This window comes from Janthinobacterium sp. BJB301 (assembly GCF_002735685.1).
GTDB classification, from domain to species: Bacteria; Pseudomonadota; Gammaproteobacteria; order Burkholderiales; family Burkholderiaceae_D; genus Janthinobacterium; species Janthinobacterium lividum.
The window spans coordinates 398,011-447,091 of record NZ_PDZJ01000004.1 but is presented as its reverse complement, the minus strand read 5'-3'; the positions used below and the strand labels follow the sequence as shown (position 1 = coordinate 447,091).

The 49,081-nt window shown below is 63.5% G+C and carries 37 protein-coding genes, 3 tRNA genes and 1 riboswitch (1 of these 41 cut by a window edge); of the genes, 12 read left to right on the top strand and 28 right to left on the bottom strand.

The annotated features are described in order from the left end of the window. The 8 genes from CSQ91_RS24020 to CSQ91_RS23985 form a co-directional block, all read right to left on the bottom strand. The coding region (locus CSQ91_RS24020) for a GTP-binding protein (RefSeq protein ID WP_143451088.1) at positions 1–436 on the bottom strand (436 nt) is incomplete at its 3' end. Positions 437–524: 88 nt separating this feature from the next. Continuing rightward, positions 525–599 (bottom strand) — tRNA-Thr (locus CSQ91_RS24015). Positions 600–642: 43 nt separating this feature from the next. After that, positions 643–716, bottom strand: a tRNA-Gly gene (locus CSQ91_RS24010). 63 nt (positions 717–779) lie between these two features. Further along, a tRNA-Tyr gene (locus tag CSQ91_RS24005) sits at positions 780–864 on the bottom strand. Positions 865–1,097: 233 nt separating this feature from the next. Next, a complete protein-coding gene (locus tag CSQ91_RS24000) occupies positions 1,098–2,744 on the bottom strand; it encodes a tetratricopeptide repeat-containing response regulator (protein ID WP_034753121.1) in 1,647 nt (548 codons plus the stop codon). A 133-nt stretch (positions 2,745–2,877) separates the two neighbouring features. Then, positions 2,878–4,473, bottom strand: a complete 1,596-nt coding sequence (locus CSQ91_RS23995) for a DUF3369 domain-containing protein (RefSeq protein ID WP_099389829.1) — start codon at positions 4,471–4,473, stop codon at positions 2,878–2,880. Positions 4,474–4,536: 63 nt separating this feature from the next. Beyond that, positions 4,537–5,616 carry a J domain-containing protein gene (locus tag CSQ91_RS23990; protein ID WP_099389828.1) on the bottom strand — a complete coding sequence of 360 codons (1,080 nt, stop codon included), beginning with the start codon at positions 5,614–5,616 and terminating at the stop codon, positions 4,537–4,539. A gap of 149 nt (positions 5,617–5,765) precedes the next feature. Next, a complete protein-coding gene (locus tag CSQ91_RS23985; RefSeq protein ID WP_092609962.1) occupies positions 5,766–6,917 on the bottom strand; it encodes a class I SAM-dependent methyltransferase in 1,152 nt (383 codons plus the stop codon). Between the two features lie 81 nt (positions 6,918–6,998). On the opposite strand from CSQ91_RS23985, the gene CSQ91_RS23980 reads away from it, so the two are divergent. From CSQ91_RS23980 to CSQ91_RS23960, 5 genes are read left to right on the top strand one after another with little or no spacing between them, the layout of a single operon-like run. Beyond that, positions 6,999–7,784: an SDR family oxidoreductase gene (locus CSQ91_RS23980; protein WP_070258608.1), complete on the top strand. Its 786-nt coding sequence runs from the start codon at positions 6,999–7,001 to the stop codon at positions 7,782–7,784. Positions 7,785–7,837: 53 nt separating this feature from the next. Next, on the top strand, positions 7,838–8,236 hold the full coding sequence (locus tag CSQ91_RS23975; RefSeq protein WP_034783508.1) for a dihydroneopterin aldolase: 399 nt from the start codon (positions 7,838–7,840) through the stop codon (positions 8,234–8,236). A 32-nt stretch (positions 8,237–8,268) separates the two neighbouring features. Further along, positions 8,269–9,204, top strand: a complete 936-nt coding sequence (gene ttcA, locus CSQ91_RS23970; protein ID WP_070258652.1) for a tRNA 2-thiocytidine(32) synthetase TtcA — start codon at positions 8,269–8,271, stop codon at positions 9,202–9,204. Next, the gene (locus tag CSQ91_RS23965) at positions 9,156–10,262 is read left to right on the top strand and encodes a sensor histidine kinase (RefSeq protein ID WP_230522791.1); all 1,107 of its coding nucleotides are present in this window, start codon (positions 9,156–9,158) and stop codon (positions 10,260–10,262) included. The genes ttcA and CSQ91_RS23965 overlap by 49 nt, the downstream gene beginning before the upstream one ends. Further along, positions 10,253–10,951 carry a LytR/AlgR family response regulator transcription factor gene (locus CSQ91_RS23960; RefSeq protein WP_070280055.1) on the top strand — a complete coding sequence of 233 codons (699 nt, stop codon included), beginning with the start codon at positions 10,253–10,255 and terminating at the stop codon, positions 10,949–10,951. Before CSQ91_RS23965 ends, CSQ91_RS23960 begins: the two co-directional genes overlap by 10 nt. Here CSQ91_RS23960 and CSQ91_RS23955 read toward each other — a convergent pair. The 3 genes from CSQ91_RS23955 to CSQ91_RS23945 form a co-directional block, all read right to left on the bottom strand. Further along, on the bottom strand, positions 10,938–14,525 hold the full coding sequence (locus CSQ91_RS23955) for an ABC transporter permease/M1 family aminopeptidase (RefSeq protein ID WP_099389827.1): 3,588 nt from the start codon (positions 14,523–14,525) through the stop codon (positions 10,938–10,940). The genes CSQ91_RS23960 and CSQ91_RS23955 overlap by 14 nt on opposite strands. Before the next feature lie 10 nt (positions 14,526–14,535). After that, positions 14,536–15,402, bottom strand: coding sequence for an ABC transporter ATP-binding protein (locus tag CSQ91_RS23950; protein WP_070258604.1), 867 nt, complete (start codon positions 15,400–15,402; stop codon positions 14,536–14,538). A gap of 129 nt (positions 15,403–15,531) precedes the next feature. Next, positions 15,532–17,238: a methyl-accepting chemotaxis protein gene (locus CSQ91_RS23945; protein WP_099389826.1), complete on the bottom strand. Its 1,707-nt coding sequence runs from the start codon at positions 17,236–17,238 to the stop codon at positions 15,532–15,534. Between the two features lie 196 nt (positions 17,239–17,434). Between CSQ91_RS23945 and CSQ91_RS23940 the strand changes: the two genes are divergently transcribed. Then, positions 17,435–18,763 (top strand): amidohydrolase, encoded by a 1,329-nt coding sequence (locus tag CSQ91_RS23940; protein ID WP_070258600.1) that lies wholly within the window; start codon positions 17,435–17,437, stop codon positions 18,761–18,763. Positions 18,764–18,911: 148 nt separating this feature from the next. After that, positions 18,912–20,792, top strand: a complete 1,881-nt coding sequence (pepF, locus tag CSQ91_RS23935; protein WP_180278500.1) for an oligoendopeptidase F — start codon at positions 18,912–18,914, stop codon at positions 20,790–20,792. A gap of 65 nt (positions 20,793–20,857) precedes the next feature. Here the strand turns inward: pepF and kefC are convergent, their stop codons facing one another. From kefC to hppD, 9 genes are all read right to left on the bottom strand, one after another. Next, positions 20,858–22,678: a glutathione-regulated potassium-efflux system protein KefC gene (gene kefC, locus CSQ91_RS23930; protein ID WP_099389824.1), complete on the bottom strand. Its 1,821-nt coding sequence runs from the start codon at positions 22,676–22,678 to the stop codon at positions 20,858–20,860. A 63-nt stretch (positions 22,679–22,741) separates the two neighbouring features. Further along, positions 22,742–23,314: a dual specificity protein phosphatase family protein gene (locus CSQ91_RS23925; protein ID WP_244517505.1), complete on the bottom strand. Its 573-nt coding sequence runs from the start codon at positions 23,312–23,314 to the stop codon at positions 22,742–22,744. Positions 23,315–23,324: 10 nt separating this feature from the next. Next, entirely contained in the window at positions 23,325–24,470 is a 1,146-nt protein-coding gene (locus tag CSQ91_RS23920) for an MGDG synthase family glycosyltransferase (protein WP_180278499.1), read from the bottom strand. A 3-nt stretch (positions 24,471–24,473) separates the two neighbouring features. Beyond that, positions 24,474–25,619, bottom strand: coding sequence for an ankyrin repeat domain-containing protein (locus CSQ91_RS23915; protein WP_180278498.1), 1,146 nt, complete (start codon positions 25,617–25,619; stop codon positions 24,474–24,476). Between the two features lie 120 nt (positions 25,620–25,739). Beyond that, positions 25,740–27,539: a M14 family metallopeptidase gene (locus CSQ91_RS23910; RefSeq protein WP_099389822.1), complete on the bottom strand. Its 1,800-nt coding sequence runs from the start codon at positions 27,537–27,539 to the stop codon at positions 25,740–25,742. Positions 27,540–27,663: 124 nt separating this feature from the next. Then, positions 27,664–30,387: a TonB-dependent receptor plug domain-containing protein gene (locus tag CSQ91_RS23905; protein ID WP_099389821.1), complete on the bottom strand. Its 2,724-nt coding sequence runs from the start codon at positions 30,385–30,387 to the stop codon at positions 27,664–27,666. Between the two features lie 163 nt (positions 30,388–30,550). Then, positions 30,551–32,062 (bottom strand): S41 family peptidase, encoded by a 1,512-nt coding sequence (locus CSQ91_RS23900; RefSeq protein ID WP_099389820.1) that lies wholly within the window; start codon positions 32,060–32,062, stop codon positions 30,551–30,553. Positions 32,063–32,185: 123 nt separating this feature from the next. Further along, a complete protein-coding gene (locus tag CSQ91_RS23895; protein WP_099389819.1) occupies positions 32,186–35,782 on the bottom strand; it encodes an indolepyruvate ferredoxin oxidoreductase family protein in 3,597 nt (1,198 codons plus the stop codon). Between the two features lie 195 nt (positions 35,783–35,977). Then, positions 35,978–37,105: a 4-hydroxyphenylpyruvate dioxygenase gene (gene hppD, locus CSQ91_RS23890; RefSeq protein ID WP_034783523.1), complete on the bottom strand. Its 1,128-nt coding sequence runs from the start codon at positions 37,103–37,105 to the stop codon at positions 35,978–35,980. Positions 37,106–37,230: 125 nt separating this feature from the next. On the opposite strand from hppD, the gene CSQ91_RS23885 reads away from it, so the two are divergent. Beyond that, positions 37,231–37,755: an Lrp/AsnC family transcriptional regulator gene (locus CSQ91_RS23885; RefSeq protein ID WP_034753092.1), complete on the top strand. Its 525-nt coding sequence runs from the start codon at positions 37,231–37,233 to the stop codon at positions 37,753–37,755. Here CSQ91_RS23885 and CSQ91_RS23880 read toward each other — a convergent pair. The 4 genes from CSQ91_RS23880 to CSQ91_RS23865 are packed head-to-tail and all read right to left on the bottom strand — an operon-like array spanning position 37,747 to position 42,290. Continuing rightward, on the bottom strand, positions 37,747–38,451 hold the full coding sequence (locus CSQ91_RS23880; RefSeq protein ID WP_099389818.1) for a GNAT family N-acetyltransferase: 705 nt from the start codon (positions 38,449–38,451) through the stop codon (positions 37,747–37,749). The two genes, CSQ91_RS23885 and CSQ91_RS23880, sit on opposite strands and share 9 nt — an antisense overlap. Next, positions 38,448–39,560 (bottom strand): multifunctional CCA tRNA nucleotidyl transferase/2'3'-cyclic phosphodiesterase/2'nucleotidase/phosphatase, encoded by a 1,113-nt coding sequence (locus CSQ91_RS23875; protein ID WP_099389817.1) that lies wholly within the window; start codon positions 39,558–39,560, stop codon positions 38,448–38,450. Before CSQ91_RS23875 ends, CSQ91_RS23880 begins: the two co-directional genes overlap by 4 nt. A gap of 12 nt (positions 39,561–39,572) precedes the next feature. Then, positions 39,573–40,289 carry a glutathione S-transferase family protein gene (locus CSQ91_RS23870; RefSeq protein ID WP_034783529.1) on the bottom strand — a complete coding sequence of 239 codons (717 nt, stop codon included), beginning with the start codon at positions 40,287–40,289 and terminating at the stop codon, positions 39,573–39,575. Positions 40,290–40,301: 12 nt separating this feature from the next. Beyond that, positions 40,302–42,290 (bottom strand): lytic transglycosylase domain-containing protein, encoded by a 1,989-nt coding sequence (locus tag CSQ91_RS23865; RefSeq protein WP_099389816.1) that lies wholly within the window; start codon positions 42,288–42,290, stop codon positions 40,302–40,304. Positions 42,291–42,394: 104 nt separating this feature from the next. On the opposite strand from CSQ91_RS23865, the gene CSQ91_RS23860 reads away from it, so the two are divergent. After that, complete coding sequence (locus tag CSQ91_RS23860; protein ID WP_099389815.1) at positions 42,395–42,922, top strand: 5-formyltetrahydrofolate cyclo-ligase; 528 nt, start codon at positions 42,395–42,397, stop codon at positions 42,920–42,922. A 15-nt stretch (positions 42,923–42,937) separates the two neighbouring features. Here CSQ91_RS23860 and metF read toward each other — a convergent pair whose 3' ends face one another. The 4 genes from metF to metK form a co-directional block, all read right to left on the bottom strand. Beyond that, positions 42,938–43,768: a methylenetetrahydrofolate reductase [NAD(P)H] gene (metF, locus tag CSQ91_RS23855; protein WP_099389814.1), complete on the bottom strand. Its 831-nt coding sequence runs from the start codon at positions 43,766–43,768 to the stop codon at positions 42,938–42,940. Then, positions 43,755–44,111, bottom strand: a complete 357-nt coding sequence (locus CSQ91_RS23850; RefSeq protein ID WP_034783534.1) for a phage holin family protein — start codon at positions 44,109–44,111, stop codon at positions 43,755–43,757. Before CSQ91_RS23850 ends, metF begins: the two co-directional genes overlap by 14 nt. Before the next feature lie 194 nt (positions 44,112–44,305). Beyond that, positions 44,306–45,730: an adenosylhomocysteinase gene (gene ahcY, locus CSQ91_RS23845; protein ID WP_034783536.1), complete on the bottom strand. Its 1,425-nt coding sequence runs from the start codon at positions 45,728–45,730 to the stop codon at positions 44,306–44,308. A gap of 27 nt (positions 45,731–45,757) precedes the next feature. After that, positions 45,758–45,826, bottom strand: a riboswitch (S-adenosyl-L-homocysteine riboswitch). A gap of 123 nt (positions 45,827–45,949) precedes the next feature. After that, a complete protein-coding gene (gene metK, locus CSQ91_RS23840; RefSeq protein WP_034783537.1) occupies positions 45,950–47,116 on the bottom strand; it encodes a methionine adenosyltransferase in 1,167 nt (388 codons plus the stop codon). 188 nt (positions 47,117–47,304) lie between these two features. Between metK and CSQ91_RS23835 the strand changes: the two genes are divergently transcribed. The 3 genes in view from CSQ91_RS23835 to dapF are tightly spaced (at most 11 nt apart) and all read left to right on the top strand, a layout consistent with a single transcriptional unit that may run on beyond the window. Then, on the top strand, positions 47,305–48,174 hold the full coding sequence (locus tag CSQ91_RS23835) for a lysophospholipid acyltransferase family protein (protein ID WP_034783538.1): 870 nt from the start codon (positions 47,305–47,307) through the stop codon (positions 48,172–48,174). Beyond that, complete coding sequence (locus tag CSQ91_RS23830; protein WP_034783539.1) at positions 48,171–49,046, top strand: LpxL/LpxP family acyltransferase; 876 nt, start codon at positions 48,171–48,173, stop codon at positions 49,044–49,046. Before CSQ91_RS23835 ends, CSQ91_RS23830 begins: the two co-directional genes overlap by 4 nt. Positions 49,047–49,057: 11 nt before the next feature. After that, positions 49,058–49,081: the beginning of a diaminopimelate epimerase gene (gene dapF, locus CSQ91_RS23825; RefSeq protein WP_070280036.1), read on the top strand. It continues 840 nt past the right edge of the window; the window shows 24 of its 864 coding nt (coding positions 1–24); the start codon lies at positions 49,058–49,060; its stop codon lies off the right edge, out of view.

Genomic DNA, 49,081 nt, shown 5'->3' with positions numbered 1-49,081 from the left:
GCTCTGCGTCGTCGACCAGGTCGCACTTGTTCAGGAACACGATGATGTATGGAACGCCAACTTGGCGGGCCAGCAGGATGTGTTCGCGGGTCTGTGGCATTGGGCCGTCAGCTGCGGAGCACACCAGGATCGCGCCGTCCATCTGGGCAGCACCGGTAATCATGTTTTTGATGTAATCGGCGTGGCCTGGGCAGTCAACGTGCGCGTAGTGACGCGTTTCCGTTTCGTACTCGACGTGGGCGGTGTTAATCGTGATACCGCGCGCTTTTTCTTCTGGTGCTGCATCGATCTGGTCGTATGCTTTAGCTTCGCCGCCGAATTTCTTCGACAGAACCGTTGCGATTGCAGCGGTCAGCGTGGTTTTACCGTGGTCGACGTGGCCGATGGTGCCGACGTTGACGTGCGGCTTGGTCCGTTCGAATTTACCTTTTGCCATTTTGAACTCCTAATGATTTGATTAGATTGCTCAGGCACACGCCCGACGGTCTGGTTTGAATTGCTTCTGTGCTGCCTGCTGCGAATTCTGGTGCCCTTGACGTGGATCGAACACGTGGCCTCTCCCTTACCAAGGGAGTGCTCTACCACTGAGCTACAAGGGCTGTAATTTGTTGCATGCGATGCATCAAGCATCTGAACGGAAACTGGAGCGGGTGAAGGGAATCGAACCCTCGTCGTAAGCTTGGAAGGCTTCTGCTCTACCATTGAGCTACACCCGCGAGGTATCGTTCACTTTATCTTCACTTGCTTTTTGCTACTACCCAGTTTTCCTTGCAAAAACTTGGTGGAGGGGGCTGGATTCGAACCAGCGTACTCATAGAGAACAGATTTACAGTCTGTCGCCTTTAACCACTCGGCCACCCCTCCGCGGGAACCGCAGAGTATGAAGCATCTACTCACAACTGTCAACCTTATTTACTGATGCTTGACTGCTGCATTTGCTTATAAAGAAGAAGTTGGCTGCTTCGGGGCGTGATTATAAGCTCCCGATTTGAGAATGTGCAAGGGTTGGCGCGAAAAAGTCGACTTTTTTCGCATTTTTTTTATCCCCCCTGCCCGCAAGCCGCATTTTCCCGTCACTCACCCCGCATTTTTTCCATTTACCGGGCATCAGGCGGATGCATCCAGGAGTTGCCAAGGGGCTTATATTTGCGCAATAACTGCTGATGCAGGCCCGACAGTACGGGCAATTTGGGGTTGCGCGGGTCCAGGCGGCGCACGCCGGCGATAAACGTCAGCGCCTGCTGGCCCATGCGCTCATCCCAGCCTTCGTGTTCCAGGCACTTCAGCACGGCCACGGCCGCATTGAACACCACTTGCGGATTATCGGGCAGGCGCGTGACGGCTTCGCCCATCAGATCGACGGCGCCGCGGAAATCTCCCTCGCCTGCCCTGGCGGCGCCGGCCGCCACCATGTCGGCCACTTCCTGGCGGCTTTGCCGCGCCAATGCCTTGGCCAGCTCTTCGCGCCCCGCCTGTTCGAACACGGCCATGGCACGCGTCATGGCCGCACTGTCGGGCGCGTTGCGCATGACTTCGCGCATCACCTCGGCGGCGCCATCCTCGCGCCCATGCGCCAGGCAATGGCGCGCCAGTTCCGTTTTCAGCATGTTCGAGCCGCCCACGCTGTGGCGGTTGGCGGCCAGGGCCGCGTCCAGCGATTGCTGCAGACGTTCCTCGTTGCCCGTATGCGCATGCAGCATGGCGCTGCACAGGGCGCTGCACAGTTCCGCATTCTTTTGCCCGCCCATCGACTTGTCGAGGTCGCGGATCACGGCGCCCGCCTGCAGCGGGTCGCCCTTGCGCACCAGGGTCTGCACCAGGCGCACATGGTCTTCCGGGTCGCGGAATTCCGAATACTTGGCCTTGCTGACCACCAATTTGAGGGATTTTTCCGCCATCTCGATATCGTCGGCCGCCAGGGCCGCCTCGCCCAGGCGGCGCAAGCGGCGCACGGCGTGCGGCGACAGGGCCACCGCTTCGCTCAGGGCCGCCTGCGCCAGTTCCGGCTTGCCTTGCGCCAAGTGCGTGCGCGCCAGCCAGTCATAGGCGTCGAGAAAACGCTTGTTGTTTTCCAGCAGCCCTTCCAGGGTGCCCTGCGCCGCTTCGTACTCGCCCAGCAGGAATTGCGTCTTGGCCTGCCCCAGGCGCGCCCAGCCGATGGACTTGCTTTCATACAGGGCCGCGTAGATCGGCTCGGCGTCGGCCGCCTCGCCCAACAGCAGGTGCAGTTCCGCGCGCAAGCGCAGGAAATCGGTGGCGTAGCGGGGATACAGGCTGGCGCCCTCGGCGCAGGCGGCAATCGCCGCGCGCTCATTGCCCACGTCGATTAGTTCATACACGGGCACGAAGGCATTGCGCTTGTCCAGCGCGCGGCCGATGCGCTCGAGCATGTTGTCAGCGGTGAAGGGCTTGAGGATGTAATCGGTAGGCAACAACTCGACGGCGCTGACCACCTTGGCGAAGCTGCCTTCGCCCGTGACCATGAAGAACATGGTCGATGCATGCATCAATTTGTGGTGGCGCAGGTCTTCCAGCATCTGCTGCCCATCCTGCCCGCCATCGAGATCGTATTCGCACAGGATCAAGTCATACGATTTGCTGCCCAGCATGCGGATCGCCTGGCCCGAGCTGGCCGCGTCGTCGATCTTCGCCAGGCCGCACAGGTTGAGCATATTGTGCAGGCTGGCGCGCATGCCCGGATGCGGCTCGATGATCAGTGCGCTGAGGCCCTTGAGTTCTTTCATGTCGTGATGTCCGAAAACTCCGCGGCGCGCCACACTGGTGCGTGGCGCCAGCCAGCATGAGGCTGCCGAGTATATGACGGCGCCGCGCGCAAGGGAATGGCGGCGCGCCGAAAAATGCCAACGGAGCGGCTACTCAAGCGACGGCGCGCTCCGGATGCCACAGTTGCGGCTCATGGTCGATCAGTTCCAGCAGCGCCGTCACCACTTCCGGATCGAACTGGCTGCCGCTGCGCCGCTCGATGTACTCGCGCACCTGCGGATACGGCCACGGTTCCTTGTAAGGCCGCTCGTGCAGCAAGGCATCGAAAACGTCGACCACGGCAACGATGCGCGCGGCCACGGGAATATCGCGCCCCTTCAGGCCATGGGGGTAGCCGGCGCCATCGAAGTGTTCGTGGTGGCCGCCCGCGATCTGCGCGCCATAGGTCAGGTAGCTGACGCCGTCGACCATGTTGGCGGCCCGCTCGAGGATGGTGCGCCCGACGCTGGCATGCAGCTGCATCTGCGCCCGCTCCTCGTCCGTATGCTTGCCCGGCTTGAGCAGCACGGCGTCCGGCGTGGCCACCTTGCCCACGTCGTGCAGGATGCTGGCCAGGCCGATCATGTCGAGCAGCTGCGGCGTCAGCTCGTCCGGGTACACGCCGCGCTGCTGCATGCGCCGGGCGATGGCGTCGGACAATAGCTGCACGCGCCGCACGTGGCCGCCCGTGTCGCTGTCGCGGAACTCGGCCAGGTCGGCCAGCGCCACCACGGTCGCTTCCTGCGCCTTGCGCAGCTGGCCGAACATGTACAGGTTGTCGAAGGCGGCGGCGATGCGCTGGCAAAACACTTCCAGCAAGTCGCGCTGGATCTGCGCCAGCGGCCACGGCGGCGTGACGGAGATGGCCAGCTCGCGGTTGCCTTCCGTATGGATGAACAGCACATTGGCCGGATGCTCGAACTGGCTGCGCTTTTCCGCGAACGCCTTGTCGATGGTGGGCGTCAGGGCATGGTCGGCCGGCATGGCTTCCGCCTCGGCCAGCACGGCATACGTGCCCGTGGCGGCCACCACTTCGGGCCGTCCGGCGCCGCCCTGCATCAGGCACAGCACGCCGTCGGCGCCCACGTCGAGGATGGCGCTGACCTGGTTGAGCACGCCGGAAGCGAATTCGCGCAGGGAATGGATCTGGTACAGATTGGTGGCGCCGGCGAGAATCTTGCCCAGGCCGATGCGGCTGCGCTCGAGCATCATCAGGCTCTCGTAGGCGCGCAGAGCCGAGATGACGGTGGTAAACAGCTTTTGCGTCGTCAGTTCCGTCTTGGCCTTGTAATCGTTGATGTCGTATTCGATGATGACGCGCTGCTCGGGCGCCTGGCCCGGCTGGCCCGTGCGCAGCACGACGCGCACGATGGAATTGTTCAGGTCGGCGCGGATGCGCTTGGCGAGGATCAGGCCGGCATCGTCCGTTTCCATCACCACGTCGAGCAGCACCAGCGCGATATCGGGCGTGTCGCGCAGGATGTCGTACGCTTCGCGGCCGCTGTAGGCGGAAAACAGTTCCAGTTCGCGGCCCTTGAAGCTGACATTGCGCAGCGCCAGCCGCGTGACCGCATGCACATCCACGTCATCGTCGACGATCAGGACACGCCACAGGCGCTGGTCGGGCGCGGCCAGCCCGGCAGGACTGGCCACCGGCTCATCTTCGTCGAGCAGCCAGTTATCATCTGCATCGGCTTTGAGGTCGGTCATGAATACTCCTAAGGGATAAGTTCGATGTGGACGCTGCGTTGACGCCTATCAAGCATAATCAGATTAGATGCTGCTTACAACAGGATTCTGCGTAGCGCCGTCTCCGGCGGCCGGCGCCGGCGCGGGTACCGCTGCACCGCTGCGCGTGGCGCCGCCGCAATTGTCCTGGCCTGGCCCGACAGCCTGGTAACGCACTTCGTACTTGCCCGCGCTGAGCTGCTCCACCGTCAGCTTGTCATTGGCCAGGATGTACAGGTAGCGCACATTCGAGCGCCGCTCCTGGTCATACAGCTTGACGAAGACGGGCGCCGCGTTGCTGCTGTTATCGATGGTCAAGCTCAGTTCCTCGCCCTTGTTACCGATCGGAAAGCCATCCACGTAGCCCGATTGCGCCGGCCATGGCTCGCCATTCGGCGCCACCAGCGCCGCCGACTCGGCCTGGCTGGCGCCATCGCAGGCGGGACGGCTGGCTTTCAGGCTCAGCTGTGAGACGGCCAGCACGCGGATCTCCGGTGCCTTCGCTTGCGCGGGCTCGGCCGCATATGGCTTGCCCACGGCCCAGCTATCGATAGCCACCGCCTCGTTTTTTGCCGGCGGCGTGGCGACGCCATCCGCTGAAGACGTGTCCGGGTGCGCCCTGGCGCCATCGCGGGCCAGGCCGCTCCAGGCCGACGCCAGCGCGGCCGGCATCGGCTGCGAGGTATCTAGCATGAGCAAGGCGCCCAGCCAGCCCAGCAACAGGCAGACAAGCAGACTCAGCCACCAGCGCCAGTTGCGCCAGATGGGCGGCGCCTTGCCCTTCGGCGGCGGCACATCCTGCGCCCAGGCGTGCTCATGCGATTGGGCATGGCCTTTCGCGCGGCCATCGCGGCTCTTGCCTTCCTCGTGGTGGGTGCTTTCCAGCCATTCGATTTCCCACTCCTCGGCGGCGATCCACTCGTCGTGTTCCTTGCGGCGTTGTGGATCGGACAAGGTGCCATAGGCGCTGTTGAGGATCGCCATGATGCGGGCGGCCTTTTCGTCGCCAGGATTCTTGTCCGGGTGGTATTTCTGGCTGAGGGCTTTGTACGCGGCACGTATGACTTCCTGCGGCGCCAGGCGCGCCACTTTCAGGTTGTCATAGTGTGTATGTATCTTTCCCATCGTTCTATCTTGAAATCGGTGCGCGGCGACGGGTTCTTGCAGGATGGAACCGTGCTGTGTCGGTCATCATATACGATATGACAAGATAATAACCACCGGCGGACAGGAAATTGCAGGGCGGCACTGCCCTGCCTTGATATTGCAGGCGCTTACAAGCGGTGACTGCGGTCACTGGACAACAGGGCTTCCGGCAACTCCACCTGGTGCCCTACCACCAGCACCTTGAACAATTCCCCCATCTCGGCAGGCGACACCAGCTTTTGCACGGCGCTGGCCTGCGGCAAATACGTTTTGACCTGTGCCGGATCGGTACGCAGCAGCAAGTCGCCGATGCCTGCGCCCAGCAGGAAGGACGCCTGGTTCATGTAGGCAAGCACATCGAGACCCGCATCCTGCGCCGCCACCGCCATGGCCGTGAAATCCACGTGGGCCGTGATGTCCTGCAAGCCGGGCAGATAAAACGGTTCCGCGTGGGCGTGGTGGCGGTAATGGCACATCAGGGTGCCCGTGGCGCGCAAGTCCAGGTAATACTCGTGGGCGGGGAAGCCATAATCGAACAGCACGGCAGCGCCGCCCTTGCCATTGGTCAGCATGCGCGCCAGCGAGCGCATGAAGCCGCAGGCCACGCCATGGATCTCGCTGACATAGCCGACGGGCAAGTCCTCGGCGTCCGGCACCTGGGCGGCGATCTGCGCCGCCACGTCGGCGCCGGCCGGACGTTCGACAAACACGAACTGGCCATCGGCAATGCTGACGTCGAGTTCGCACCAGCCGGCGGGCGTCTTGCTGATCAGGTTGACGGGCATGGCGTCGAGCACTTCATTGCCGAACACGGCGCCTTCGAAACTGTCGGGGAAGCCGTCTAGCCACACTACTTGCGGGAAGCCGGCCAGGGCCAGCTCCTGGCGCGCGCGCAATTCGCCGGACAATTCGACGATCGCATACTGTTCGATAGGGATGCCGGCATTCGCCGCTTCCGTCAGGATATCGCAGGCCAGCTTGCCCGTACCGGCGCCGAATTCGAGGATGCGCGGGGCCGTTTGCGCCATAATAGCGGCTGCCACATGGGCCAGGGTGGCGCCGAACAGGGGAGAGATTTCCGGCGCGGTTGTAAAATCGCCATCTTTGCCCAGCTTGGCGGCGCCGCCGCTGTAATAGCCGAGGTCAGGCGCATACAGCGCCAGCTCCATGAAGCGGACAAAGGGAATGGCGCCGTCATTGCGCGCGATTTCGGCGGCAATCTGGTGCTGCAAGGCATGGGACGCGGCCAGCGCGTCGCTATCGGGTACGGGAAGAGACATACCGTATTGTAGCGAATCGGCGGCGCGGGCCGCCAGTACCGGCCATGGCAAGCCCGCTCACTCCATATATACAGTAAAGACATGACACCAGCATCGACACTGCCACACAGCACTCCCCGCGTCGCCCTCGTCACGGGCGCCGCGCGCCGCATCGGCCGCGCCATCGCGCTCGGCCTGGCGCGCGACGGCTGGGATATCGCCGTCCACTACCGCGACTCGCGCGACGAGGCGCTCAGCCTGGTGGCGGAAATCACGGCGCTGGGGCGCCGCGCGCAAGCGTTCCCCTGCGACCTGGCGCAGGAAGACGCCGTGCGCCAGCTGTTGCCACAGGCACAGGCGGCGCTGGGCGCCGTGACTTGCGTGGTCAACAACGCATCGTTGTTTGAATACGACAATGCGGGCGATTTTTCTTTCACCGCCCTCGACGCCCACATGCACGCCAACCTGGCCGCCCCCATCCTGCTGGCGCAAGCGCTGTACCAGGCCACCCCGGCAGGCGGGCAAGCCGTGGTCATCAACTTGCTGGATCAAAAACTGTACAATCTCAATCCTGATTTTTTGTCGTACACCCTGTCCAAGGCGGCGCTGCTGTCGGCGACCACCATGCTGGCCCAGGCGCTGGCGCCGAAAGTGCGCGTGGTGGGCATTGCCCCCGGCATCACCATGGTCTCCGGCGAACAGACGGAAGCGAACTTCGCCAAGGCGCATGAAAACACGCCGCTGGGACGCTCCAGCACGCCCGAGGATGTGGCCGACTGCGTCTGTTACGTGGCCGGCGCGCGCGCGCTGACGGGCACGACCCTGCTGGTCGATGGCGGCCAGCATTTGATCGGCTTGCCGCGCGACGTCATGTTTTTGACCAAATAATCAGCAGCCACACCAAACAACCAGCATTCCAGCATCCCCGAAAAGGTAAAACTATGTCGTCCGCCCTGTCCCACCCTCGCCTGGCCGATTGCCGCCGCCTGTTCCTGCGCAATTACGAAGTCCTCATCAACATCGGCGTCTACGACTTCGAGAAAAAGGGCGAGCAGCGCGTCCTCATCAACGTCGACCTGTACATTCCCCTGGCCCTGTCGACGCCGAAGGATGACCAGCTGGAAGAAGTGGTCGACTACGACTTCATGCGCGAAACCATCGCCAGGCGCATGGCGCAAGGCCACGTGCAGCTGCAGGAAAGCCTGGTCGACGACGTGCTCGCGGCCATGCTGGCCCACCCGCGCGTGCGCGCCGCGCGCGTCTCGAGCATGAAACCGGACGTGTATCCCGACTGCGAAGGCGTGGGCGTGGAAGTATTCAAGATCAAGGATGAAGCATGAACAACATGAATGACACTGCCGTACTGGAAACGATGACAGCCGCCGTGGAAGTGCCGGCCAATGTGGAAGCGCAAAAACTGGCGCGCAAGAAGGCGGAAAAGATCGCCCTGGAAAACAACAAGCTGCACAAGCGCTTGTGCCGCCTGGTGGGCCAGGCCATCGGCGATTTCAACATGATCGAAGACGGCGACAAGGTGATGGTGTGCTTGTCCGGCGGCAAGGATAGCTACGCCCTGCTGGACATTCTGATGACCTTGCGCGAACGCGCGCCTATCCATTTTGACATCGTCGCCGTCAACCTGGACCAGAAGCAGCCGAACTTCCCGCCGGAAATCCTGCCCGCCTACCTGACGGAACTGGGCGTGGCCTTCCACATCGAAAACCAGGATACCTACAGCATCGTCAAGCGCCTGATCCCGGAAGGCAAGACCACCTGCTCGCTGTGCTCGCGCCTGCGCCGCGGCATCCTGTACCGCGTGGCCGACGAGCTGGGCGCCAACAAGATCGCCCTGGGCCACCACCGCGACGACATCCTGGAAACCTTCTTCCTGAATATGTTCTTCGGCGGCAAACTGAAAGGCATGCCGGCCAAGCTGCAGTCGGACGACGGCAAGCACATCGTCATCCGCCCGATGGCGTATGTGAAGGAAGAAGACACGCAGCGCTATGCGGAAGTCAAGGGCTTCCCCATCATTCCATGCGACCTGTGCGGTTCGCAGGAAAACCTGCAGCGCAAGCAGATCAAGGGCTTGATGCGCGAATGGGACAAGAAATTCCCCGGCCGCGTGGAAAGTATCTTCTCGGCCCTGTCGAACGTGGCGCCATCGCACTTGATGGATCCGAAACTGTTCGGCTTCAAGGATTTGAAGGCGGACGGCGTGGCCAGCCCCATGGGCGACATCGCCTTCGACGAAGAGCCGTGCTCGACGCCGACCACGTTCGGCACCATCGCGCTGCAACAAGCCTGACCGTGCGCACGCCGCGCGACTACTGGATCGCGCAGTGCGCCGGCTGGGGCGCGCTGGCGGCGCTGGGCGTGTACGCCTCCTGGGGCGGCGGGCCCAATGCCTATGTCCTGTGGTTCTCGGTCGCCAAGGTCTTCTGCGCGCTGACAGGCCTGGGCCTGTCGCACGGCTGGCGCAATCACCTGCGGCGCCATGGCTGGATCAAGGGAGCGCAAGACAGATTGCCGCTGGCGCGCATCGGCGCCGGCCTGCTGCTGCTCAGCGTGCTGCAAACAGGTGCCGTGCTGCTGGCCGAGCTGCTGTTCCGCAACGGCGCCCTGCTGCAGGACCGCGCCGAACTGCCGGCCACCCTGGCGATCCTGACGGTGCTCTGGTTTATCGTGTTCGCGCTGTGGACGCTGCTGTACACCCTGGCGCTGTCGCGCCGCCACGCCACGCAACTGGCGTTCGACAAGCTGCAGCTGGAAATCCATGTCAAGGATGCCGAACTGCGCGCCTTGCAGGCGCAGGTCAATCCCCACTTTTTCTTCAACAGCATGAACAGCATCCGCGCGCTGATGTTCCAGGACGTGCAGGCAGCCGCGCGTGCCATGAACCAGCTGGCCGCCATGATGCGCCACAATCTGCAGACGGGATTGTCCGACACGGTGCGGCTCGATGCCGAGCTGGCCGCACTGCAAGCCTATCTCGGCATGGAAAAGCTGCGCTTTGAAGAGCGGCTGCAACTGAGCCAGGATATCGCTCCCGGCCTCGACGCCGTGGCGCTGCCGCCGATGCTGCTGCAAACCTTGGTCGAAAACGCCATCAAGCATGGCGTCGAACGCAGCACCGGCCCGTGCGCCGTGCGCATCGAGGCGCGCCGGGCCGATGACAGCGTGCTGCTGCGCGTGGCGAACCAGGGCAAGCTGGCAGCCGACAGCGGCTCGACGCGCGTGGGCCTGGCCAATGCCGGCCAGCGTCTGCACCTGCTGTTTGGCGCGGGAGCCACTTGCCGCCTGGCCGAGCAGGACGGCTGGGTCATCGCCACCGTCACACTACCCTGGGAGCAGACATGCGCGTGATGATCATCGACGATGAGCGGCTGGCGCGCGACGAGTTGCGCCGCCTGCTGCGCGAGCATCCGTGGGTCAGCGTGGTCGGCGAAGCGGCCAACGTACAGGAAGGCTTGCAGCAGATCGCGGCGCTGGCGCCGGACCTGATTTTCCTCGACGTGCAAATGCCCGATGGCAGCGGCTTCGACCTGCTGGGGGCGCTCGCGCAAGCGCCGGCCGTGATCTTCACCACGGCCTACGACCGCTATGCGCTGCGCGCCTTTGACGTCAGCGCCCTCGATTACCTGCTCAAACCCATCGATCCGCCACGGCTGGCGCAAGCGCTCGAGAAGCGCCGGCCCGCTCCCCCGGAAGCCGGGGCGACGGCCGCCGATGGCAAGGTATTCATCAAGGACGGCGAGCGCTGCTGGTTCGTGGCGCTGGACGACATCGCGCTGTTCGAATCGGAAGGCAATTACACGCGCGTGTATTTCGATAGCCACCGTCCGCTGCTGTTGCGCTCACTGGTGCAGCTCGAAGCGCGGCTGGACGCGGCGAAATTCATGCGCGTCAGCCGCAGCCGCATCGTCAACCTCGCCAGCGTGACGGACATCGCGCCCGCGCCCGCGGGCGGCATGACGCTCACCTTGCACGGCGGCCTGCGCGTGGGCATGTCGCGCCGGCGCGCCATCGTCTTCAGACAGCTCAACCGCCTGTAAGCTGCACGCGCCGGCGGTTGTCCAGCCCATTGCGCTCGATCAGCAGCTGCTCCGGATCCAGCACCGCTTCGCCCGGTGGCGCATCGACCGTCACCGTCACCGATGCGGCGCCGCCGGGCAAGCGGTGCTTGCCGCGATACAGCAGGCGCTGTGGCGCGCCATCGGCAAACACCGCCAGGTCGACCGGTTCATCGTAGGCGCGCGGCATATCGCGGCCCTTGCGGTCGGCTTCCAGCTTGGCCAGCTGCACTTGCAAGGTCACGTCCCAGCGGCCATCGGCACGGCGCAGCGCACTGGCGCCGGCCAGGCGGTTGTCGTACAGGACGATACGCTCGAACAGATCGGTGACCAGCTGCTGCTGCGCCGCCGGCGTTTCGGCGCGGATAAAGGACAGCAGGTCGCGGCTGGTCGCATAGGGCGAGCTGCGATAGCGATGCTGCGCCAGGAAGGCTTTCAAGGCGCGGTTCAAGGCCGCCTCGCCGATTTCGGCGCGCAGGCGGTAGAACGCCAGGCTGCCTTTGCGGTATTCGATATACGCCTGGCCCTCGCTGCGGAACAGGGGCAGCTCCCGGCCCTGTTCCCGGCCCCGGCCGGCGAGGTAGGCATCGAGGTCGAAGCGCAGGATGCGCCGCACCTTGTCGGCGCCGAAGCGCTGCTCCACCGCCATCAGCGCCGAATACTCCGCCAGCGATTCCGTCAGCATGCCGCTGCCCTGCACGTTGGCGGCGATGAGCTGGTCGCCCCACCACTGGTGCGCCACTTCATGCGCCGTGACATAGAACACATGGTCGACGCCATCGGGGTCGCGCAGGTCGCTGATAAAACCCAGCGACTCCGAAAACGGGATCAGGCCCGGGAAGCTGCGCGCATACTGCTGGTACAGGGGGAACTCGACGATGCGCAAGTGCCGGTGCGGGTAGGGGCCGAAGTGCGCCGTGTTGTAGGCGAGCGCCTGCTGCGCGCCGGCGACCATGCTGCCGGTATTCCACGCGTGCTTCGCATCGTGGTGGATCTCGATCGCCACATCCTGCCACTGCGCGCGCCGCACCTGCCAGCGGCCGGACTGGAAGGCGAAGAACGGCAGCGCCGGCTGCGCCATGCGGTAGCTGAAATAACGGCGCCCGCCTTGCTGCCAGCTGCCTTCCAGCGTGCCCGGGGCGATCGCCACCTGGTCCGCGCTGGTGGAGATGGTGGTCTGGAAGTCGACCAGGTCGCCATCGATGCCCCACTGCTTCCAATAATTGCTGTAGCGCGCCTGCGGGTCGTCGAGCTTGGGCATGCCATGCGGCGCGCTCAGGCCACGCTGCCGACGCTCGCCGCTGTCCGCGATCTCCTGCGCCGCGTTGTAGCCCAGGTGCGGGAAATACTGCTCGATGGTGAAATAGCTGCCGTTGTGCTGCACGCCCTCGGCCTGGCCGCTGGCCGTAAAGCCCTGCTGGCGCACGGTCACGAGAAACGCGAGATCGAGCGTCGCGCCCGGCGCCAGCACCTGCGCCAGTTCGATGATGCGCACGCCATGGCGCGCATCGTCGACCAGCACGCGGTGCGCGGGCAGTGCCTGCCAGGTGGTCTGCGCCGCCGTATCCATCTGCAGGTACAGCGTGCGCAGCGGCGTCGCGCCACGATTCTTCACGCGATAGCGGCCGCGTATCACCGCGCTGCGCTGCGCCGGATACAGGTCGACATTGGCGGCAATCGCCGTGATGCCGGGCTGCGGCAGCGCCAGATACTGGCGATAGCGCCGTTCATGGTCGGCGCGCGCATCGAGCAGCTGTGCGCCGGACTGATAGTGGTTCAGCACGTGCATGTTGTAGGCGATCCAGCTGCCGCTGGCGGCAAAGCCGGCCAGGCTCAGGGCCAGGGCCCAGCCGCTGGCGCCGCGCAGGCGCCGCACGCCTTGCGACCAGCGCACGCGCCAGCGGGCCGCGCGCCCCGACGGGCGAAAAGCCTGCGCCACCAGCAGCAGCGCCACCGTGCCCAGCGTCCAGTACAGCGCGAACCACAGCCAGCCGGCCAGCAGGCCGCCATAGCCGTTCAAATCCGAGTACACCAGTTCCGGCAGCGAGGCAAAGCGGTACAGCGGATGCTCGAAGCCCAGCGCGGCCAGCAGCGGCTTGAACATCACCAGCAGCAGCGAAAGCGCATACGCGACGTATTTCTGGTTGACGATGACCTGCAACGCCAGCATGGCCAGCGCCATCAGCACGAACCAGGCGGCGTTCATCAGCGTGCCTTGCAGATACAGCAGCGGTTCCGGGCGCACGCCGCCCTGGAGCAGCTGCACCGCCAGCGCAGCCAGCACGCCGGCGCCCAGAAACACGGCCACCACGGCGGTCAAGGCACCGCACTTGGCCAGCAGCGGCAGCCAGCCCGGCACGGGCAAGGCGTCCGTCAGGTCGGCGATCTTCGCGTGCCGGTCGCGCCATACCAGTTCGCCGCTGTAGAACATCACGACGATGGCCAGCACAAAGTTCAGGCTGTCGGCCAGTTCGACCAGCATCAGGCGCGTCAGCGGATACGGCACGCTGTCAAAGCGCAAGCCGCCGACACTGACATTGGCGATGAAGTTGGCCAGCGCCAGCAGCAGCATGACGAGGAAAGGCACGCTTTTCAGCACGCCCATCGTGTCAAAGCGCAGCACATGCCAGAATTGCCGCCATGCCGCCGCCATGCCAAACTGCGGCACGACCGGGCGCAGCGCGGGGCCGGCCGCGACGATGGCAACGGGCGCCGCCTGCGCGCGGACGGCACGGCGGAACCAGCCGCGGCCTGCACCGGCGCGCTGCGGCTTGAACAGCCAGATGGTGGCCGCCAGCAGCGCCAGCGACAGCACGCCCCACAGCAGGCGATTGGCCAGCAGCAGGCCGGCCAGCGGCGGCAGCGCCGTATTCATTTCGGCGCTGGTGAAGTAGCGCGTGGCCAGCGCCAGGGCGCGCACGCCAAACGGGTCCAGCAAGGCTGCCGTCATGGCCAGCGCCGGACGTCCGGCCAGCAGGCCGGAGGCCGCCCACAGCACGAAAAACGCCAGCACGCCCACGTACACGAGCAGCATCGAGCGCCCGGCCACGGCCAGCAGCATCAGCAGCGCGGCGACAAACAGCACATTGGGCACGATAAAGACGGCAAAGCTCCACAGATAGGGCAGCGGCGTGACGGGGTTGAGCCGCTCGGGGTCGGCGGCGGAAGTGAGCGAACCGAGCATCATCGCCAGCACCACCAGCACGAATACCAGCAGGCAGGCCGCCAGGCCGGCCAGGAAGCGCCCGCCCAGGTAATCGCGCTTGCGCATCGGCGTGGCGTACAGCAGATCGGCGATGCCGGCGTCGCTGTCGCGCAGCACGGCGCCGGCGATAAACACGGCCACCAGGAACATGGCAAGCATGCTCAGCACGCCAAGCTGGTTGGCGATCACGGCCGGCGCGTTCAGGTGCACATTGCCGATGCCGCCACCGAGGCGGAAGGTCGGGCTGCCGGCCGTCAGAAAGGCACCGGCCATCAGGGGCACCGTCATCAGCCACAGCAAGGGCTGGCGCAATTGGTAGCGCAAGTCGAAGCGAAAGAATTCCTGCCACATGCTGTTCTCCTCAGGCCGCCCGCAGTTGCAGGAAGTAGACGTCTTCCAGGTCCGGTTCGACACGGCGGAAGCCGTCATCGGGCTGGCTGTCCGCATACACGTTGATCTGCGTGCGGCCCGCCACCAGGCGGCTCGACAGCACCGTGCAGTGCTGCTGGTACTGCGCCAGTTCGGCATCGCTGACGCTGCGGCGCCAGACGCGGTCCTGCAGGGTGGCGATCGCCGCCTGCGGCGCGCCGTCGATCAGCACGCGCCCCTTGGCGATCATGGCCATGCGGGGGCACAGATTGGTCACGTCTTCGACGATGTGGGTCGACAGGATCACCACCACCTTGTCGCCGATGCGCGCCAGCAGGTTCAGGAAGCGCTGGCGTTCATCGGGGTCCAGGCCGGCGGTCGGTTCGTCGACGATCACCAGGCGCGGCGCGCCCAGCAGCGCCTGGGCGATGCCGAAGCGCTGGCGCATGCCGCCCGAATAGCTGGCGACGGCGCGCTTGCGCGCCTCCCACAGATTGGTCAGCTGCAGCAGCGCCTCGACCGCCTCGCGACGCTCGCCCCGCTGATGCAGTCCCTTCAAGATGGCAAAGTGATTGAGCAGCTCGACCGCGCTGACCCTGGGATAGACGCCGAAATCCTGCGGCAGGTAGCCGAGCTGGCGCCGTAGCGCCGCCTTGTCGCTGGCGACATCGACGCCGTTGAAATGCATGCTGCCGCTGTCGGGATCCTGCAAGGTGGCGATGGTGCGCATCAGCGAGGACTTGCCGGCGCCATTCGGCCCGAGCAGGCCAAACAGACCGGCGGGAATCTCCAGGCTGACGTTATTGATGGCGTGAACGCCGTTGTCGTAAGTTTTATCGAGCGCTTTGAGCGATAGCATGGCGGGGCTCCAGGAAAGAAGCCCCCAGCCTATCGGCGCACCGCCGCTGCCGCCAGCGGCGCCACACGAACGGCGCAATGTGCCACGCGAACGGTCGAAAAGCGTGACGAACGGTGCGGCGACTGGCTATTAAAACTCTTCCCAGTCATCGCCGGCTGCCGCCTTGGCTGGCGCCAGCGTCCTTGGCGGCACGGCGGCGCCGCGCACGGCAACGCGCGGGCGCGGTGCTGCCGGCGCAGGACGCGCGGCTGCCGGCTGTGGCGCCGGACGGCGCAGCAAACCTGGCTGATCGCGCAACTTGAATACGCTGACCACTTGCGCCAGGCCGTTCGCCTGCTCTTGCAGCGAACCGGCGGCGGCCGCCGCCTCTTCCACCAGGGCCGCATTCTGCTGGGTCACCTGGTCCATCTGGGTAATCGCCTGGTTGACTTGCCCGATGCCGTGCGTCTGTTCCTGGCTGGCGCTGGAAATCTCGCCGATGATGTCGGTCACGCGCTTGACGCTGGACACCACTTCATCCATCGTCGCGCCGGCCTGGTCGACCAGCTTGGCACCCACGCCCACCTTGCTGACGGAGTCGTCGATCAAGCCCTTGATTTCCTTGGCCGCCGCTGCCGAGCGCTGCGCCAGGTTGCGCACTTCGCCGGCCACGACCGCAAAACCGCGTCCCTGCTCGCCGGCCCGCGCCGCTTCCACGGCCGCATTGAGCGCCAGGATATTCGTCTGGAAGGCGATGCCGTCGATCACGCTGATGATGTCGACGATCTTGCGCGACGACTCGTTGATCGACCCCATGGTCGCCACCACTTCGGCCACCACCGAGCCGCCGCGGCTGGCGATGCCGGCCGCGGCGATGGCCAGCTGGTTGGCCTGGCGCGCGTTATCCGCGTTCTGCCTGACGGTGCTGGTCAGCTCTTCCATCGACGAAGCGGTTTCTTCCAGCGAACCGGCCTGCTGTTCCGTGCGCGATGACAGGTCCAGGTTGCCGGCCGCGATTTCCGACGATGCCGTGGCGATGCTGTCCGTGCCGCTGCGCACCTGGCTGACGATGCTGACCAGATTGTTGTTCATATTGCCCAGGGCCGTCAGCAACGCCCCCGTTTCATCCTTCGCCGTCGTGGCGACGGTCTGCGTCAGGTCGCCGGCGGCCACCGTTTCGGCCAGCGCCAGCGCCTGGCGCAGCGGACGCGTGATGCCCGTCGTCAGCAGCCACGAGCACAACACGCCGAATGCCACGGCGAACAGCGTCAGCAGGCTGATGACGGTGGTGTCATGCACGGCGGAAGCGTCGATCTGCTTGGCCGTCGCATCGATGCTTTCGCGCTGCAAGGTCACCAGTTCCTGCAGTAAATCCTGGTACACCTTGGCCGCCGGGGTGAACGCGGTGTCGAGGATTTTCGCCGCGCCTTCCACGTCGCCATCGGCCTTGGCCTTGACGGCGCCGTCGCGCGAGGCGCTGTACACCTTGCGCTGCTCGAGGATCTTGGCAAACAGGGCTTTTTCCTTGTCGCCCGCGACGAGCGGCTCGATCTGCTTGAGCAATTCGGCCGCCTTCTTCACGGACGCGGCCGAGTCTTCCTTGAAATACGGTCCCAGCGCCGGGTCGCTGCTCTTGACGATGGCGGCCGTGCGGCGGATCGAGGCAAAGTTCAAGCCATACCAGTCGGTAATCAGGCGTTCCTTGGTCAGCGGTTCGGCCATCATGGCCCGCGTCGACGTCGCCACCTCATTGAGGCGCCACACGCCCACTGTAGCGATCAGAACGGTCATTGCCAGGATCAGGACAAAGCCGATGCTCAGGCGCTTGCCGATCTTGATATTTGCGATAAAGCCCATGGTGTCTTTTCTCTCAATAAATGCATCAAAGATATATTTAATTCCATATGGAATTTTTTGCATTGCAGATTATACATTGTTGAAATATATGTAGCTGATTTGTTGATTTTGAGAAATGTTTCTGTTAAGTTAAAAATCTCCTCCGCAACTACAGGCGCGCCGCGCTTGTCCGCCCGCCTGTTTCTCAAAGAAATCTATGAAACTTTCCGCATTGCCCCTGAAGAAAATCACCTTTGCCGCCGTCCTCGCCTGTGCCGGCAGCGCCCACGGCGCGGCCCTGCCACCCGCCATCGCGGCCCAGCTCGCAGCCAATTACCCGGCCGTGGAAAGCCTGTACCTGGACTTGCACCGCCACCCGGAACTGGCGTTCCAGGAAGTCGAGACGGCAAAAAAACTGGCCGAGAAGGTCAAGGCGCTCGGTTTTGACGTAACCACCGGCGTCGGCGGCACGGGCGTCGTCGCCATCCTGCGCAACGGCCCCGGTCCCGTCGTCATGCTGCGCACGGAAATCGATGCGCTGCCGGTGCTGGAAAAGACCGGCCTGCCGTTTGCCAGCAGCGTGGTGACGAAAAACGCGGCCGGCGAAAGCGTGCCGGTGATGCATGCCTGCGGCCACGACGTGCACATGTCGGCCTGGTATGGCAGCGCCAAACTGATGGCCGACAACCGCCAGCACTGGAGCGGCACTCTGATGCTGGTGGGCCAGCCGGCCGAAGAACCGCTGCTGGGCGCGGCCGCCATGCTGAAGGACGGCTTGTTCACGCGCTTCCCGAAACCGGACTATGCCCTGTCCTTCCACGATGAAGCGACGCTGCCATCGGGCACGGTGGGCTACCACGCCGGCTACTTCCGCGCCGCCGCCGACACCATCAGCATCACCGTGTATGGCCAGGGCGGCCACGGCGCCGCGCCGCACGACACGCGCGATCCCGTCGTGATGGCCGCACGCATCGTGCTGGCACTGCAAACGCTGGTCTCGCGCGAAAACAATCCGATGGACCCCGTCGTCATCACGGTGGGCAGCATCCATGGCGGCACGCAGGCCAACATCGTGCCCGACCAGGTCACCATGCAACTGACGGTGCGTACCTTCAAGGATGCCGTGCGCAAGCGCGTCCTGGCCAGCATCGCGCGTGAAGTCAAGGGCGAAGCGTTTGCCGCCGGCGCGCCGAAAGAGCCGCTGGTGGAGATTCGTCCAGGCACGGACGCCGTCTACAACGACCCGGACCTGACCCTGCGCATGGTGTCTACCTTGCAAAAATCGCTGGGCGCGGCCAACGTGACGGAAATGCCGGCCAAGATGACGTCGGAAGACTTCGCCAACTACGGCCAGGCCGGCGTGAAAGCCGTGCTGCTGCATATCGGCGCGGTGGAACCAGGCAAGCTGGCGGCGGCCAAGGCCAGCGGCAAACCGCTGGCCGGCCCGCACTCGCCGCAATGGGCACCCGAGTACCAGCCGACCATCAAGGCGGCGATCACGGCGGAAACGTCGATCCTGCTCGATTTGCTGGGCAAGAAGCAGTAATCAGGCAGTGCGCGGGGAAGCTGCTTTTCCCCGCGCCCCTCCCCCTCGTCCGAAATGCTTTCCTTCATCCCCCTGCTGCAGTAAGCTCGTTGTCTGCCGCCACGTTCGTGCCGGCATCCCTTGCAACCAGACCATGAATGGATACTGTATGCCGACAACCGCGCTCAAACGCCCCGTACTGACCCTGCTGGCCCTCGGCTTTGCCATCTCCACCGCCTTCGCCGCGCCGGCTCCCACCGACCGCCAGGCCGACCGCTGGGATTTGACGGCGCTGTATCAAAACGATGCCGCGTTCGACGCCGACGCGAAAAAGCTGTCGGCCCAGCTGCAGCAACTGGGCGCCTGCAAAGGGCAGCTGAAAGCCTCGCCGGCCCGCCTGAAAAGCTGCCTGGACCTGTACGCCGATGCGCGCAAGCGCGTCAACACGCTCACCACCTATGCGGCGCAGTACTACGACCAGGATACGGGCGACAGCAAGGGCAACCAGCTGAACCAGCGCGCCGCCCTGCTGGGCAACGATTTCTCCCAGGCGACGACCTTTCTGCAGCCGGAAATCCTTGCCCTGGGCAGCCAGCGCATCGATGCCATGCTGGCGAAGGACAAGGGCTTGCAGCTGTACCGTTTTCAATTGAGCAACATGCTGCGCAGCGCGCCGCATACGCTCAACGCGGCTGGCGAGCAGCTGGTGGCGCAGTTTGGCCTGGCAACAAGCTCGGCCGCCAGCGTCTACCGCACTCTGGCCAATGCGGAAATCCCGTGGCCGACCGTCACACTGTCGGACGGTACACAAGTGCGCCTCGACCAGGCGGCCTACACGAAATACCGCGACGATGACAAACGTGCCGACCGCAAGCTGGTGTTCGACGCCTTCTTCGGCAAGTGGAAGGAATATGAACGCACGTTCGGCGAAACCCTGTACGGCCAGCTGAAGACGGATGCCGCGTATGCGAAGGTGCGCCGCTATGCCGACTCGCAAAGCGCGGCGCTCGACGCCGACCATTTGCCGCCGGCCGTCTACCAGACCCTGATCGCGCAAACCAACGCCAACCTGCCCACCTTGCACCGCTACTTCAAGCTGCGCGCGCGCATGCTGGGCGTCAAGGACCTCGCGTATTACGACATCTATGCGCCGCTGCTGAAAAGCGACCGCACCTTCCCGCTGGCCGAAGGCAAGCAGATGATGCTCGACTCCGTCGCGCCGCTGGGGCCCGACTATGTGAAGGCACTCACCGCCGCCGTGGACGCGCGCTGGATGGATGTGTATCCGCGCCCGCGCAAGGTGGCGGGCGCCTATATGAATGGCGACGCGTACGACGTGCATCCGTTCGTGCTCCTCAACTACACGGACAATTACGAAGCCGTCAGCACCCTGACGCACGAATGGGGCCACGCCATGCACTCGGTGCTGGCCAACAAGGCGCAGCCATCGATCTATGCACCGTACAGCATCTTTGTGGCGGAAATCGCCTCGACGACGAACGAGGCGCTGCTGCTCGATGCGCGCCTGAAGCAGGCCAAGGATGACGACGAGCGCCTCTTGTACCTGGGCGCGGCGCTGGAAAACCTGCGCGGCACCTTCTTCCGCCAGGCCATGTTCGCCGAATTCGAGGCGGCCATCCACGGCAAGGTGGACAAGGGAGAATCGCTGACGGGCGAAGAGATCACGGCCATCTATGCCGGCATCCTCAAGCGCTACCACGGCGAGGCGCAGGGCGTCATGACCATCGATCCCGCCTACGCGCTGGAATGGGCCTACGTGCCACATTTTTATCACGGCTTCTACGTGTTCCAGTACGCCACCTCGATCGCGGCGGCGCAGGATTTCGCGCAGCGCATCCTCGACAAGGAACCGGGCGCGCTGGCCGCCTACCTGAAGATGCTCGGCGCGGGCGGCTCGGCCTATCCGTATGAAATGGTGAAGGCGGCCGGCGTCGACCTGGCCTCGCCGAAACCGTACCAGGCGCTGGTGGCGCGCATGAACGGCATCATGGACCAGATCGAGGCGATTGAGAGCCGCCGGGGGAAGTAAGCTTGAGCAAACCCCAAGCGAAGGCTGGGGTCAGACCCCCTCTATTGTTAGCGCAAGCCTCTGTGTTAGCGGTGTTGAGGGTCTGACCCCGAAGTTTCAGCCGCCGCAAACGCCGCCGCATCGCTCTCGAACATGTCTTCCAGTTCCTCGCGCGCCTGGCGCGTGAGGGACATGACTTTTTGCTGGTCCTGGAAGTGCGGCGCCACTTCCAGCAGGGTTTTCAGGTTATGCCGGCCAAAGATGCCGGCCGCGCGCTGCGCCCGCTCCGGACTGAAGCCCACCTGCTGCAAGGTCTGCTCGCCCAGCAGCAGCGCCGCCGCGAACGTTTCGCGCTCGATCAGGGTCACGCCCCGCTTCATCAATTCATAGTAATGCGTGACGTTGCGCGCGCGCGCCAGAATCGTCAGTTCGGGCAGGCGCAGGCGCACGGCGTCGACCAGGGCCAGACTGTCTTCCACGTTGTCGATGGCGATCACCAGCGCCCTGGCCTTCTCGATGCCGGCCGCCACCAGCAGATCCACGCGCGTGGCGTCGCCATAGAACACCTTGAAGCCGAACTTGCGCAGCAGCTCGATCTGGTCCGGGTCGTGGTCCAGCACCGTCACGCCGATTTTATTGGCCGCCAGCAGGCGGCCGATGATCTGGCCGAAGCGGCCGAAACCGGCGATGACGATGGGGTTGTCCTGCGCCTCGATATGGTCGTCGGGCCGGCGCTTCTTTTCGCCTTGCAGGCGCGGCGCGACGAATTTATCGTGCGCCAGCAGCAGCAAGGGCGTGGCCACCATCGACAGGGTCACCACCACGACCAGCAGCGCGGCCGTCTCCGGCGCAAACACGTGCGCGGCCTCGGCGGCGGCAAACACGACGAAGGCGAATTCGCCGCCCTGCGACAGCAGCAGCGCAAAGAACAGCTGCTGGCCGCGGGGAATGTCGACAAACTTCGACAACAGGTACAGCAAGGCGATCTTGACCGCCAGCAGCCCCGCTACCAGGGCCAGGATCAGCAGGGGCTGGGCGCGCAGCACGCCGAAATCGACGGACATGCCGACGGCGATGAAAAACAGGCCCAGCAGCAGTCCCTTGAACGGCTCCAGGTCGGAAATGAGTTCATGGCGGTATTCGGAATCGGCCAGCAGCACGCCCGCCATAAAGGTACCCAGCGCCATCGACAAGCCCACCGATTCCATCAGCACGCAAATGGCGATCACCAGCAGCAGGGCGAAGGCCGTGAAGATTTCGCGCAAGTCCGTCCTGGCGATGAAGCGCAGGATGGGGTTCACCAGGAAGCGCCCGCCGATCACCAGGGCCGCCAGCACGGCGGCCAGCTTGGCCACGCGCAGCCAGCCCGGCTCACCGCTATGCGTGACCAGGCCGCCCAGCAGCGGCACCAGCGCGATCATGGGAATGGCGGCGATATCCTGGAACAGCAAAATGGAAAAGCCCGCGGAACCGGCCGGCGTCGTCATCAGCTTGCGTTCACCCAGGGTGGCCAGCACGATGGCCGTCGACGACAGCGACAGCCCCAGCGCGCCCACCAGCGCGGTGCGCCAGTCCACGCCAAAGGCCATGGCCACGGCGCACAAGCCCGCGCTGACGACACCCACCTGCGCCCCGCCCCAGCCGAAAATCGGACGGCGCAGCAGCCACAATCGTTTGGGTTCCAGCTCCAGGCCGATCAGGAACAGCAGCAGCACCACGCCGAATTCGGAAAAGCTGAGGATCACCTCGACATTCTTGATCAGGCCCAGGCCCCAGGGACCGATAACGACGCCGGCCACCAGATAACCCAGCACGGCGCCCATGCCCAGGCGCTTGGCCAGCGGCACCATGATGATGGCGGCAACCAGGTAAAACAGTATGTTGATGAGAAAGCTATGGTGTTCCATGCGGGTTCCGGAAAAACGTGACTGGAATCGCAATCATGCCTGAAGTGGCTCGCCAGCGGGGTATCAGGGTTGCGGCGCATCGATACGTGCGCGTAGTTCGTCGACATTCACGCGCTGGAGGTAGCTTTCGATATTCTTCCACACGGCGTGGTAGCCGTAGCCGCCATTTTTCAGCTCGTCGATCGCCTTCTCGCGCGGCCAGCCCTGGTACAGCATGCGGTACATGGCGGCCATCATGCCCGTGCGGTCGGCGCCGTGCAGGCAGTGCAGCAACACGGGACCGTGCTGCCCGGCGGCGCGGATGGCACGCATGGTGTCGATCACATGCCGGTCGCGGATGGCCCAGGTATTGATGGGAATACGGACGGCGCGGATGCCGCTGCCTTCCAGCACCTGCGTATCGGAGTGGAAGGAGCGCAGGCTGATCACCGTCTTCACGCCCAGCGCCTGCAGCTGGGCCACGTCGGCGCTGTCCAGCCTGGCGCTGCGGTACAGGACGGGCGTGACCTGGTGCAGGTTCGACACCTGCGGCAACGGCGTGGCCCAGTCCGGATGGCGTGGCGGCGATGGCTGCGCCCCGGCCGGCGCGGCGGCCAGCCCCAGGGCGAGCGTCAAAAGTACTGCATGCAACATCATGGCTTCCTTGTTATTGATGAATGGCGCCAGCGCGCTGCACCTGCGCCAGTACGTCCAAAGCGGCGCGCGGACGGCCCAGGGCCAGCGCTTTCGCGCGCATGGCATGCAACTGTGCAGGATGATCGAGCAGCAGGCGCACGCGGTATTCCAGGGTGACGGCATCGAATGCCTTCAGGGCCACGCCCTGCTCCAGCAGATAGTCGGCATTGCGCTCTTCCTGCCCCGGAATCGGCGAGTTGACGATCATGGGCAAGCCCAGGGCCAGGCATTCCGAGGTAGTCAGTCCGCCCGGCTTGGTGATCACCAGGTCGGCGCACGCCATCAGGCGCTCGACTTCGCTGGTAAAGCCTTGCGCCAGCAAGCGGCCCGGATACTGGCCGGCCAGTGTCTGCAGCGCCGCCAACGCGGCGGCGTTCTTCCCCGCCAGTACGATCAGCTGGAAGTCGCCCGGCAGCGCCAGCAGGCGCGCGGCGACCGTTTCAAGGCTGCCCAGTCCCGCCCCGCCGCCCATCAGCAAGACCGTCGTGCGCTGCGGGTCGAGGCCAAACGCCTGCGCGCACGACACGCGGTCGGGCACCTGCGCAAACGCGGGCATGATGGGAATGCCCGTCACATGGATGCGTTCGGCGGGGATGCCTTCGTGGCGCATGCGGAACGCCACTTCGTCGGTGGCTGCAAAATATCCCTGCATCTGTTCATGCACCCACATGCGGTGCAAGTCGAAATCCGTGACTTGCACCCAGACGGGGCAAGCCAGCTGCTGCTGGCGCAGCGCGCGCGACAGCAGTTCGGCCGGCAGGAAATGCGTGCAGATGATGGCGTCTGGCTGGAAGGCGGCGATCTGCGCCATCAGCGCACGCGTGTTGAGGCGCTCGATGCCACGGCGCAGGCGCTGCATGGTGCTGTCGCGCGGCGCATCGTGGGTGGCGTGATACAGATAGCCCCACAGCGCGGGGGCCTTGTTGACCAGCTTGATATAGAAATCCGTGTACAGCTTGCGAAATGCCGGCGTGACGAAGTCCATCACGTCGAGATGCAGGACCAGCGCCGCAGGGCCTGCGCCGCCATCGCGCGACGCATACGCCTCGATGGCTTGCGCCGCGCGCATGTGGCCGGCGCCGGCCGAGACGCTCAGGAGAAGAATTTTTTTTGTCATGAGCTAGCCAATCACGGGGACAGGCAGGGCCGACACTTTCCAGCTGCCTTTGAGCTTGCGCTCCATCAAAGCCGGCAAGGTGCTGGCGTCGGGCGCGCCTTTTTTGGTGAACTTCACCGGCACCAGCAGATAGATGGTGACCTTGTCATCGTCGGCAATGTCTTCCTCCTCGGGCGCCGGATTCCAGCGCTTGTCGATGGCCAGCAGCGCATCGACGCCGTCCGGCCAGGCCAGGTCCGCCAGATGCCGATCGTCGCGCCGCAGCAGCTCGCCCGCGGCCAGGCTGGCCTGATCGAGCGTGCGCCGTCCCAGGCGTGCCAGCAGCGCCACCGGAAAGCGCCATGGGCTGTGTTCCGTGAAGCCGTGCACGGTCAGCGGCCAGCGGGCCGGCAGGCAGATGGCCAGTTCGGTCATCGGCGATTGCTGGAACAGGCCAACCGTAAACAGCAGCTTGAAATCGCTCTTGCCATCGATGCAGCTGATTCCCAGCGAAAAGCGCGCGTCGCCGCTGTCCGGGCTGAACACGGCGGGCAGCACCCAGCCGGCGCTGTTGTGCATAAAAGTGCGGATCGATTCCTGCGGCGAGGCGGCCGCCTGCTGCGGCACGTCGAGTATGCTGACGCCGCCGGCGGCAGCGAGCAATTGGGCGATCGCCGGAAAGCCCCAGCCGGTGGCGATATCGACCGGCGCCTGGTTCCAGCGCGTATGCAGGCGGTTCGGATTGGCGCCCCGCTGCAGCAGCAAGGCCACCACGTCCTGGTGGCCGCCGATGCAGGCGCTGTCCAGCGGCGACAGGATATTGTCCGGCAGGCCATCGACGGCAGCGCCATGCTCGAGCAGCCAGCGGCAGGTATCGAGATGGCCATGGCTTGCCGCCGCGTCCAGCGGCGTATGGTTGCGGTAACCGGGCAAAGGCAGATCGATGTCCATGCCCAGCGACACGAGCAGGGCGCAGACGTCGCGGCTGCCGCCGGCCGCGGCCAGATGCAGCAGCGATTCGCCGTCATCCATGTTGTAGCGGCGCAAAGTCAACAGCAGCGGTGTGGCCTGGAGCAGGCTGCGCACCTGCTCCACCTGATTCTCGCCCACGGCGTCGCAAAGGCGAAAAAATGTCTCCCGGTGCTGGTTATACAGTGTGTTATTACCCATTCCTCGTCTCTGCTCGTGCTGGCGGCGCCAGCATCGAGCGGAGAATAGCATTTTCTTTCGATTAATCTGCGCGATTTGACAACTCCGGTGTGCGCCGTGCGGCGACGCGCGTATTGAGCGTTACAAATCCATGAAACTGACAGGCGCCACGTCGACGCGCATGACCGGATACAGGTTCAGCCGCTCATCCCACGACGCGTGGCGGCGGGCGAAAAACTCCAGGCGCGCGCGCGGACTCTTTGCAAACTCGGGCTCGTCGGCCAGCTTCTGCCGGAACTGCGCGGCCAGCGCCGGGTCGGCCGCCAACTGCGCGCGCGCCACATCCTCGGCCACATAGTCCTCCATGTATTCCTTGCGCTCGAACGCCGTGTTGAAGCTGCCCCAGGCCAGCAGCGAGTCGGGCGCGCGCGGCTCGAGCAGCGCCACCACCAGGCGCGCCTTCGGCTGGTTGACGGGCACGTACAGCGCGCCGGCATCGACGAGGCGCTCCTCTTTCTGCCACTCGCCCTGTACCGCCGCCGTCTGGCGTCCCTCGAACGACTGCGCGCCAAACTTGACGGCAGTGGCGCGGAAGACTTCCACATTCTGCCGGGCGAAGATGCTGCGCATTTCCTTGTAGGCGATGCCGTGCTGGCGCAACTTGGCGCCCACCATGGCCGCCTGCGCGCGCGGCACCAGGTAGCCGGCCTTCGGTGCGGCCAGCTGCAGGTCAGGCACGATCTCGTCGCGCAGCGGCACGTTCCAGATCTGCGGTGTCTTTTCGTCATAGCGCGTCATCAGGGCGCCCGATACCTCGGACGGCGTGCGCGTGTAGGCATAGCCGCGAAACGCGATCATGCGGCTTTTCTCCGTGGTCTTGTAGCTGAGGGGCAGCGCACTGCCGGCCAGCTGCGTCGCGCGCAGGTCCGCTTCCATGGCGCTCTGCCGCCATGCGGCGCCGTGCTGCGCCATCTGCGACAGCAGGGAAATGATGGTATTGCGCGTGATGCGCACGCGGGTCGGGTAGTCCTTCCACGAGTGAGTTTCCACCAGCACGCCGAAACGGTTACGCAACATGAAATAACCGTGCGAAAAGCGCGGGTTCGGCGTCGAATCGACAAAACCCGACTGCGGATTGTCTTCTTCGGCAAACGACATGTAGAACGGCTTCGGATCGGAACCCTGCCTTGCCAGGTCGGCCAGCACGCCGTCGCGCAGCGCCGATCCCGCCGCGCGCAAGGCCGCATCGCCCGCATGCACGGGTTCGACCTGGATCGAGATATCGGGTTCGAACTGCGCGCCGTCCGTCACGTGCAGGTCAACATACGCCAGCGGATCCCAGGCATTGACCAGCGCCAGCATGTGCTGCATCTCGGGAGAATCGGCCTTCATGTAGTCGCGGTTCAAATTGAAATTCTGCGCCGTGCTGCGCCAGCCCATTTCCTGCGGTCCCCGCTGGTTCGGGCGGTTCCACGCACCGAAGCGCTCATGGCCATCGACATTAAACACGGGCACGAACAGCACCACCTGCTTGTCCAGCGCGCCGGCGGCCGTCTTGCCTTCCAATACTTCGCGCAGGGCCAGGAAACCCGCATCCTTGCCGTCGATCTCCCCCGCATGGATACCGCCCTGCACCAGCAGCACCGGCATCTTGCGCAGCCTGGCCGCGTCCGGCGTCAGCGCGCCCGTGTTGGAAACGGCCAGCGCCAGCATGGGCCGGTTTTCCGGCGTGCGGCCAAATTCAAAGCAGCGCACCTGTTTCGGATACTGGTCTTCGAAGCGCCGGCACAAGGCTTCCACTTCCTCGTAGCGGCCCGTATTCCTGAAACCCGAGTACTCGGCCTCCGTCTTCAGGGAAAACAGCCGCATATCGCGTGCGGCGTGCGCGTTGACGGCAAACAGGGAAAACACGGCGGCGGACAGCAGGGCACGGCGTAGCATCGGACTAGCTCCATCAAGAGGGACAAGCGGGCAATTATAGAGTGGCGGTCAGGTAAAAACGCAGCGGCAAATAAAAAAGCCGGAACAGCGTCAGCTGCTCCGGCCTTGCTCTGGCAAGCGTGAGTTACGAGCCGAAGTGGTAGTTGAACTCGACCCAGCCCTGGCGTCCCTGCGGGCTGAAACTGCCCACCGGGTAGTACGGCCAGCCTCCGCTCGTGTCGCGCTTGATCTTGTCGAAGACGTTGTTGACGATCAGCGACAAGGTGGCGCGGTCGTTGATGCGGTACACGGTGCTGATATTGGCCAGCGCCGTCGGCGTCAGATAGGCCGTGCTGGCGGCGTTCGGGATCTTGCCGTAGCGGCTGACCAGCAGGGTGTTCGACCAGTCGCCCGCGCTCCAGTTCACGCTCAGGTTCAGCTTGTCGGGCCAATCCATGTTCGTCAGCGATTTCGTCTCGTCGATCTCTTCGTCGCCGACGAATTGCTGCGACTTCTTGCTCAGCACCTTGGCGTAGTTGGCCTTGAAGGCGAAACGGCCATAGTCCGTCGTGCGCAGCAGGTACTTCAGGCTCACGTCGATGCCGCTGCTGCTCTGCTTTGCCGCATTGATCGGATTGACGGTGATGGTCTTGATCTCGCCGGCGCGGTTCAGGGCATTCGCCGCGAAGCGCTCGACGCGGCCCAGGGTGTCGACGCAGGTCGGCGAATTGATATCCGTCTTGCCCAGGCGGCAATCGGCTTCGTCGCGCAAGATCTTGTCGGAACTCAGGTTCGTCACGAGGTCATCGATCTTGATGTTCCAGTAGTCGACGGAGACGTCGAAGTTCGAGCTGGGCGACCAGACGGCGCCGACGCCAAACGACTTGCCTTTTTCCGACTGCAGATCCTTGCTGCCGTTCTGCACATAATCAGCGCCCGGCGACTTGTTGGCAAATTCGCAGCCTTCGATGGCCTGGCCAGCCGCGCCGCAGCGGTAGTAGTCGGTGGTGCTCGAGTAGTAACCGGTGCCGCGCGCCTTGTAGATGTAATTCATGTCCGGCGCGCGGAAGCTGGTGGCGTAGTTGGCGCGGAACAGCAGCTCAGGCGCGGGACGCAGTTCCAGGCCGCCGTTGTAGGTGAACTTGCCCTCATGGCGGCCGGCAAAACTGTAGCGGTCGTAACGGCCGGCCAGGGTACCGGTCAGCTTTTCATGCAGCGGCAGATTCAATTCCGCCCCCAGCGCATAGCGGGTACGCGTGCCGGCCGTGATATCGGATTTGGTGGCGACGTTGAAGTAACCGTCGTTCAGGCGCGCATCGGGCACATTGCTGAAGCCCTGCTTGCCCACCTCGGCGATGGTGGCGATCTTCGCCGCGCCGGCGGGCAGCTGGAACAGGTCGCCATTCGTGGACAGGCTCAGGGTATTCGTCCAGGCCTTGTCGTCGCTGTCGGAATTGCCCGTGATGGTGTCGAATTCGGCCGCCGTCACGCGGCGCGACAGGCGGGCAGGATCCGGTGCGTAGATCGGCACGCCGGCAGCGTCGGTGCCCAGTTTCGGTCCCAGGAAGAAGCTGTCGATATTGGCCAGCGCGCGCGGCGTGTGGCTTTCGCTCTTGTACACCGAGGCATTGTAGTTCGCTTCATACTGCCAGGATGACGTGCCGGGAATGCGGCCCTTGGCGCCCAGCGAGATGGCCGTGGCCAGATCGTCCCACTTGCGGTTGTAGCGCTCCACGCCGCCCATTTCCTCGGGCGATATGTAACGCGTCCACGCTTCGTAGCGATTCGTGTTCTGGTTGCGGAAATAGCTGCTGCCCGTCGACGACGACGTCCACGTCGGGCCGCGCGTATTGTTCTCGGTCGAGTTCTTGCCGATCAGGATGTCGGCGAACAGGGTCGTTTCCGGCGACAGCTCATAGTTGGCGCTGCCGAACACGTTCTGGCTGCGGTTCTTGGTTTGCGTGGTCCAGTAAGTGGGGCCGACTTTCGGGCTGGCGCAATAGCTGCCGTTCTTCGCCTGGTACTTGACGACGCTGCCGCCGAACAGGTCGCCGAACTGGTTGCAGGTATCGCCCAGGTCCACGTAGCTGCCGGAGGTGCCCGCCTGGACCACGCGGCGCGACGCGATATTCGTCGGCGTGCCCGAACGGGTGGCCATGAAGTCGCGCTGCAGACTCGACAGCGGATCGCGCTGGCTCAGCTCCAAGCTGAACAAGGTATGCAACTTGTCGAAATTGCCGCCGCCCGTCAGTTGCACGCGCTGGTTGCCGGCGCCGCCACGCGTGGTGCCGCCCGCCTTGACATTGATGTCGAAACCTTCCGTCTGCTTTTTCAGGATGACGTTGACCACGCCGGCGATCGCGTCGGAACCATAGATGGCCGAAGCGCCGCCGTTGAGGATCTCGATGCGGTCGACAATGCTCGACGGGATATTCGCCAGGTTGGTGAAGTTGACCGTGCCTTCGTAGGCGACGGGGAAGTCGGCCAGGCGGCGGCCGTTCAGCAGGATCAAGGTGTGGTTCGGGCCCAGGCCGCGCAAGCTGATGGTATTGGCCGACGGCGTGAACGTATTGCCGAAGTCTTCGCCTTGCGTAAAGCCGCTGTTCTGTACCTGGTTGGTCAACGCATCGAAGACGTTCTTGTACCCTTGCTTGGTGATTTCATCCCCCGTCAGGATGGTGACGGAAGACGGGCCTTCCAGGCTGGCGCGGGGAATCCGCGAACCGGTGACCACGACGGCTGGCGGGGTGGCCGCCGGCTGCTGATCCGCTGCGGGCGCTTGCGTTTGCGCGTGCACCTGCCATGCGGAACCGCCCAGGATAGCCAGTACGGCTACGGTGAGCGGTGGTAACTTGAATTGTATAGGCATCTTTGCGCTTCTCAAGGTTAGGGAGAAGGCGAAAGATATCAAAATGCCAGTAATTACAGAACGAATGGATTCATCTTTCTATATATCAAAATTGTTATATAGAAATATTTATGAGCAGGAAAACGCCACGCGCCTTGCCTGGCACATGGCAGGAACATGCGCCTTAACGGCGAATGATGGCAATTTCCTTGTAGGCCGGGCGCAGCAGCCGCGTGGCCGTGTCGGCCGGACTCTCGATTGAACCCAGCAGTCTGAGCGCGCCCGCGGCCGGCGTGCAGCTGCCACTGCTGCGGTAGCGCAGCGCCGCCGCCAGCATGCCTTCGGCCGCGTCGCCCAACTGGTGCTGGTAATCGTCCGCCACGTCGCAGGTCGGCGCCATGCCATCGGCAAAGTCACCAAAGCCCTTGGCATTGACGCCCTGGAACTGCACGGCAAAATACGTGGTGCCGCAATTCGGCGCGGGAAAGAAACCGTAGGGCTTGCCGCACGTCGTGCCGCCGATCAGGTTGACCTGCACGTCCACGCCGCGCAAGCCGTTGATGATCGCTTCGCTGGCCGAACAGGTATTGCCGGTTGTCAGCAAGGTCACGCGCTTGAGACCCAGCGAAGGCAACGGCGTTCCCTTGGCGAGGGGATTCGGGCCGCCGAAGCCCTGGCTTTGCGCATGGAATGGCACGGGCGCTTCCGGCCGGGTCTTGTCATTGAAGAGCACCTGCTCGAAGGTCTTGCCGGTCGTAAGTTGCGGGCCAGCAATCATGTAAGCGAGTTCACTGGCGACATCCAGATAACCGCCGCCGTTGTAGCGCACATCGAGCACCAGGTCGCTGATGCCGGCCGCCTGGAAGCGGGTCATGGTCTCGATCAGCTGGCGTTCGGCCACATTGTTATGCGTATTGAAGGTCAGGTAGCCCACCTTGCCCGTGGGCGTGTCGATGATGCGCTCGTTCTGCACGGCGCTGGTGCTGACCTCCACCGCCTGCAGGCTCACGGAGATGGACGCCCCATTGCGGCTGAACGCCAGCGTATGCGTGCCTTGCGCTGCAGGGAAGAGGCCGGCGTTGAGGATATCTACGCTGGCCGTGTCGGGGGCATTGACGAAATCGACGCCATCGACGGTTTGCAGCACGTCACCGCGCCGCAAGCCTGCCAGTGCCGCCGGCGAGCCTGGCTCGACAATGGTGACCACCGCCTTGCGCGGCGGCGTGGTGCGCGTCAGCGCCAGCAGCATGCCGTAGCCCAGTTCCACGCCATTGAGCGAGGCTTCCCATTCCGCCGTCGTATACGTGAAATGGAACTGGTCCTTCGGCTTGCCGGACGCCGTCGTGGCCGTCGTTTTCAGCACATCGAAGTACGCCTTGGCCGTGGTGAAGCTTTGCGGCAGGTAGGTGGTCGGCACTTCGCGGTACCACAGATACGTTTCATCGATCCAGCTGCGCACCCACGTCTGTTCATTGAGCAAGGTGCCCGGCTTGTCGATGCTGCTGCCGCTGCGCGGCGCCTCGCAGCGGTTCGCCACCGTGGATGAAGCGACCAGCGCCGTCGGCCCCGTCGGCCCGGTTGGAGTCAAGGGCGGGACGACGGGCGCGCCGTCGCTGCTGCCGCCTCCGCCTCCGCCGCAGGCACTCAACACTAATACGAGGGACACAGCGAGGGAACGACGGCGCAGGGAATGCATGACAAACTTTCCGAAAAGAAATTATCTAAAAATTATAATGCGTTTTCACAGCAGGCGTTGTTTTCTTTGACACAAAAAAATGGCGCCCGCAGGCGCCATTGCTACAGCGTGGAGTTCACCCCATCACGCCACGGTGGCCGCCACGGGCGCAGCCACGACGGGCGGCAGCGGCGTCGGCGCATTGAAGGCGATCAGCAAACTGGCTTCCTTCTCTTTCGCCGCCTTCAAATGACGCTCCTTCACATGGCCATAGCCACGGATGTCTTCCGGAATGCTGGCAATCGCCACTGCTTGCGCCAGCTTGGCCGTCGTCAGTTTCGGCAGCAAGCCGCCTACCGTCGCGCGGTACTCAAGAATCAGCGCGCGCTCCATCTTGCGCTCTGCCGTATGGCCGAACACGTCGAAGGCCGTGCCGCGCAAGCCCTTGAACTTGGCCAGCACGCCAAACGCCTTCATCATCCACGGGCCGAATTCCTTCTTCACCAGATGGCCCTGGGCGTCCGTCTTGGCCATGATCGGTGGCGCCAGGTGGAACTTGAGCTTGATGTCGCCTTCGAACATGGCGGCGATCTTCGCCTGGAAGGCGCCGTCCGTGTACAGCCGCGCCACTTCATACTCGTCCTTGTAGGCCATCAGCTTGTAGAAGTAGCGGGCCACGGCTTCCGTCAGGCGCAGCTGCGGGCCATTCAGGGCGCTTTCGGCGGCGCGCACCTGGCCGACGAAGTCCAGGTACTGCTGCGCATACGCGCGGTCCTGATAGGCCGTCAGCAGGGCCACCCGTTTTTCGATGATGTCGTCGAGCGTGTCGATGCGCTTGAATTCGACCACCTTGGCTGGCGTTGTCATGCGTACCAGGCTGGCCGCATCGTGGGCGCCGGCGCGGCCCCAGTTGAAGGCGGCCTTGTTGAACGCCACCGAGACGTTGTTCAAGTCGATGGCCTTCATGATGGACGCTTCGCTCAATGGCACTTTGCCCTTTTGCCAGGCGTAGCCCAGCATGAACATATTCGTCGCAATCGAGTCGCCCATCAGCGCCGTGGCGATCTGGCCCGCGTCGATGAAGTCCACGTGGTCGTTGCCGCACGCTTTTTCGATTTCCATGCGCGCGGAAGCGCCGGGGAATTGCCAGTCAGGGTTCTTCACGAAGGCAGCCGTCGACGAACTGGTCGAGTTGATCATGGCCCAGCTGCGTCCTTCACCCATGCGCGACAGGGCGTCGCGGCTGGCCGTGACGATCAGGTCGCAGCCGATGACGAGATCTGCCGCACCGGTGCCGACGCGCGTCGAGTGGATATCTTCCTGACGGTCCGCCAGGCGCACGTGCGACATGACAGGGCCGCCCTTTTGCGCCAGGCCGCTCATGTCCAGCACGGAACAGCCCTTGCCTTCCACGTGGGCCGCCATGGCCAGGATCTGGCCGACGGTGACGACACCCGTGCCGCCGATGCCGGTGACCAGAATACCGAACGGCTCGGCCGTTGATGGAATCGTCGGCGTCGGCAAGGCCGGCACTGCTGGCGCATCCTTGTCGGCGGCAGCCGCTTTTTTCGGCTTTTTCAGGCCGCCGCCTTCCACCGTCACGAAGCTCGGGCAGAAGCCCGTCGTGCACGAGAAATCCTTGTTGCAGGACGACTGGTTGATCTGGCGCTTGCGCCCCAGTTCCGTTTCCAGCGGTTCCACCGACAGGCAGTTCGATTGCACGGAACAGTCGCCGCAGCCTTCGCAGACGGCTTCGTTGATGACGGCGCGCTTGGCCGGGTCCGGGTATTCATTGCGTTTGCGGCGGCGGCGTTTTTCCGAGGCGCAGGTCTGGTCGTAGATCATGGCCGACACGCCGGGCATGTCGCGCAGTTCGCGCTGCACGTCCATCAGTTCCGAGCGGTGGCGCACGGTGACGCCTTCGGCCCAGGCGTAATCGTCCGGGTATTTTTCCGGTTCGTCCGTGACGACGATGATCGGGCCCACGCCTTCGGCGGCGATCTGGCGCGAAATGATGGCCGGAGACAATGGCCCGTCGAATTCCTGGCCACCCGTCATGGCCACCGCATCGTTGAACAGGATTTTATAGGTGATGTTCACCTTGGCCGAGACGGCCGCGCGGATGGCCAGGATGCCCGAGTGGAAATACGTGCCGTCGCCGAGGTTGGTAAACACGTGCTTTTCATTCGTGAACGGCGCCTGCCCCACCCACGTGACGCCTTCGGCGCCCATATGGGTAAATGTCGACGTTTCGCGGTCCATCCACAGCACCATGTAATGGCAGCCGATGCCGGCCAGCGCGCGCGAGCCTTCCGGCACCTTGGTCGAGCTGTTGTGCGGGCAGCCGGAGCAGAAGAACGGCGTGCGGTCCTTTTGCGGATCGGGTTTCACGCTGATAGCTTTCAGCACATTCTCTTTGGCTTCCAGGTAGGCGATGCGCTCCTTCACACGCTGCTCGACCGGGTGGCCCGCGTAATAGCGCGAAATGCGGCTGGCGATCGCGCGCGCGATCATGGCCGGGTTCAGCTCATACGTGGCCGGCAGCAGCCAGTCGCCGTGACCCGTACCCTTCTGGTTGCTCCACTCGCCCGTGTCGTCGAACTTGCCGACTACGCGCGGACGCTCGCCGTCTTTGAGGTTGTAGAGTTCTTCCTTCAGCGCGTATTCGAGGATCTGGCGCTTTTCTTCCACCACGAGGATTTCATCGAGGCCCTTGGCGAATTCGTGCACGCCGTCCGCTTCCAGCGGCCACGTCATGCCGATCTTGTACAGGCGGATGCCGATGTCGGACGCCGTCTGCTCGTCGATGCCCAGGTCGGCCAGCGCCTGGCGCGTATCGAGGTAGGATTTGCCGGCCGTGATGATGCCGATGCGCGCCTTTGGGCTGTCCCAGATGATTTTATTGAGCTTGTTGGCACGCGCATACGCCAGCGCCGCATACCACTTGTAGCTGTTCATGCGCACTTCCTGCTCCAGCACCGTGTCGGGCCAGCGGATGTTCAGGCCACCGGCCGGCATCTCGAAGTCGGTCGGCAAGGTGATCTGCACGCGATCCGGGTCGAAGTCGACGGCGGCGCCCGACTCGATGATGTCGGTCACGCATTTCATCGACACCCACAGACCCGTGTAGCGGCTCATGGCCCAGGCGTGCAAACCGTAGTCGATGTATTCCTGCACCGACGACGGATACAGCACGGGAATGCCGCAGGCGTTCAGGATATGGTCGGACTGGTGCGCCGTGGACGAGGACTTGGCCGCATGGTCGTCGCCGGCCAGCACCAGCACGCCGCCGTGCTTGGCGGAGCCGGCATTATTGGCGTGCTTGAACACGTCGCCGCAACGGTCGACGCCGGGGCCCTTGCCGTACCACATGCCGAACACGCCATCGTATTTCGCGTCTTCGAACAGATTCGTTTGCTGCGTGCCCCAGACGGCCGTGGCGGCCAGGTCTTCATTCAGGCCCGGGTGGAATTTGACGTGGTGCTCATCGAGGTATTTCTTGGCCTTGATCGCCGTCATGTCGACGGACGTCACAGGCGAACCGCGGTAACCGGTGATGTAGCCGGCCGTATTCAGGCCAGCCTTCAGGTCGCGCTCGCGCTGCAGCATGGGCAGGCGGATCAGCGCTTGCGTGCCCGTCATGAAGGCGCGGCCACGCTCCAAGGTGTATTTGTCGTTCAGGGAAATTTCAGACGCGTGCGCGCCCGGCTCAAGACTCGAGCCCTTGATTGGTGCATTCATTACTTGTCTCCATTATTCTCTGTGCTACGCGTGCAAAGTCGGTTGAACTCACACGTACCGGCCGCGCTTTGTGAGCATGCCGGTGCGGAAAAATGACTTGTTTGTCGTAGACTACCACAGGAATGCGCGCAGTTCTTTGCTGCGCTGCACTCCCGGGCCGGTACTCTTTTTACTACTATTTGTTACAAAGCAACATTACGCCGCGTTCGTATCTTTCAGCACGCCGCGCTTGATCTGATCCAGCTCGATCGATTCGAACAGGGCGCGGAAATTGCCTTCGCCGAAGCCCTGGTCGCCCTTGCGCTGGATGATCTCGAAGAAGATCGGGCCGATCACCGTCTGCGTGAAGATTTGCAGCAGCAGTTCGCGTTCGTTTTCCGTGCTGTGGCCGTCGATCAGGATGCGCAGGCGGCGCAGTTCTTCCAGCTGCTCGCCGTGGTTCGGCAGGCGGCGGTTGACCAGCTCATAGTAAGTTTCAATCGTGTCCTGGAAATCGATACCCGTATCGCGCATGCCTTGCACGGAGCCGTAGATATCATCGGTGCCCAGCGCGATATGCTGGATGCCTTCGCCATGGTACTGGTCCAGGTATTCGGCGATCTGCGACTTGTCGTCCGACGATTCGTTGATCGGGATGCGGATCTTGCCGCATGGCGAAGTCATGGCTTTCGACTTCAGGCCCGTATGCTTGCCTTCGATATCGAAGTAGCGCACTTCGCGGAAGTTGAACAGGTTTTCATAGAAACCGGCCCATTCCTTCATGCGGCCACGGTGCACATTGTGCGTCAGGTGGTCGATATAGGTCAGGCCATGGCCGACCGGGTTGGCGACGGCGCCGGGAATGGCGACGAAGTCGACGTCATAGATACTGATGTCGCCGATGCCGCCTGGTGCGGCCGCGTCCGGCTTGTCGGCGCCCTTGCCGCGCCAGCGGTCGACGAAGTACAGCAGCGAATCGCCCACGCCCTTGATGGCGGGGATATTCAGCTCCATCGGACCTGTTTTGTTATCGAAACCCCAGGCGCCCAGTTCCAGCGCGCGGCGGTACACGAAGGCCGCGTCGTCGACGCGGATGGCGATGGCGCACACGGACGGGCCGTGATGGCGGGCAAAACGCTGCGCGAACGAATCTTGTTCGGCATTGATGATGAAATTGATGTCACCCTGACGGTACAGGGTCACATCCTTGTGGCGGTGGCGCGCGATGGCCGTGAAGCCCATGTTCTCGAACAGCTTGCCCAATGCTTTTGGGTCTGGTGCTGCATACTCGACGAACTCGAAACCATCGGTACCCATCGGGTTATCCCAAGGCTGAAATTGCATGATGTCTCCTCCAAGAAGTAGCGCACAGTATAGGCGCGGTCTGTGGGCATTAAATGCCAAAGATCTCCCGAACAATCATGATTTGCGCAATAATATTGCGTGAAACAAGAACCACCGGAGGAAGCATGAGCAAAATTACGCTGGATAAAACGGATCGGAAGATCCTCGCCGTCCTGCAGGCCGATGGCCGCCTGTCGAATCAGGACGTGGCCGAGCAGGTCAGCCTGTCGCCGTCGCCATGCTTGCGCCGCGTCAAACGGCTGGAAGAAGCGGGCGTGATCCGCCAGTACGTGGCCCTGCTGGACCCGGAAAAGATCGGCCTGGGGCTATTGGCTTACGTGAACGTGCGGCTGGAAAAGCACAGCGACGCCACCGCGCACAGCACGGCGCGCGTGCTGGCGCCCAATCTGGTGACGAACACGTCGCCGCGCGCCGACTTCGCCGTGGCCGTGGCGCAATGGCCGGAAGTGGTGGCCTGCTATGCGATGACGGGTGAGATGGATTACCTGCTGCGCGTGCACGTGGAAGACATGGAGCACTTTTCGCGCTTCATGATGGCGACGCTGCTGCGCCACCCGGCCGTGCTGGATGTGAAATCAAGCTTTGCCTTGCAGCGCATCAAGGATACGACGGCCCTGCCCTTATTGTGATGGCGGCCCGGGCTTCTTCCTACGCCCCGGCAAGCGATCCCACAGTTTGAACGCGGCGCGCGCATTGGCCTTGAACGTGTAGTCGAACATGGCGAACTGTTCCTGCACGGCTTCCTGCAGCATGCTCGACGGGTTTGGCGGCAACAGTTTCAGGTATGCATCGGCTTCGCCATAGTCGCGCTGGATTTCCATGCCCGCCTTCTTGGCGATATGCATCATCGTCTTGTTGGACGACAAACAATGCATGTACAGGGTATCGACATCGTTGTTGCGACAGTGAATCGCCGCCCGCTCGAACAGCTTTGAACCGACCCCCATGCCGCGCATGGATTTCGACACGGACACCCCAAACTCGGCCACCTGCTCCTTGTCCGTGACGACACTTTTCGCCGGCGACTTGTCTTTCGGCGCGAACGCCAGATGCCCCACCCCCACCAGTTTGAACAGGCTGTTGTAGACGCCGTAGATCATGTCGCGCGAGAAATCCATCTTCTGCACGTACTGAGCCACCAATTCATCGGGCAAGGCGCTGCCGAAGCGCAGCAGCCGGTCGCTTTTCTCGAGCGACAGGAAATGCTTCATCATGCGGCGCCGGTCGCGCTCATGCAACTGCTTGACGAGCACGGTCGGACGCCCGCCGCCGCTACGGCTGAGCCAGCGGCGAAACGGGTTCTGGAACAATTTGGGCAGGGTCATGGCAGTTCCCGGCTGCTGATCACGTTCGTGACGGCCTCGACCCGCGCAGCATGGATGACGGCCGGAATACGCTTCGGTTCCTGTGCGCACGCTTGCGCCAGCGCGCCCGCATCCACGCCGCGCACGGCCGCCAGCATGGCTTGCAGCCAGGCGGACTGTGGAAACACGGGATCCCGTGCATGCACATCGCATGCGATGGCGTCCAGCATCTGCACGAAACGCTGCGGCTTGCGCAGTCCGTCACAGCGCTCGCACAAGCTCACCAGTTCCTCGGCACTCAACGCCAGCGCGCCAGCGACCGCCGCCTGCTCGCGCGCCGCCATCACCGCCAGCTCGCGGCAGTCGTTGGGCACGCGCAGGCGCTCGCTCAGCGCGTTGATCTGCGCCAACAGCACAGCCAGCATCAGTACGGCAAAGCGCACGGGCAAGTCATGACCTTGCGCGGCGGCATGGTCGACGACCTGCAGCAAGCGCTCGCTCAGCGCGATTTCCCCCATGATGCGCGCCAGGGCGCCGCATTCGTGCAACACCGTCAGCATGCGCGAAGGATGGCTTTCCATCAGCCCCTTGGCCACTTCCTGCCACACGCGTTCGGCCACGAGGGCGTCGACTTCGCCGTCGGCCACCATGCGGCGCATCAGCTCCATGGTGGCGGGTGCGACAGTGAAAGTATGAAAACGGGCGGCAAAGCGGGCCAGGCGCAAGATGCGCACGGGGTCTTCGCCAAACGCGTCGGAGACGTGACGGAAGATTTTGTTGCGAATATCCTCGATGCCGCCGAACGGGTCGGTCAAGGTCCCGTCCCCGGCTTGCGCGATGGCGTTGATGGTGAGATCACGCCGCACCAGGTCGTCTTCCAGCGTGACGTCGGGCGCCGTGTGGAAGACGAAGCCCCGGTAGCCGGGCGCCGTCTTGCGTTCCGTGCGGGCCAGGGCGTATTCTTCCTGCGTCTTCGGGTGCAGGAAGACGGGGAAATCCTTGCCGACGGGGCGGAAGCCCTGGCGCAGCATGTCTTCCGGCGTGGCGCCCACAACGACGTGGTCGTGGTCTTTCACGGGCAAGCCCAGCAGTTGGTCGCGCACCGCGCCACCGACCGTGTATATCTTCATAACACTCTTTTCTTAATCAGGCAGTTCCGCGTCGTGTTTGGCAGCGACTTCCGTTTCCGCCAGCGCTTCCGTGATCCAGCGGGCCACGGCCGGGTGCGCCTGCACGCGCTCGCAATACGCATTCAGGGCCGGCGCCAGGCTCACGCCGTACGTGCGGAAACGCATGACGACGGGCGCGAAATACGCGTCGGCGATGGAAAAGTCGCCAAACAGGAACTGGTGGTGGCCAAAACGGGACAGACACTCTTCCCAGATTTCGCTGATGCGGCCAATGTCGGCCTGCGCGGCGGCCGTGCGGCCCCGTCCCGGCAATTTCGCCTTGATATTCATCGACATATCCGTGCGCAAGCCGGCGAAACCGGAATGCATTTCCGCGCAGACACAACGCGCCATGGCGCGCGCGGCCACGTCTTGCGGCCACATGTGTTTATCGGGAAACTGCTCGGCCAGGTATTCGCAGATGGCCAGGCTGTCCCAGATCGTGATCTCACCGGCCAGCAGCACGGGGACCCGGCCGCAGGCCGAATACTCGGCAATTTTGGTGGCCGTGTCGCTCTGGTCGAGCAGTACGCGCACTTCCTGGAACGGGATGCCGAAGGCCGTCATGGCCACCCACGGGCGCATCGACCACGATGAGTAATTCTTGTTGCCGATGATGAGGGTCAGGCCCGGTTCGCGCGCGGCGGCCAGGGTTTGCGTCAGGCTGGGATCAAGGATGGTCGTTTGCATGGTCGGCGAACTTTAGTTGGATGATGGCAAATCGGCAGAAACAGCGCTGTTTTTCGGCCCGACGGTACCCAGGCGCGCTTTCAGCGACTGCGGGCTCTTCTCGAACAGGGCCGCATAATAGGTGGCGTTGGCCATCACGTTTTTCACGTAGCCGCGCGTTTCCGTGTACGGAATGATCTCGGCAAAGACGGCGCCTTCCAGCGGACGCGTCATGGTGGCGCGCCAGATGCGCAAGCGCCCCGGCCCCGCGTTGTAGGCGGCGCTGGCCAGCACTTGCGAACCGTCGAGACCGCCAAGCACCATGTTCAGGTAATTCGTGCCCAGCAACACGTTGGTGCGCACGTCGCTCAAGGTTTCCGTAACGAAATCGGTAAGGCCTATCTTCTTGGCGACGTAACGGGCCGTCGACGGCATCACCTGCATCAGGCCGGATGCGCCCACGTGCGACTGCGCATCCATGATGAAGCGCGATTCCTGGCGGATCAGGCCATACACCCAGGCTTTATCCAGGCCCAGGGTTTGCGTGGCCGGATGCATGACGTCGTCATGCGGCGTCGGATAGCGCTGCGTATAGTCCACTTCCAGACGCGTGCGGTCCGAGGTGTTGACCATGCGGTCGAGCACATTGTTCTGGCGCGCAAATTCCGCGGCCGCCAGATGCTGGCGGTCCGTCATCGAACGCAATTCCCAGTTCCACTCGCGCGTGCCTTCGAAGCGCAAGCGCATATTGAAGAATTTCAAGGCACGCTGCAAGCCCGGATTGGCAGCCATGGCGGCGATTTCCGTGGGCGAGATCGGCTGGCCCGGCGGCGGCAAGACCAGGTGGTTGCCCAGCTCTTCATTGGCCAGCAAGCCATAGAAATTCGATTGCTCGGAAATCGTGCGGTACAGGGCGTCCGCCTGCGGGTTCGGGCGACCCGGCGTTTCCGCCTGCTGCGCGCGCGCCAGCCAGTAGACCCAGGTAGGATCCGTGCGCAGCGAGGCCGGCATGGCCTGGATCGCTGCTTTCACGAGGGGCCAGTTGCCCTCGCGCAAGGCGATACGCGCCTTCCACTGCATCTGCTCCTGGGTCAAGGGCGCGCCATTGGTTTTTTGCCAATATTCAAATGCTTCCGGCGCCAGCGAATACGACGCTTGCAAGGCCAGGCTGGCCCAGCCGATGGCCTGTTCCTGCGGCGTCAGCTGCGCGCTGGCCTTTTGCAGGGCCACCACGCCCAGTTTCAAGGTGCTTTTCGCCATGCGGCCGACGGCCACCAGGTACATCTCGTGGTCGGCGCGGCTGGCGCCCGGTCCCTTGGCCAACACCAGCGCCGGCAAGTCGATGGCTTGCGCCATCTTCGCGTCGGACGCGCCCAGCAGCAGCGCGATGCGGCGCGCCGGGCCCGTGGCATTGGTCTGGCCCGCCAGGCGGATCTGCGCCCACAGGTCATTCGTGTCAAACTGGCCATTTTGCGCCAATGCCGCGATCAGGCTGCCGCACGCTTCGCCATAGCCGGGCGGCGAGACGAGCAGGTTGCGTGCTTCGGACGCCACGTTCTGGCCCTTGGCCGCGCGCGACATCAGCGCGTAGCACTTGAGCTGGGTATCATCGTCGAGGGCGAATTGCGGATATTGCTCGTCGAATACGACCCAGTCGCGCTTGCGGCCCAGCTCCAGCAGCCAGTCGTTGCGGAAACGGTCGGCGATGGCGCTGCCCTTGTAGCGGTTCAGGTAATCGCGAAATTGCGCCTCGGTCAGCAGCTTGATGCGCGGTTTCAGCCGATAATAGTCAACATACGATGGAATCTGGTAATTCGTCAGGCGCCCCGCATAAAAGTCGGCTTTTTCGACGTCATCCTTGCGCGCGGCGTCGCGCAGCAGCAGGAAGGCATCGTCCTCGCTGCGCGTGTCGGGGGCGGCTGGGACTACGGTGGCCGATACCTGGGCCAGGGCTGCCAGGGGAGACAAGGCCGATGCAACACACAGCATCGTGCCGGCAATCCATTTCAGTGGGGAAATCAATGTACGACTCTCAATCTTAACTTGATGGTGATATGAATAGCGACCCTAGAATAACATGCGATCCGGCTGCACGGCCACCCATTGCGCCACAGGGCAAAGCCGGCTTGCGCAAGGCACTGCTGGCGGCCCGGCGCGCCCTGCCCGACGCCACGCGAGTAACGTGGGATGCGGCCATCGCGCAGCGCCTGCTGGACTGGTGCGCACAGGAAAACGTCGAGGAATTGGGCGTGTACTGGCCCCTGCATGGCGAGCCGGACTTGCACGGCGCCTATGCGCAGCTGGCCGCGCGCGGCGTGCAATTAAGCTTGCCGGTGGTGCTGGAAAAACATGCACCGCTGGCATTCAGCGACTGGACGCCGGGCGAAGCCATGGTCAAGGATGGCATGGGCGTGGCCGTGCCGGCCCGATTACGCCTGCGCCCGGCACCCGCCACCCTGCTGGTGCCTTGCCTGGGGTTTAACGGGGAACGCTACCGGCTCGGTTATGGCGGCGGCTATTACGACCGCACCCTGGCGCAGGTCCCCCGTCCGCGCACCCTCGGTATCGCCTATACCTGCCTGGCGGCAAGCTTTCCCAACGGCGAATACGACATCGCCCTCGATCACATCGTGACCGAGGGCGATCTGCTCTGACGGATCAGATGGGGATTACTTGACCAGGCGCTGCCACAGTGCGGTCGTAGGCGCCGCCTGGTTCATGCTATAGAAATGCAAGCCTGGCGCGCCGCCTTCCAGCAAACGCTCGCACAAGCCCGTCACCACGTCCAGGCCGAAAGCCTTGATGGACGCGCTGTCGTCGCCGAAGCTGGCCAGTTTCAGACGCACCCAGCGTGGAATTTCCGCGCCGCACATGTCCGAAAAGCGCATCAACTGCGTGTAATTCGTGATCGGCATGATGCCGGCCACGATAGGCACGTTGATGCCCATCTTCTGCGTCTGCTCGACAAACTGGAAATACGCGTCGGCATTGTAGAAGTACTGGGTGATGGCCGCATCGGCGCCGGCCTGCACCTTGCGCGCAAACGCGTTCAGGTCGTCCTGCGGCGAACGGGCTTGCGGGTGCACTTCCGGATAGGCGGCCACTTCGATATGGAAATGGTCGCCCGTCTCGGCGCGGATGAATTCCACCAGCTCGTTGGCATAGCGGAACTCGCCCGAGGCGCCATAGCCGCTCGGCAAGTCACCGCGCAAGGCCACGATACGGTTCACGCCCGCCGCCTTGAAGGCGGCCAGCACGGCGCGGATCGATTCGCGCGAACCGCCGACGCAAGACAGATGGGGCGCGGCCTGTTCGCCGGCCGCCAGGATCTCGCGCACGGTGTCCAGCGTGCCCTGCTGCGTGGTACCGCCGGCGCCAAAGGTCACCGAGAAATACTTCGGATGCAATTCAGACAACTTGACACGCGTGGCGCGCAGCTTTTCCGCCCCTTCCGGGGTTTTCGGCGGGAAAAACTCAATACTGAAATTATGCTTTTCCATCGTCGTTACTCAAAAGTAAGGTCGACAAGGCCCAGGAAATGATGCTGTACAGGATGGCACCACCCACGGCAGACCAGAAACTGGCAACATGGAAACCATCGATCACCTGCGCCACCAGCCAGAACAGGAAGCCGTTGATGATCAAAATGAACAGACCCAGCGACAAGAACGTCACCGGCAGGGTCAGCAGGATCAGCAAAGGACGGATCAGCGCATTGACCAGCCCCAGCACGGCAGCGGCCAGCAGCGCGGTCCAGCCGCTGCTCATCGTCACCGAGTGCATCAGGTAAGGGACGGCAAACAGGGCTGCCGCATTGATAAACCAAATCAGTAGCAAGCGCATTTCTCTAGCCTGTCAAAAAAGAGGGCAAGCCAGCATAGCCGGCCTTTTCAAAGTACACCGATCAGTATTGTTGCCTCAGGAACCGTAGCGAGCGGATGCGCGGCGTGGCCGAGAAGCGCAACTGTGCTGTAGCACAGTGAGCATCGCCGGCCGCGCCCCGCGCCGCGCCGTAGGTTCCCGAGGCAAGCAACCGATTAGTAGCGGTAGTGGTCGGGCTTGTATGGACCTTCCGTGCGCACGCCGATGTAGTCGGCTTGCTCTTGCGTCAGTTCCGTCAGCTGCGCATTCAACTTTTTGAGTTGCAAACGAGCGACTTTTTCGTCCAGGTGTTTTGGCAGGGTGTACACGCCGACCGGGTAGTTGGCCGTGTTCGCGTACAGCTCGATCTGGGCGATCGTCTGGTTGGCGAACGACGAGCTCATCACGTACGACGGGTGGCCCGTGCCGCAACCGAGGTTGACCAGGCGACCTTCGGCCAGCAGGATGATGCGGCGGCCCGACGGGAAGATGATGTGGTCGACTTGCGGCTTGATGTTTTCCCACTCGTATTGCTTCAGCGAAGCAACGTCGATTTCATTGTCGAAGTGACCAATGTTGCAGACGATGGCCTGGTCTTTCATGCGCGTCAGGTGATCGTGCGTGAGGATGTGATAGTTGCCGGTGCAAGTCACGAAGATGTCGCCGTGTTCGCACGCGTAATCCATGGTCACGACGCGGTAGCCTTCCATCGCCGCCTGCAGTGCGCAGATCGGATCGACTTCCGTTACCCATACCTGGGCCGACAGGGCGCGCATGGCTTGGGCCGAACCCTTGCCGACGTCACCGTAACCGGCGATGACGGCCACTTTACCGGCGATCATCACGTCAGTGGCGCGCTTGATGCCGTCGACCAGCGATTCGCGGCAGCCATACAGGTTGTCGAATTTCGATTTCGTGACGGAATCGTTCACGTTAATCGCAGGGAAAGCCAGCTTGCCTTCCTTGTGCATCTGGTACAAACGGTGCACGCCCGTGGTGGTTTCTTCCGTCACGCCGAGGATCTCCGGCAGACGCTTCGAGTACCAGGTCGGATCGGCCAGCAAGTGTTTCTTGATCGAGTTGAACAGGCAGATTTCTTCTTCCGAACCGGGATTGGCCAGCACCGACAGGTCGGTTTCCGCGCGCACGCCCAGGTGCAGCAGCAGGGTGGCGTCGCCGCCATCGTCGAGGATCATGTTCGAGTAGACAGCCTTGCCGTCCACGTTCGGCCATTCGAAGATGCGGTGCGTGTATTCCCAGTAGTCATCCAGCGACTCGCCCTTGACGGCGAACACAGGCGTGCCGGCGGCAGCGATGGCGGCGGCGGCATGATCTTGCGTAGAGTAAATGTTGCACGATGCCCAACGCACTTGCGCGCCCAGTGCTTCCAGGGTCTGGATCAGCACGGCGGTCTGGATGGTCATGTGGATGGAACCGGTGATGCGCGCGCCTTTCAGAGGCTGCGCTGCCGCGAATTCTTCGCGGATGGCCATCAGGCCAGGCATTTCCGTTTCAGCAATCTTGATTTCTTTGTCGCCCCATGCGGCCAAGGTAATATCGGCGATGGTGTAGTCGTGTTGCGATTTGAGTACGGCGTTCATCACGCCCTCCTTTCAGTTGTTGAAAAAGGTACGTGAGCGCAGTTGCAGGATATTCCGAGCCTGGCGAATTTCTTCGTCGCAACGCTCCTCGGACACGGGATTTTATCATTGTCAAGGCCGCCGCGCCAGCCTGTTTGCACGGCATTGCCACGTAACAACACATAAAAAAAGCGCCCGCGGCCAGCAGGCCGGGGCGCTTTTCTTGCAAATCCGACTAGATTACTTCAGGCCGGCAGCGTCGCGCAGCAGGGCGACCTTGTCCGTGCGTTCCCACGTGAATTCCGGCTCTTCGCGGCCGAAATGGCCGTAGGCGGCGCTCTTCTGGTAGATCGGGCGCAACAGGTCGAGCATTTGCACGATGCCTTTTGGACGCAGATCAAAGTGCGCCAGCACCAGCTTGGCGATTTCCGCGTCGGGAATCACGCCCGTGCCTTCCGTGTAGACGGTGATGTTGATCGGCTTGGCCACGCCGATGGCGTAGCTGACCTGCACCTGGCATTGGCGCGCCAAGCCGGCCGCGACGATGTTTTTCGCCACGTAGCGGGCCGCGTAAGCTGCCGAACGGTCGACTTTCGAAGGATCCTTGCCCGAGAACGCGCCGCCGCCGTGCGGGGCTGCGCCGCCGTAGGTGTCGACGATGATCTTGCGGCCGGTCAAACCGCAATCACCTTGCGGACCGCCGATGACGAAACGGCCCGTCGGGTTGACGAGGAATTTGGTCTCCGTCAGCCATTCGCGCGGCAAGATCGGCTTGATGATCTCTTCGATGACGGCTTCTTCGATCTGCTTGTGCGAAATTTCCGGCGCATGCTGGGTCGACAGCACGACCGTATGCACGCCGACCGGACGGCCATCGACGTAGCGCAGGGTCACTTGCGATTTCGCGTCCGGACGCAGCCATGGCAAACGGCCATCCTTGCGCAGCTGCGACTGGCGCTCGACCAGGCGGTGCGCGTAGTGGATGGCGGCAGGCATCAGCTCGGCCGTTTCATCGCAGGCGTAGCCGAACATCAGGCCCTGATCGCCAGCACCTTGATCCAGGTCAATCCCCGCACCTTCATCGACGCCTTGCGCGATGTCCGGCGACTGCTTGTCATAGGCCACCAGCACGGCGCAACCCTTGTAGTCGATGCCGTATTCCGTGTTGTCGTAGCCGATGCGTTTGATGGTTTCGCGCGCAACTTGAATATAATCCACATTGGCGTGGGTGGTAATCTCGCCAGCCAGCACCACCAGACCCGTGTTGCACAGGGTTTCGGCAGCCACGCGGGCGGCTGGATCCTGGGTCAGGATGGCGTCAAGGATGGCGTCGGAAATTTGATCGGCAACCTTGTCGGGATGGCCTTCCGAAACGGATTCGGAAGTGAAGAGATAGTCGTTTGACATTGCAAGCTCCTGTTTACTATGTGAATGTTCTGTCGCAGTAAAGAGGATTTTGCCTGCGACGCTTTAGCGAGATTTATATTCCGCATCGCAAGTTGTCTATTAACTCAGCGGTTACTGCATACGTGGTATTTTACGCTTCTTAAAAAATTTTGGCACGGCAACACGCCATTCCTGGAAACCGCTTATACATGTTAGTCCCAATTTTCCGCTTCCTGTCCATCTTTCCCCTGCCCGTCCTGCATGCCCTGGGCACTGCGCTTGGCTGGGTGATTTACGCCATTTCCCCGTCCTACCGCCGCCGCATGCGCGAGAACATGCAAGGTGCGGGGTTTTCGCAACACTTGCACGCGGCCGTGGCCGAAGCGGGCAAGAGCGTGCTGGAATTGCCCTTCATCTGGTGCGCGCCAGCCGAGCGCGTGGCGCGCCATGCGACGGTGGAAAACTGGGAACTGGTGGAAAAAGCGCTGCAGCACGGCCGCGGTATCGTCTTCCTGACGCCGCACCTGGGCTGCTTTGAAATCGTCGCCCAGCAAATCGCCCTGCGCACGCCGCTCACCGTGATGTACCGTCCGCCCAAGCGCGCCGCCTTGAAACCGCTGATCGAAGGGGCCCGCGCGCGCGAAAACCTGATGCTGGCGCCGGCCAACATGTCGGGCGTGCGCATCTTCGCCAAATGCCTGAAAAAAGGCCAGCCCATCGGCCTGCTGCCCGACCAGGTGCCGCAGGAAGGCGAAGGCGTGTGGGCCGATTTCTTTGGCCGTCCCGCCTATACCATGACCCTGCCGGCCAAGCTGGCGCAGATGGGCGGCGCCGAAGTCATCATCACCTACGCCGAACGCCTGCCAGGCGGGCGCGGCTATGTCGTGCATTTCGTGCCCTTCACCGAGTCCCTCGACAGCACCTCGGCGGAACAGGCGCGCACCATCAATGCAGCCATGGAACAATTGATCGCGCGCAGCCCGGCGCAATACCTGTGGAGCTACAACCGCTATAAAGTGCCGCGCGGCGCGCCGCCGCCCACGCCCGCGACGCCGAATGCCGCCGGGGAGCAGGCATGAGACTGCTGATCGCCTTCATGTGGCTGCTGCACTGGCTGCCCCTGCCCATCCTCGGCCGTTTCGGCGTGGCCGTCGGCAGCCTGCTGTTCATCGCCATGCCCACGCGGCGCAAGATTGCCCTGACGAATCTGCGCCTGTGCATGCCGGAATTGACGGAAGCCCAGCGCGTGGCGCTGGCGCGCCAGCATTTCCAGGCCTATTCGCGCAGCGTGTGGGAACGCAGCATCCTGTGGTGGTCGTCGGAAGCGCGCCTGAACCGCCTGATCAAAAAGGTGCCCGCCTTCCCGGGCCAGCAGATCGCGGCCAAGCCGACCATCCTGCTGTGTCCGCACTTCGTCTGCCTCGACGTGGCAGGCGCCGCCACGGCCATGGAAATTTCCGCTTCGTCGATGTATGTGCAGCAAAAGAACGCCGCCTTCGACCAGGCCTTGCGCAACGGCCGTTCGCGTTTCAAGCCGCCCAAGCTGTTTACGCGCCAGGACGGCATCAAGACGATTCTGCGCGCGCTGCGCGACGGCTTGCCGTATTTCATGCTGCCGGACATGGATTTTGGCGAAAAGGATGCGGAATTCGTGCCCTTCTTCGGCGTGCCCGCCGCCACCCTGACGGCCACGGCGCGCCTGGCGCTGGCCGCAAAAGCGCAAGTCATTCCCGTCATCGCCACCTTCCTGCCCAATTACCAGGGCTGGCAAGTGACCTACTATCCAGCGTGGGATGACTATCCGGGCGACGACATCACGGCCGCCACGCGCCGCATGAACGCATTCATCGAAGAGCGCGTGCGCGAAGCGCCGGCCGAGTATTTCTGGACGCATAAACGCTTCAAGACGCGTCCGGAAGGCGAAGCGTCGTTCTATAACCAGCACAAGTGATACGGCAGACCATGAAACTCCAATTTACCAAAATG

Coding starts and splice junctions, on each gene's coding strand:
- CSQ91_RS24000 (WP_034753121.1), bottom strand. CDS start 2,744: ATGAAAGAACTCAAGGGCCTCAGCGCACTGATCATCGAGCCGCATCCG.
- CSQ91_RS23995 (WP_099389829.1), bottom strand. CDS start 4,473: ATGACCGACCTCAAAGCCGATGCAGATGATAACTGGCTGCTCGACGAA.
- CSQ91_RS23990 (WP_099389828.1), bottom strand. CDS start 5,616: ATGGGAAAGATACATACACACTATGACAACCTGAAAGTGGCGCGCCTG.
- CSQ91_RS23985 (WP_092609962.1), bottom strand. CDS start 6,917: ATGTCTCTTCCCGTACCCGATAGCGACGCGCTGGCCGCGTCCCATGCC.
- CSQ91_RS23980 (WP_070258608.1), top strand. CDS start 6,999: ATGACACCAGCATCGACACTGCCACACAGCACTCCCCGCGTCGCCCTC.
- CSQ91_RS23975 (WP_034783508.1), top strand. CDS start 7,838: ATGTCGTCCGCCCTGTCCCACCCTCGCCTGGCCGATTGCCGCCGCCTG.
- ttcA (WP_070258652.1), top strand. CDS start 8,269: ATGACAGCCGCCGTGGAAGTGCCGGCCAATGTGGAAGCGCAAAAACTG.
- CSQ91_RS23960 (WP_070280055.1), top strand. CDS start 10,253: ATGCGCGTGATGATCATCGACGATGAGCGGCTGGCGCGCGACGAGTTG.
- CSQ91_RS23955 (WP_099389827.1), bottom strand. CDS start 14,525: ATGTGGCAGGAATTCTTTCGCTTCGACTTGCGCTACCAATTGCGCCAG.
- CSQ91_RS23950 (WP_070258604.1), bottom strand. CDS start 15,402: ATGCTATCGCTCAAAGCGCTCGATAAAACTTACGACAACGGCGTTCAC.
- CSQ91_RS23945 (WP_099389826.1), bottom strand. CDS start 17,238: ATGGGCTTTATCGCAAATATCAAGATCGGCAAGCGCCTGAGCATCGGC.
- CSQ91_RS23940 (WP_070258600.1), top strand. CDS start 17,435: ATGAAACTTTCCGCATTGCCCCTGAAGAAAATCACCTTTGCCGCCGTC.
- pepF (WP_180278500.1), top strand. CDS start 18,912: ATGCCGACAACCGCGCTCAAACGCCCCGTACTGACCCTGCTGGCCCTC.
- kefC (WP_099389824.1), bottom strand. CDS start 22,678: ATGGAACACCATAGCTTTCTCATCAACATACTGTTTTACCTGGTTGCC.
- CSQ91_RS23925 (WP_244517505.1), bottom strand. CDS start 23,314: ATGATGTTGCATGCAGTACTTTTGACGCTCGCCCTGGGGCTGGCCGCC.
- CSQ91_RS23920 (WP_180278499.1), bottom strand. CDS start 24,470: ATGACAAAAAAAATTCTTCTCCTGAGCGTCTCGGCCGGCGCCGGCCAC.
- CSQ91_RS23915 (WP_180278498.1), bottom strand. CDS start 25,619: ATGGGTAATAACACACTGTATAACCAGCACCGGGAGACATTTTTTCGC.
- CSQ91_RS23910 (WP_099389822.1), bottom strand. CDS start 27,539: ATGCTACGCCGTGCCCTGCTGTCCGCCGCCGTGTTTTCCCTGTTTGCC.
- CSQ91_RS23905 (WP_099389821.1), bottom strand. CDS start 30,387: ATGCCTATACAATTCAAGTTACCACCGCTCACCGTAGCCGTACTGGCT.
- CSQ91_RS23900 (WP_099389820.1), bottom strand. CDS start 32,062: ATGCATTCCCTGCGCCGTCGTTCCCTCGCTGTGTCCCTCGTATTAGTG.
- CSQ91_RS23895 (WP_099389819.1), bottom strand. CDS start 35,782: ATGAATGCACCAATCAAGGGCTCGAGTCTTGAGCCGGGCGCGCACGCG.
- hppD (WP_034783523.1), bottom strand. CDS start 37,105: ATGCAATTTCAGCCTTGGGATAACCCGATGGGTACCGATGGTTTCGAG.
- CSQ91_RS23885 (WP_034753092.1), top strand. CDS start 37,231: ATGAGCAAAATTACGCTGGATAAAACGGATCGGAAGATCCTCGCCGTC.
- CSQ91_RS23880 (WP_099389818.1), bottom strand. CDS start 38,451: ATGACCCTGCCCAAATTGTTCCAGAACCCGTTTCGCCGCTGGCTCAGC.
- CSQ91_RS23875 (WP_099389817.1), bottom strand. CDS start 39,560: ATGAAGATATACACGGTCGGTGGCGCGGTGCGCGACCAACTGCTGGGC.
- CSQ91_RS23870 (WP_034783529.1), bottom strand. CDS start 40,289: ATGCAAACGACCATCCTTGATCCCAGCCTGACGCAAACCCTGGCCGCC.
- metF (WP_099389814.1), bottom strand. CDS start 43,768: ATGGAAAAGCATAATTTCAGTATTGAGTTTTTCCCGCCGAAAACCCCG.
- CSQ91_RS23850 (WP_034783534.1), bottom strand. CDS start 44,111: ATGCGCTTGCTACTGATTTGGTTTATCAATGCGGCAGCCCTGTTTGCC.
- ahcY (WP_034783536.1), bottom strand. CDS start 45,730: ATGAACGCCGTACTCAAATCGCAACACGACTACACCATCGCCGATATT.
- metK (WP_034783537.1), bottom strand. CDS start 47,116: ATGTCAAACGACTATCTCTTCACTTCCGAATCCGTTTCGGAAGGCCAT.
- CSQ91_RS23835 (WP_034783538.1), top strand. CDS start 47,305: ATGTTAGTCCCAATTTTCCGCTTCCTGTCCATCTTTCCCCTGCCCGTC.
- CSQ91_RS23830 (WP_034783539.1), top strand. CDS start 48,171: ATGAGACTGCTGATCGCCTTCATGTGGCTGCTGCACTGGCTGCCCCTG.